This is a genomic window from Streptococcus himalayensis (assembly GCF_001708305.1).
Classification (GTDB): Bacteria; Bacillota; Bacilli; order Lactobacillales; family Streptococcaceae; genus Streptococcus; species Streptococcus himalayensis.
Map to the genome: position 1 here is coordinate 363,358 of NZ_CP016953.1, position 57,671 is coordinate 421,028.

The following is a 57,671-nucleotide window of genomic DNA, read 5'->3' on the forward strand; positions in this document are numbered from 1 at the left end:
CTAGGAAACGCTCTGCTTGGGCAAAACCTGTAGCAGTCGCAATTCCCTGTCCAAGAGGACCCGTCGTAATATCCACCCCAGCAGTATGACCATATTCTGGATGGCCTGGTGTTTTAGAACCCCATTGACGGAAATTCTTGATTTCATCCATGCTTACTTCTTCAAAACCAGATAAGTGAAGAAGAGCATAAAGGAGCATCGAACCGTGTCCTGCTGACAAGACAAAACGGTCACGATTAATCCAGTTTGGTACTTGAGGATTGATTGCTAGTTGATTGGTAAATAGGCTATAAGCCATTGGTGCAGCCCCCATCACTACCCCTGGGTGGCCTGATTTTGATTTTTCAATGGCATCAATACCAAGGAAACGAATCGCATTTACTGATAAGTTTGACATAAGGTTCTCCTTTTCTGTTCTATCTTCTATTATATGAAAAATATCCGCATAACGCAACGCAGAAAAAACAAGATAGAGGTGTCTATATTAGAGCTTATGATACTCTATAAACATCAAAATTAACACTTGTGAAACTTTCTTAGATGGCTTAGATGTAAATGTCCCCTTTTTATCATTGTTCACTTTATTCATTGAAAAAACATCCTATTTGCCTTATTTAACTAACTTCATTGTATAAATGGCTATTTTTGTTTTAAAATAAAGCAGTTTCAGTAAATCAAACAGGATGATTTTTTAGTATATGAAAAGTACAGGCATAAAAAATAGCTAGTTTGCGTTCGAACCATCTAAGAAAGTCGCAAAATTGCTAACTTTGGTTTTCATTGAGTATAAATTATCAAACAATGAAGCCTAGCAATCGATTTTATAGTTTGGAATAGCTATACAAATGCTTATTTTTATATTAGAGCTGTTCGGAAACTCGATGAGTTATAACTAGATGATTTTTTTAACGGCTTGTGCTTTAAAATGGAGTATTCCTGAACAAGTCTATTAAATCCGATTATTGTTCAAGCACGATGAACTTTCTGAAAAAATTAAAGATCTCTATGCCTTATATCTAACTATAAAGCCTTCTCTCTATTCTCCCATCTTTCATCTTTCAAGCTATTCCACCCCTGCAATCAACACTACTCTCGGAATAAAATAGCCTCGGGAATCCCAATGCCGTACTCTTTTAAATCATAGTCAGTATGCTCATGTTTGCTCGGATCATAAACAACTAATTTCCCATCTAGACCAAAATAATAACGTCCCTTATGAATAGCATAGGGCAGTAAATAATCTACCTCTCCTCTTGGAAACACAATCGGCTGTTGCTCTCCGCTGTCAAGATCTAAAACGGTCCAGACATACCCATCCATTTTTGTCCAATCATGTTCAATCAAGAGTTTTTTCCCAGACTCATCGACACTTAAACGTCTCGGATAAGAAAGGTCTAACTCAATAACTCCTTCTTCCTGTGTCTTTGTATCATAGGTAAAAATATGGTTGCCACCGATATATTCTCCAGCATCATCCTTGCCTATAATTGTTTCTGCTATATAGAGCCTATCTCCTAGTGCAGCCAGGCTCATATAGCCACCAACCGCATCTCCTAAATCAATCTTCTCCTCGATTTCTAAATCTGGTGATAACCGCCAAATCTGATGACGCTGCGTCTGCAAGGTTTCATCTGCTAATAAACGTTGATTGACCAGAGCGTAGAGATGACTGCCAAGAAAGGTCATTGAGGAAACACTGCTAGCGTATTCATCATCGACAATTGTCTTTTGCTCCACCTGCTCTAATTTTTGGTCATATTTGAGAAATTCTAAATACTGACCATCTTTGACACCGTACACATATCTGTCATCAGATATCCAGCTGCTCAATACACCCAACTCCCTGTTGCGAGTAATTTTGCCCGTCTCCATATCCAGTTGCAGGGCAAGATCCCCTTTTCCTGTCTCTTTAGCTAGATAGGTTTTTCCGTACGGAATAACCGTATTGCCGACCAAGCCTTTATTTCTGGGTAAGGGATAGGTTGAAGTATCAAATCCTCCTTCTCTTGTCTTAAATGTAGTCAGGGTAGAAGCATGAGAAATAGCAAAGTCATAGTCAGCTGGAGGCTTCTGCCAACAGCCTGTCAGAGATAAGCTAAAAATCCCTAAAAACAACAGTTTCCAATGCTTTATGAATGCTTTCATTTACAACCCTCCTTTTTATTACTAATATTATTATAGCACTTTCTAGAATTTTTATCAGCTATTTCTAGAATTCTCTTGTTTTCCTCCATTTTTTCCTAAAATTTTTGATATAATAGGCTTATATCAATAAAAGGACAGCACGATGGAAGAATCAAAAGAATTAAATCACATTATTGATGTTGCCATGTTAGCCGGTACTATTTTGCTTCAAAGCGGATCAGAAATCCACCGTGTAGAGGATACCATGCTGCGAATTGCCCATGCAAAAGGGATTTTAGATTGCAATATCCTTGCTATGCCGGCCGCTATTTTCTTCTCGATTGAAAATACCAATATTTCTAGGATGAAACGAATCACCCATTCTTCCTATAATATCGAAAGGGTGTGTCATGTCAACCAGATTTCACGAAAATTGGTTGCCGGTTCCCTCTCTTTAGAAGAGGCCCTAGAAGCCTTAACTCAGCTAAAGACCAGTGGCTTTCCCTATACCAAACGGCAAACCATTCTGGCAGCAACTTTCTGTGCTCCTTTTTTCTCGATTATGTTTGGAGGACATTTTTACGATGCCTTGGGAGCTGCTCTCGCAACCTTTTTTGGCTTTACCTTCTCTCTTTATGTGGACAAATTGATTCGGATTCCATTTGTCACTTCGTTTGCTGGAGCCCTAGTTTTTGGCCTACTAGCTCAACTTTGGGTCCAATTAACGCCTTTTCACTCCAGTGCAGATTTGATTATCGCTGGTGCGGTCATGCCTTTTGTGCCAGGAATTGCCCTTACCAATGCTGTTCGTGACATCATGACCAATCATATCAATTCAGGCATGAGTAAATTGTTTGAGTCTCTCCTGATTACCCTTGCGCTCGGTGCTGGCACTTCTGTTGCCCTTATTTTGGTGAACTAATATGTCTTTTGTAACTCTCTTACTCCAAGCAGTGGCTAGCTTTTTTGCCAGCATGTTATTTTTAATCGTCTTAAACATCCAAAAGAAAATGCTCGTCGTTAGTAGCTTATTAGGCATGCTCGTTTGGCTGCTTTATTTGTTACTGAAAGGCCCGACAAATGTGATTATTGCTACCTTTGTCGCAGCGATTGTCGGATCTTGCCTCAGCCAGTTTCTGAGTATCTACTACAAGACTCCCTCTGTTGTTTTTATCTTGGCAACTCTTGCTCCCTTAGTACCTGGTTATCTTTCCTATCGAACAACTGCCTTTTTTGTGACAGGACAATATGACCACGCCATTGCCAATACGACCTTGATTGTCCTCTTAGCACTGGTCATCTCCATCAGCATGGCTATTGGTAGCATCGTCTTAAAAGTCTATCAACATTTGAAACACCGCTAATATCTGAAAAACTGAGCACCGCTAATTGCTCAGTTTATTTTGTTCTTACAGACTCTATCCTCACGAAAGCATAGAAGAAATTCATGGGTCAACAATCTCCCTTTGCCCCTTCATTCTAGTGAACTGGTTCGGAAATCGTCAATTTTAACACACAAGCAGTTCATGCTCGTCAAAAACCAAAATCTGACCTTGTTAACTCCCCTTGCTTCAACAATCCAGCGGACTATTGAAGATTGGCGATAAGGATTATGAAATAATCTTCAGCATAGCCTCTAGTTCTATCTACGATTTTTAGGACACAAGCTACGCTAGTTTTATCGATCACCTTCCACAATTCTCATTTGTGGAACCTAGTCAACTTTTGATTTTTATAGAGTGACAAATCATCGCCTATACCTTAACGTTTAGAATGAACTCTTTCATTTTCCAAACAAGCCTAGTGTTTGACTTCGGTTAATTGCTCAAGCACCTTATCCAAAATCATTTTAATCGCAATGGATTGGGCAGGTATTGTTCAAGAAAAGCTAGCTATAGATCTCAAACAGCTGTTCAGATATTTTCTACCTGCCATAGTCTTTTCCCTGTCTTTTCCATGAATTATGATAAAATAGAAGAAGAAATACTTGTAGGTATCAAATGAATTGAGGTAAGTATGAAGATTGGAATTGATAAGATTGGTTTTGCAACCAGTCAGTTTGTTCTTAAATTGCAAGATTTGGCTGTTGCTAGAAATATTGACCCTGAAAAACTCAGCAAGGGGCTTTTGCTCAAAGAATTGAGTATCGCACCTTTAACGGAAGACATTGTAACCTTAGGAGCGACAGCCAGTCAATCTATTTTAACAGAAGCAGACAAGCAAGATATTGAGATGGTCATCCTTGCCACAGAATCTGGGATTGACCAAAGCAAGGCTGGAGCTGTCTTTATCCATGGACTACTAGGAATCCAACCCTTTGCTCGGAGCTTTGAGATAAAAGAGGCCTGCTATGGAGCAACTGCTGCTCTAGACTATGCTCGGCTTCATGTCGCAAGTCACCCAAATGCCAAAGTTCTCGTCATTGCAAGCGATATTGCCAAGTATGGCATCGAAACTTCTGGCGAACCGACGCAGGGAGCAGGAGCTCTTGCCATGCTGGTTACAAGCAATCCTCGCATCCTCTCTTTTAACGGAGATGCAGTCGCACAAACCCGTGATATTATGGACTTTTGGCGACCAAATTACTCGACAACTCCCTTTGTCAATGGTGTTTACTCAACCAAGCAATACCTAGACACTCTCAAAACGACTTGGGCAGAATATCAGAAACGTTTCAATCGCTCACTGGAAGAGTTTTCTGCCGTTTGCTTTCATCTACCCTATCCTAAACTCGCTTTAAAAGGGCTTCAAAAACTGTTGACTAAGGAATTATCCGAAGAAAAACGCAGTCAACTCACCTATAATTTTGAGCAATCCATTCGTTATAGTCAGAAAGTGGGAAACATCTACACTGGTTCTCTGTATTTGGGGCTTCTTTCCTTGCTGGAAAATCAACCACAGCTGGTAGCTGGCGAGAAAATTGCTCTATTTAGCTATGGCAGTGGAGCAGTTGCTGAATTCTTTAGCATGACCTTGGTAGAAGGATTTGAAAAGCACCTTCGTACAGATCGATTGCAAGAATTGGACACTCGAACTCCAGTTCGTGTAGCAGAATACGAGGACTTGTTCTTTGCTGAAGCCATTCTTGATGAAACAGGGTCTGCTATCTTTTCAAACTACGATAATCAAACCTATGCCCTCACTGAAATCAGAGAACATGAGCGTGTTTATCATGCTGTGGAGGACCAAGCATGAAAATCTCTTGGTCTCGCTTTTCCAAAAAATCCATTGCCGAACGTATCGCCCATTTACGAAAATACCAATTATTACAGGAAACAGAGCAACAACTCCTAGAACAAGCTGAAACGCTTTCTCCTGCTATTGCAGATCAGATGAGCGAAAATGTCATTGGAACCTTTGCTCTTCCGTATTCCATCGTTCCAGATGTCTTAGTTGATGGAACTCTCTACCAAGTACCTTTTGTGACTGAAGAACCTTCTGTCGTTGCAGCTGCTAGCTTTGCTAGTAAAATCATCAAGCAATCTGGCGGTTTTCAGACTCAGATTCACAATCGAGAGATGATTGGTCAGGTTGCCCTCTACGATGTCCCCCAACACGAGAAAGCTATGTCCGCTATTTTAGCTGCTAAAGATGATTTACTAAACCTTGCCGACCAAGCTCATCCTTCTATGAAGATGCGTGGAGGGGGTGCAAAGGATATTCGTGTAGAAACAAAAGATGAGTTTCTCATCGTCTATCTAATGGTTGACACACAAGAGGCCATGGGAGCCAATGTTCTAAATACCATGCTAGAAGCTCTCAGCCCTACTCTAGCAACACTTAGTCAAGGCAAGGTCCTCATGTCCATCTTGTCAAATTATGCCACAGAAGCCTTGGTCTCTGCCAGCTGTCAGATTGACCTTAGATTTCTTAGTAGAAAATCAGACGAAGCTGGGGAGATTGCACAAAAAATCGCTCTGGCTAGTAAGCTAGCTCAGGTCGATCCTTATCGTGCTAGTACCCACAATAAAGGCATTTTCAATGGAATTGACGCTCTGGTCTTAGCGACTGGAAATGACTGGCGAGCTATTCAAGCAGGCGCTCATACCTATGCTAGTCGGACAGGGCACTATCAAGGCTTGACAACTTGGAACTTTGACAAAGAAAAGCAAGTGCTAGAAGGTCAAATTACCCTGCCCCTATCGATTGCTACCAAAGGCGGATCAATTGGCTTAAATCCTGGTAGTCGTGTCAGTTTTGACTTACTCGGTCAGCCAAATGCAAAAGAATTGGCCTCTGTCATTGCATCGATTGGTCTAGCCCAAAATTTCGCTGCTCTCAAGGCCTTGGTCAGTACTGGTATCCAAGAAGGTCACATGAAACTTCAAGCCAAATCTCTGGCTCTCATCGCTGGTGCTACTGAGACAGAAGTTCCTTTCCTGGTCAAAGCCTTACTCGAGAACAAACGTTTTACGCTCGATACTGCCAAAGCCATTTTAAAAGAATTACGGACTGATTAAAAAAATCGTTTGAGAAGAAACACTCAAACGATTTTTTATTAAAACATGTGGAATACAAGGACTGCAAGAATTGCACCGACGATTGGGCCCACAACTGGAATCCAAGCGTAGCCCCAGTCAGAGTCCCCTTTGTACTTGAAAGGAAGTAGTGCATGTAAGAAGCGAGGTCCAAGGTCACGCGCTGGGTTAATCGCATACCCTGTCGTTCCACCAAGAGAAAGACCTATTCCCACAACGAGTGTTCCCACACAGAGCGTTCCCAAGCCTGCTGGCATATCGTACAAGCCAAAAGACAAAATCGCTAACATTAACACAAAGGTTCCAATCATCTCGCTGATAAAGTTTGTAAGAGTGTTGCGAATGGCTGGACCTGTTGCAAAAGTCCCCAACACTGCGGCAGTATCTTCTGTTACATCATAGTGCGGTTTGTATTGGATATAGACTAAGAGAGAACCCAGCATAGCTCCTGCAAATTGAGCCAAGATATAAGGAACCACAGAACCCCATGGAAGCGTTCCATTAACCGCCATCCCAATAGTCACTGCAGGATTGAGATGGGCAGGTCCGAGGTTGCCTGAGATAAAGGCTGCTATCGCAACAGCAATCCCCCAACCAAGCGTAATCACGATCCAACCTGCATTGTTATTTTTTGTTTTTGAGAGGACAACCCCTGCTACTACTCCGTTTCCTAGGAGCACCAAAAGGGCCGTTCCTAAAAATTCTCCAAATACTTCTGTCATCATCTACTGTTATCTCCTATTCTTTTTCTTTTAAATCCGCTAAATCATTTTTAGCAAGAGCTGTTTTTAGTTCTTGTTCCTGGTGATTGCGCTCTACTTCATCCCATTCATAGTAAGCAGCCATTTCCGCTAATACAGGATCAATCAAGTCATCTAAGCTATCTCGCATAAAGAGAACATGATTGGTTCTGCGAAGGAGGAAATCAACAGGACTAAGGGCTAATTCATAGCCCATCGCATAGTGAAGCGAGAGCGTTTCAGCCAAGCTCAATCCGTCTGCCTGTTTGACCGTGCGTGCCAAGGCAAAGACTTTCGGTGCGTTAGATCCATAGAGATTGGCCAAATACATAGCCTCTTCCAAGCTCAATCCACCCAAGACACCCAGCTGAGCATAGGCTTCCAACTCAGAAGCTACATTGGATGGGTTTAATTCCCCACCAGAAACTGGATAAGTCTTCGAATTGATTAATTTAAAGCTACGACCATACTCATCTGCCAGGATAGCAAGGATTTTTTGCATAGCTCCTTCAGCCATTTTCCGGAAATCTGTGATTTTTCCTCCTGCCAAAGTCAAAAGGCCATTGTCATCTCTCTCCAGGCTGCTTCCACGAGAGACTGCAGATGGATCAAGCACTTTTTCAGACGTACTTGATTCCAAATGAGCTACAGCAGTTTCGACATCATCCCGTGTTTTTTCTTCTCTGAGATAATCCTGCACAGTTGTAATGAGGTGCTCAAAGCTGTCATCGCTAATCTTTCCGCTATTACCCCCATTGTAGTCCGAGGCACTATTTCCAGAGAGTAGCGGACGAAGCCCTGCCCAGCTACTTTCGATGTCCTCGATTGTCAAGTGAGCATTAGGGAAACGATTGTTCACAATTTCCAATAAGTAGTCCACATCTTCTTGTGTCACAGTTGGATTTTTCAAATCTCCCTTGTAATCAGTGTCCGTCGTTCCAAAATAGGTCTTATTTTCACGCGGAAGAACAAAAATCATCCGACCGTCTGCCTTCCCTGTGTCAAAATAAACAGGCTGAGAGACTTTCAAGCGACTTTGGTCCACCACCAAATGAACACCCTTAGTTGGTCGCATTTGAGAGATTTTTTTGCCAGTATTTGAAAAATTACGGACTTCATCGCTCCAAGGACCTGTGGTATTCATCACCACACGAGCACGGATGTCAAAGGATTCATTGGTCAATAAATCTCGCGCGATTACGCCGACAACCTTCCCATCTTCAAAAAGGAAATCCTCTGCCTTAACATGGCTGGCAATTAAAGCCCCGTCGCGATTGGCCCGTTTGATATTTTCAATCACCAAACGGGCATCGTTATTGCGAAAATCAAGATATACTCCGCCACCGACTAAGCCTTCCCTTTTTAGGTCAGGTTCACGTTCCAATACTTCTTCTTTCGTCAAGACCTTATTAGCCAACTCTGTGTTATGAATCCCTGCCAACAAGTCATACAAATCCATCGCCACTTTCAAACGAAACAGACTGAAAGTTGAACCTTCTTCCTCATAGACAGGAAGAAGCATTGGATCGGGTTTAGGAATATGAGGAGCAATTTGTTGCACTACTGCCCGCTCTGTCACGGTATCAGACACGACTTCTACGTCAAATTGCTTGAGGTAGCGAAGACCTCCGTGAACGAGCTTGGTCGAACGACTACTCGTTCCCTCTGCAAAATCTTGCATTTCGATTAGAGCTGTATCCAAGCCACTGGCTGCAGCTTGCAAGGCTACACCAGCACCGGTAATCCCACCCCCGATAATCAACAAGTCCAATTGACGGTCCTGCATTTTTTGAATCGCGAGTTCTCGTGTACGTTTTGAAAATTCCATTATTTTCTCCCCTTAGTCTTCTTCCGCAAATACTTGCGTTGCTTTCACAGCCTTCTTCCAGCCCTTGTATAGTTGTTCCTTGCGAGATTCGTTCATCGTTGGTTGGAAGAGTTCTCCTGTTTCATTTAAGCTCTTTAATTCGTCCAAATCTTTCCAGTAGCCCACAGCAAGTCCTGCAAGGAAGGCAGCTCCCAAAGCTGTTGTTTCAAGATTTTTCGCACGAGCAATATCAATACCTAGAATGTCCGCTTGGAACTGCATGAGAAGGCTATTCATAGCCGCTCCACCGTCCACTTTCAAGAGCTGAATGTCAATTCCAGAATCTAGCTGCATGGTATCGATAATATCACGAACCTGATAAGCAATGGATTGCAAAGTCGCCTTGACAAAATCTTCCTTACTCGTACCACGCGTCAAACCAAAGACTGCTCCTCGGGCATTTGAATTCCAATACGGAGCTCCAAGTCCTGTAAAGGCAGGCACGATATAAACTTCGTCATTGCTGGTAGAAGCATTGGCTAACCCTTCAGACTCAGGGGCACTTTCAATCATTCGAAGCCCATCTCGCAACCACTGAATAGCACTTCCTGCGATGAAAATCGAACCTTCCAAGGCATAATACACCTTTCCATTGATCCCATATCCAATCGTTGTCAAAAGGCTATTAGCGGATAGCTGCATTTCATGCCCTGTATTCATGATGATGAACGAACCTGTTCCATAGGTATTTTTAACCATACCTGGCTCAAAGGCAAGCTGACCAAAGAGTGCCGCTTGCTGGTCTCCTGCCATTCCTGAAATCGGCACTTCCCCACCATAAAAATGGAAAGGTGCTGTCACACCATAAATCTCAGAATTCGGACGCACTTCTGGCAACATCACTTTAGGAATGTTCAAAATCTCTAAAATCTCATCATCCCATTTCAACTCTTTGATGTTATACAACATAGTCCGAGCGGCATTGGAGTAGTCCGTCACATGTGCTTTGCCGTCTGTCAATTTCCAAACCAACCACGTATCAATGGTTCCAAAGAGCAATTCACCCTTTTCTGCTCGCTCTTGCGCTCCAGGGATATGGTCCAAAATCCAACGAACCTTGGTCGCAGAAAAGTAAGCGTCAATCACCAAACCTGTCTTTTCATGAAATAACTCTGAATAGCCATCCCGTTTTAATTGCTCCGCTAATGGGGCTGTTTGACGGGATTGCCAGACAATAGCATTATAAATCGGAAGTCCAGTCTTCTTATCCCAAACAACGGTCGTTTCCCGTTGGTTTGTAATCCCGATAGCTTCAATATCCGTAGGCTTAATCCCACTTTCGATAAAAGCCCCTGCAATCACAGATTGGACAGAATTCCAAATTTGATTGGCATTATGCTCTACCCAGCCCGCCTGTGGAAAAATCTGTGGAAATTCTTTTTGGCTGCTGCTGACTTTTTCACCTTTTTTATTAAAAATGATTGCCCGTGAACTTGTAGTTCCTTGGTCAATCGCCATGATATATTTTTCAGACATGTGTATCTCCTTTTCTTTATTCCTCGCTTTTAGAAAGCGTTTTCTTTTTTGGTACTTCTATTATACACAATAAACTCTTTAAAATCCTATCAAGTTTTTCAAAATTTCTAAAAAGTTTGATAGAATTTCACAAACTTTCTGCCACAAAGAAAACAGCTAAGAAGTTACTCAAGTCCTAGCTGGTTTCTTTTACGATTTTTTGGATGAAATGAGCAATAGCTTCCATATCCTTTCTTGAAAGCATCCCTTTTATCCGATAGAGAAAAGGCGAAGTATAGCTCATCTCTGTACTGTTGGTAATGACACAGTCATAAGTCTCCCCTGCCTGGTAAGGTTCAAAATGAATCAAGCGATTATTTCCTAAATAGTGAGACAGGGCACTGACCATCACCTCATACTGCATACTACTACCTGCCATATCCATCCCTAACAGGATATGATGACTCACCTTTTCTGTCACAAAACAAATGAGCTGTAAAAATTCGCCTTCTACTTGCTGCCTAAGAGTCATCGACTTGATGTCCACTAAAGTGGTTAATTGCTCTGCCAAGGGAAATTCTCGCTCAGACATCAAGGGACGAAGCATCCGCTTCATTTCCAAGCTATCATAGGGAGTACTGGCTATGCCTCCATGGAAAAAATAGATTTTTCCAAAAGACTGGCTCAAAACGTAGGTCATCTGTTCGTGCAACTCTTCGCCAAAAACACCTGATTCTTTTAGCAATCGAATGCCCTTGGTGGTTAGTTCCATGACCGGGCCACCAAAACCAAGAATATACTCCATTGTGGATACGGGAAGCAAGGACGTGCTTACTAAAAAGGCAAATAAACAGCCCACATCTTCCTGACGTGCTTCAAAAATAGAGGGAGCCAGCAGCTGCAATCGTTGATAAAAGCGATTGTCTTGATACGGAAATAGTAGCTTTTCTAGCGCCTTCATCTCTTGCACATCTACTGTTTTTCGCTGTTCACTGATGTAAAACCAAAGAGCCAATTCCTTGGTTTGATGATGGTTAAACGAAGCACCAGATAAACGCTCTAGCACATCCATCTCTCTTTGGCTACGCCCTTCTAGCTGAAGTTTGTCCCTTTGCTGGGCTGTCCAAGTTTTTCTAAACAATTCATAGTAAAAATAGCGGATATGATGTTCCTGCCCTTTTAGACGACCATTTGAAATACTGAGTTGAAACTCTGCCAGTACTTGATTGAGCAAAGATAAGTGCCTATTTAAGGTCGCTTCACTAATCAGTAATTTTTGAGATAGGGATTGGATAGAAAAATGCCCATGATGAAACACATGGCATAAAATCTGGTATTTCACTGATGTTTCTAGAAAAACTGAAACCAGCGATTCCCAAGATAATGCAGCTCCCATTTCTAAAAATAATTTTTCTTCTTGATAGAAAATCGAAAAATCAAGGTGCCTATCCTCTGCAAACTCATTTAAGGTCTCTGTATATTTCAAAAGCGTGGCTCGTGACAGTCCTGTTTCTTGACCAACCTCTTTGAGCATGATTGGCTTCTCTTGATGAGCCAGTAGGGAGAGGAGCAAATATTGCCCAGCTTCTGCCTTCTCCATAATATCCCCTAGTTGCATGCTTCCTCCTCCCTATGACCTCACCCTTTTCATACATCTCAAGAGCCAGATTTAGAACTCATTCATTCCTAAAATCAAAAGTTATTTTCGTGAAGTGTCATCACTTTCTCACAAATATTATACTACAATCAAGACTAAAAAACCTTGTTGACGTTTTCAAATGCAACTTAGAGCAAAATCATGTAACGAAGGCTAAGCAGATTGATAAAGTCTCTTTAATCACTTCCTCTTTCCCAGTTAGCCCACAAGTTCTAGTCACACTTTACCGTCGAAACTCTACGGTTTAGCAAGCCTTCTTCACAGAAAAAAGGGCAGATTAGAAATCCACCCTTTTGCTAGCATTTTGCCTTCTTTATCTCTAAAACGATGATTTTGCAGAGATGATTATTTTTCAGTAAGAGCTGAAAGTCCTGGCAATACTTTAGATTTTCTAGTTCGCTAAGCCTCACAGAAACTCTACGCGATGCACAGAAAAGGGAGTGGGACAAACTGCTCAAACTATAAAAATAAGGAGGCCAGGGACTTTTGTCCCAGCCTCTTTTCTAGCCTTCCATCATGAGAAGATTATTTTTCTGTTAATGCAGACAAGCCTGGCAACACTTTACCTTCTAACAATTCCATTGAAGCTCCACCACCTGTAGAGATCCATGAGAATTTGTCTGCACGACCAAGGTTGATGGCTGCTGCAGCTGAGTCACCACCACCGATGATTGATTTCACTTCTGGCTGTTTAACAATCGCATCCATCACACCGATTGTTCCAGCTTGGAAGTCAGGATTTTCAAAGACACCCATAGGTCCGTTCCAAACAACTGTTTTCGCACCTGTAAGAGCTTCGTCAAATTTAGCAATTGATTTTGGACCGATGTCAAGACCAAGGAAGCCTTCAGAAACTGCTTCAGCATCTGTATCACGGACTTCTGTGTAGTCAGCAAAAGCATTTGCTTCTTTTGAGTCAACTGGCAAAATCAATTTCCCATTTGCTTTTTCAAGAAGAGCTTTCGCTACATCTAATTTATCTTCTTCCACAAGTGAATTTCCGATTTCAATCCCTTGTGCTTTGTAGAATGTGTAAGTCATCCCTCCACCGATAAGGACTTTATCAGCTTTTTCAAGAAGGTTTTCAATGACACCAATCTTATCAGAAACTTTTGAACCACCAAGAATTGCCACAAATGGACGAACTGGATTTTCAACTGCTTCTTGGATATAGGCAATTTCATTTTCAAGGAGGAAACCTGCAACTGCTTTTTCAACGTTTGCTGAGATACCTACGTTTGAAGCGTGTGCGCGGTGAGCTGTACCAAAGGCATCGTTAACAAAGATGCCATCTCCAAGAGAAGCCCAGTATTGGCCAAGTTCTGCATCATTTTTTGACTCTTTCTTGCCGTCAACATCTTCAAAACGAGTGTTTTCAACCAAAAGAACTTGTCCATCTTCAAGCGCATTGATTGCTGCTTCCAATTCTGCTCCACGAGTTGCTCCTGGAATGAAGACAACATCTTGACCTAATTTTTCTGCCAAGTTCGCAGCAACTGGTGCAAGCGATTTGCCTTCTTTATCCGCTTCTTCTTTCACACGACCAAGGTGAGAGAAGAGCACCGCACGTCCACCTTGCTCAAGGATATACTTGATAGTAGGAAGGGCTGCTGAAATACGGTTGTCATTTGTAATCACGCCATCTTTCAAAGGAACGTTAAAGTCAACACGGACAAGGACTTTCTTGCCTTTCAAGTCAACGTCTTTTACAGTAAGTTTTGCCATTTTACAAAAACTCCTCTTCTTTATTTTATACTCTCTCATTATACCATATTTTGGAAATTAAAGGAAAGATTTCACAAGAAAAATCGAAAGAAATTTTCTGAACACAAAAAGAGAGGGAATTCCCTCTCTTCAATCGCTCAATTATTTTGCAATTTTTGCAAAGTACTCAAGTGTACGAACCAATTGAGCTGTGTATGACATTTCGTTATCATACCAAGATACAACTTTCACCAATTGTTTGCCGTCAACATCAAGAACTTTTGTTTGAGTTGCGTCAAACAATGAACCGTAAGCCATACCTACGATATCTGAAGAAACGATTGGATCTTCAGTGTAGCCGTATGAATCGTTTGCAGCAGCTTTCATTGCAGCATTTACTTCATCAACTGTTACATTTTTCTCAAGAACAGTTACCAATTCAGTTACTGATCCTGTTGGTGTAGGGATACGTTGAGCAGCTCCGTCCAATTTACCGTTCAATTCTGGGATTACAAGACCGATAGCTTTTGCAGCACCAGTTGAGTTAGGAACAATGTTTGCTGCACCAGCACGAGCACGGCGAAGGTCACCACCACGGTGTGGTCCGTCAAGGATCATTTGGTCACCAGTGTAAGCGTGGATAGTTGTCATCAAACCTTGAACAACACCAAAGTTGTCTTGAAGTGCTTTAGCCATTGGAGCCAAGCAGTTTGTAGTACATGATGCACCAGAGATAACTGTTTCAGTACCATCAAGAATTTCATGGTTTGTGTTGAATACAACTGTTTTCACATCGTTTCCACCAGGTGCAGTGATGACAACTTTCTTAGCACCGTTAGCATGGATGTGTTGCTCAGCTTTTTCTTTAGATGCAAAGAAACCAGTTGCTTCAAGAACGATGTCTACACCGTCAGTAGCCCAGTCAATGTTTCCTGGTTCGCGTTCAGCAGAAACTTTAACGAATTTACCGTTAACTTCGAATCCACCCTCTTTAACTTCTACAGTACCGTCGAAACGACCTTGAGTTGTGTCGTATTTCAACAAGTGTGCAAGCATAACTGGATCTGTAAGGTCGTTGATACGAGTAACTTCAACACCTTCTACGTTTTGGATACGACGGAATGCAAGACGTCCGATACGACCGAAACCGTTAATACCAACTTTAACTACCATCTGTGATTTCCTCCTTAATTGAAAATCAAAAAATTTTTTATGTGAAAAGAGTAACTTGATAGGATACAAATCATCTTTCAACATTCCTATTATATAACTATTTAAGAAAAAATGCAAGCAATTTCATTAGAATTAAGAATTTTGTCATCCGTTTTCTGAAAAATTCCTAACTGACTTCTGCTTGTAGAAGGAGAGAAATACCTAGAGTTAAGAGAGGCACCAAACACTTGAAGAATAGAAATGTTAGACAGAACATCCAAAATAGAGTTTATCCTAAAGTTCCGAAATGGCAACTACTCCTTTATCCAAAGCTAACTCGATCTTTTCAACCAGATAGATTATACATACAACAAAAAGCTAAGTTTATCTCATCGTTATCTGCAACATGGTCACAAAACTATTCCAAGCAATGTGAAGTAGAATCGGATAATAAATCGACTTGGTTTTCCGACACAAGCCAGCAAATAGCAGACCACCTCCAAAATAAACCACGAAACTAGACACACTCCAACCATGCTGTAACACATGAATCAAGCTAAACAAGGCTGAGGAAATCAAGACATCCAAATGATACTTCTGAAAGGATTGAAGGCTTGCCATGAGCAATCCACGGTAGAGCAACTCCTCACAAATCGGACCGACAAGGCTCATAGTTAAAATGAATTGTATAAAAAAGGCAGTTCCTGATAGATCCTGAAAGAGTAGTTCTCCTCTCGCTTGATTCTCTGGCAAAGGCAAAAAGAGGACAGTCAAGTACCACCAGAAATACATGAGCACAAAAGTCCCCACCGTAACTCTTAGATAACTCCATTTCCACTCAAATCGGCGAAAGATTTCACCTTCTCCCATCAGATATAGCAAGACAACCGCTCCGACTCCTTGAATAGCGGTCAATAAAAGCCACACGGTAAAATAACCCGTGGCAGGTAAAGACCGAATAAACGTCAAAGCCATAACCTCTTGCACCCCAAACTGAGAAAAGAAAAGCAAGAAAATGATTAAACTGTAAATCCATACTTGCCTGCACTTAGACATAAATATCCCTCCTAGATTAAAGATAATATAACAAAAAAGGAGAGAGCCTCGCTTAAAATGATTTATAATTTTGCGGTGAAACTCTACTCCCCTATTGAGCAATATTTTTTAGATGTCAACCCTAACTCTACAAGCTATATTTACGGCTTTTTATAATAACTACTAGGAATATTGCCCCACCAGCCTAGACCATTATACATAGAGCTATAATAATTGGGTACAGGGCCACTTACGCCATAACCCATAATGGAAGGACCTCCACCTCCATACGGATTAGGAATGGGTTGATACCCTCCCTCAACTTCCATCAATTCCTCTGCTGTCAACTCCATAACTGCTGCGTTTTTTAAATTAAGCATAACGTTTCTCCTTTATGTATTTTATAATTCATCATTCCTAGCTAGCATACGGATGTATAAATTACATCCTCAGTATAACACTTAAATAGAGAAAATCTAAAAAATCGCATATTTGATATTTTTTCGTTCAAAAATTTCTTATTTGCGATTTTTAGTGTTCAGACCTTTTTGCGAATATAATAGGCCTATTCGAAAACTCGACGAGGTAATTTTAAACCAAGTGTATAAATGAGTTTTTAACCTGCTGTGCCTCAAAATTGAATGTTTCTGAACAAGTCTAATAAAAAGCGAGTTTATCGAAACGTAAAATAAAACCAATTATAAATAAATATCCAAACAGGAGTCAGAAAAATCCCTAAATTCCAACATGCATGTAAACAGATTGTCCACTTCAAACTATTAGAAAAACGGTAAAACCCTCCCATAATCAAGCCAAATAAACTATAAAATAGAAAAGTATTGAAATGTGGAGTTCCTAAGATTATATGCCCCACTCCAAATAGTGCTGCCGAAAAAATTACATCTAAATAATAAGGAGAATGTTTAAAAAATTGATTCATCACATACCCTCTATGGAAAAATTCTTCTAATATCGGAGTTACGACAACTAAAATAAATCCGTTTCCTAGAGTATACAACCATTCAACACCATAAGAAGAAATCTTTCGATAAAGTGTGGCATTCATACCTTGAATATAGGGGATTGGAAAGAAGCGATTTCGAAACCAAATCATCACATACATCATTAGAAGTGCGACGATAAATACCAGCAAATCTTTCCGACGCCATCTCCCCTTTTTCCAAATCAAACTCTGAGTGTCCTCATCTAAAAGACGATAACTAACTACTGATAAGAAAATTAATTGAACCGAAACAAGTAAACTAACGGAGTCCAGACCTGTTTTCATCCAAATAGCTAAAAAAAGAGCGAGGCGTTCTGGAACCAAAATCACCATCAACCCTAATAGAACTACTATAATTTTTTTCATATATTCAACCGTTTTATTAACCAACTCTAATACCATGTGCCCAAGCATTCATTCTTGCAGCCATAGAAATTGGACTATAAAATTCTGACATATACGGAGGTGGAGGAAATTCTCCATCGTAAATACTATACCATGCTCCTGCTCCATCTATATTCATCATTTCTTCATCGGTCAATACGATAAAGTTATTTTTATTTGTTTCCATAATCTTTCTCCTTTATGTATTTTATAATTCATCATTCCTAGCTAACATACGGATCCATAAATTACACTCTCAGAATAACACTTGAATAGAAAAAATCTAAAAAATCGCATATTTGATATGTTTTCATTCAAAAATTTCTTATTTACGATTTTTAGTGTTTAGAGCTTTTTGCGAATATAATAGGCCTATTCGAAAACTCGACAAGGTAATTTTAAACCAAGTGTCTAAATGAGTTTTTGACCTGTTATGCTTCAAAATTTAAGGTTTCTGAACAAGTCTAATAAAAAGCGAGAGATATTTCATCAAACTAGCAACTAAATCTCTTTCACTATGCAAAAAAGAGCATAATAATCCTTAAAAATAGATTATAAGACATATGACTAACAATACTGTAATAAACAGAACCTGTCTTTTTAAAAACCCAGACCAGAATCCAACCTATTCCGAAATAACGGATGAAATCAGTCCAGAGAAATCCATGCTGTAAAACATGAATCAAGCTGAATAAGCTCGCCGACACAAACCTATCTAAAAAAGGAATCGGGCATGATTTAAAATTAAATAGTATAAGCCCTCGAAAAACTAATTCCTCTGTAATCGGAGCGATAATCGCTGCATAAACAAAAAATAAAGCTGTTAAATCATCTTGATTCAGTTGATTTAAGGCCTCTTGATTACGAGTCACGGGCATCACCAAGGAAGTCAGGAAAGACCAAACTAAAATCAATCCAAAAGCTCCAAGTAACACCCCTAGAAATCGCCATTTCCATTTCGGTTTTTTCAGAGCTTCATGCTTATATAAAAAATATCCTGCCAATAGGCCATGAATTGCTACTAGACTATATCCGACAAAATAATAAACTACATCAGATAAATTAGACAATATCGGTAAACTGAAGATAAACGGTATTCCACACTGATAAGAAAAAAGGAGAATCACCATAAAACTCCAATTTCGAATTTGATTTTTCACAGATAATCCTCCTTGAAATATTTTAAGGTCGCTTCTTCCCAAATAAAGCTCCACCGAGATCTACTGCCCAACTCCATGGACTTCGATTAGGAGATAGATTGCTACCTGCCCAACCTGGATAAACCCCTATAGAGCCTAGGCCTCCACCTCCATACGGATTAGGAATGGGTTGATACCCTCCCTCAACTTCCATCAATTCCTCTGCAGTCAACTCCATAACTGCTGCATTTTTTAAATTAAGCATAACGTTTCTCCTTTATGTATTTTATAATTCATCATTCCTAGCTAGCATACGGATGTATAAATTACATCCTCAGTATAACACTTAAATAGAGAAAATCTAAAAAATCGCATATTTGATATTTTTTCGTTCAAAAATTTCTTATTTGCGATTTTTAGTGTTCAGAGCTTTTTGCGAATATAATAAATATAACGTTTATATTGGAGGTTTTATATGAATAAACGATTAGTCTATATACTTTTTGATATAGTTGCTGTTATTATTATCTACTTTCCACTATTTCCTCAAAGTTAACTCATATTGAGTTAACTTCATTCTTAATAATGCAACTAGTTGCTCATTATTAAGAAGCTCCAGAGATTGAATAAAATTTTCAATCTCTTTTTTATTTTTTCCATTTCTTTCTATAAAGTCCTTAACATATACTAAAAATTTCAGAAGAATTTGTTCAAAAACGTCGTATGGAGTTAAAATATCTTCTAATTCTTTCTTAAAAATGGGTATATAGTCTAATTTTTTACGTTCTATCATCTCGGAGATTAAATTTAGTAATATATTTTTAATGTATAAAGTATTCTGTAGTAAATTGCGAAATTCTTCTGATTTTCCGAGTAATTCCTGTCCCAAAAAGAGCAAATCTTGATCCGTGAAAAATGGCATGGTATTGCAGAAAAGATAGAGTTCAAACCACGTCCAAGACTCAATAGCATAGAGATATTCCGTGATAAACACCTTATCATCATCGAGTAACGGATAACTAGGGTCTAGCGAATGTAAGGCACTCTTGATCACAATGCCATTTAATCTAGCATAGCGATTGTGCTCATCTTGCTCTAATGTTTCTAATAATAATTTTAAAAAATCCATCTCCTGATGGGCGAAAGCCGCAACAATTTTTCTACCCATGCGGATATGTTTGGCTTCCCTATATCCATTTAATTTATGAGCAAATTCATCAAAGGTCATATTGATGCCATCAATGGCTAAGAGCAAGCGGTCTGCAGAAAGCATAGACTGTCCTAACTCAAACTTAGATAGTTGAGAAGCCGTTAACGCTCCTTGGCAACTTCTTTTTGCTTAACTCCTCGTGCAAGTCGTAACTCCTTGTAAAATTCACCCAATTCTATTTTTTCTGCCATTAAATCACCTCTCAGTCAATAGTTAGCTCTATTTTTATTCGCTACGAACTCTGAAAGTAGGAAAGTTAAAGAAAAATCACGTCTTCAATTACATACCTTCATTTCTTGCCAAAATAGCGTCATCTTTTCTCCTGTTCAATTCTCTACTTTTCATGCTCATCCTTGTCTTCTACACTGTTTTACTTGCTATATTATATCATAGATAAGATGGCATTTTCAAAAAAATTTTGCTAAAAAGAAGCCTTTCGGCTCCTCTGTTTTCATAATTCCATGCTATCAAAAGCAAGGCTTGGTTTAGCATTGAGGGAAAGGTCAGCGAAATTCTCCTTATTCCATTCACTGACACTGGCATAGGCAATCATTCCTGCATTGTCCCCGCATAGACGCAACGGTGGTATCACGATTTCAACATCCTGAATGTCCCGTGCCAGTCTTTCTCGTAAGCCTTGGTTCGCTGCGACACCCCCAGCAACAACTAAGGTTTTGACTGGGTATTTTTCCAGTGCTTTTTTAGTCTTGGCGAGCAAAATATCTAAAACCGCTGCTTGAAAACTAGCGGAAAGATGCTTATTATCAAGCATTTCACCTCGTTGCTCGGCATTATGATAGAGGTTGATAAAGGCTGACTTGAGCCCAGAAAAGGAAAATTCCAGATTGTCTTCTTTAATCATCGCACGCGGAAAATTGTAGATGTCCTCTCCCTGATGAGCTAGTTCATCAATTTCACGCCCTGCTGGGTAAGACAGCCCCATGACACGACCAACCTTGTCATAAGCCTCACCGACCGCATCATCACGTGTCTCCCCAACAATCTTGTAGTCACCTGCTTCTGAAACGTAGACCAGCTCCGTGTGTCCACCACTGACCAAAAGGGCAAGAAGAGGAAATTCTAAGTTTTTGACACTCTGAGCCGCCATCAAATGCCCCGCCATGTGGTTGACAGGAATCAAGGGAATGCTGTGTGCCCAAGCAAAGCTCTTGGCCGCAGCAAGTCCTACAAGGAGTGCTCCTACAAGACCTGGACCGTAGGTCACAGCGACCGCCGTTACATCGCTCTCGTCAATCCCAGCCTGAACCAAGGCCTCCTCGATACAAGCCGTAATGACCTCCACATGATGGCGACTGGCCACTTCTGGAACCACTCCTCCAAAACGCTTATGGCTCTCGATTTGGCTAGCAATCACATTGGACAATAGTTCTGTTTCATTTTTCATCACTGCAACACTAGTTTCGTCACAGGATGTCTCAAAAGCTAATATATATCTATCTTTCATTCGGTTCTCTCTTCATGATAATCGCGTCTTCCATCGGCGCGTGATAATAATTTTTCCGTCTGGCGATTGGGGTAAACTCTTCCTTTTGGTAAAATCGCAGAGCTGGGCTATTCGATGCTCGCACTTCTAGAAAAATTTCCTTCTGCTGAGGGAGCATCGAAAATAACTGCCTAGCAAGCCCTCGCCCCTGATAAGCTTTTCGGACTGCAATGTGCAAGATTTCTACTTCAAAATCCGACTCCTGTATCGCAAGAAAACCCACTACACGTGCATTTTCCAAGGCAATCGTGTACTGCGTCAAAGGATTTTCTAAATCACTGGCAATCTGCTCCACTGTCCACGGACTCACATCGTAGACATCTAGAAGCAAGTCGTGGATTTTCCCTGCCCAGTCTCCTTGCTGTCCGTCTAAAATCTGTAGCTCAATCATAGGCGTTTGATGTAGGATTGACCGTCTTCTGTGTGGTCTTTGAGCCAATTTTCCTCTGCCTCAACTCGTTTGAGATAGTTGGGTACAAAATCATGGATACTAACAGGAGGCAGCTCCAAGCCCAATCGACCAAGATGATAAGCATTTGGCAAGGTTTCCTGCCAACTAGCCTTTGGAAGACTTGCCTTAATCTGCTCTACAAAACCCGTCACTTCTCCAACAAAGGTCACTGTCGTTGCTTTCTTTGCTCGCTCCAGCACTTCTTCAAAAGAGAGATGAGCCTCTGGTGCCACTGCACGACAATTTTCATAAAATCCTGCATATACATGGTTTCGTCTTGCGTCCATGATTGGAACTACCAAGCCAGCCACTTCTTCTGGAATGAGTGCTTGCAGGCTTGACACCCCAACAAGGTCAATTTTCAAGGTGTGAGCCAAGGTTTTTGCCGTTGCCACGGCCATTCGTAAACCTGTATAGCTCCCCGGTCCCTCAGCTACCACGATACGCTCCAAATCCTTGGGCATCAAATCCAAGCTAGTCATCAAAAACTCAATAGCTGGCATTAGGGTTATACTGTGATTTTTCTTGATAGTCAAGGTCATCTCTGCCAAAAGCCTTGTATCGTCTAAAATCGCTAAGGCTAAGGCCTGACTTGATGTGTCAATACTTAAAACTTTCATCATTCAACTTTCCTTACTTGATTCTCCCTCTTATTTTATGATATAATTGACATAATTGCAACGAATCAAGGTCAATCTATTACCCAGAAAACAAAATAATTTGCTGCCTCTAAGAAAAACAGGGGCGATTTTCTGATAGTTTGATCATGAAGATGAAAGGAAATGAAATGATTTACAAAGTTTTTTACCAAGAAACAAAAGACCGTAGCCCACGTCGTGAAAACACACGCTCACTTTACATGGAAGTAACAGCAGAAAACGAATTGGAGGGCCGCATCAAGGTCCGCCAGCTAGTCGAAGAGCACACAAACTACAATATCGAATTTATCGAGCTATTGTCTGATAAGCACCTCGAGTACGAAAAGCAATCGGGCAACTTTGAATTGACGGAGTTTTAACCATGTCTTACACCTTAAAATCTGAAGAAGTAGGGGTATTTGCCATCGGTGGACTCGGTGAAATCGGAAAAAACACCTACGGAATTGAATACCAAGATGAGATTATCATCGTGGATGCTGGGATTAAGTTCCCAGAAGATGACCTCTTAGGCATTGATTATGTCATCCCTGATTACTCTTATATCGTGGAAAATATTGACCGCGTGAAAGGGGTTCTCATCACGCACGGTCACGAGGACCACATTGGAGGAATTCCTTTCCTTCTCAAACAAGCCAACGTCCCAATTTATGCAGGTCCTTTGGCACTTGCCCTTATCCGTGGCAAGTTAGAAGAACACGGTCTTCTACGGGATGCAAAACTCTACGAAATCAATCAAAACACGGAATTAACATTTAAAAACCTCAAAGCAACCTTCTTCCGCACAACTCACTCGATTCCTGAGCCTCTAGGGATTGTGATCCACACTCCTCAAGGAAAGATTGTCTGCACGGGAGATTTCAAGTTTGACTTCACACCAGTAGGTGAGCCAGCAGACCTTCATCGTATGGCCGCGCTTGGGGAGGAAGGCGTTCTTGCCCTCCTTTCTGACTCGACCAATGCCGAAGTGCCAACCTTTACCAATTCTGAAAAAGTCGTTGGCCAGTCTATCCTGAAAATTATCGAGGGTATCAAGGGTCGGATTATCTTTGCCTCCTTTGCTTCCAATATCTTCCGTCTCCAGCAGGCGACAGATGCTGCAGTGAAAACAGGACGCAAAATTGCTGTCTTTGGTCGCTCGATGGAAAAAGCCATTGCCAACGGAATTGAGCTAGGCTATATCAAGGCACCAAAAGGTACTTTTATTGATTCCAATGATTTAAAAAATTACCAGGCTGACGAAATTCTCATCATGTGTACTGGAAGTCAGGGAGAACCCATGGCTGCCCTTTCTCGGATTGCCAACGGGATGCACCGCCATGTACAACTCCAACCAGGCGATACTGTGATTTTCTCTTCTAGCCCAATTCCTGGTAATACCACCAGTGTCAACCGCTTGATTAACATCATCTCCGAGGCTGGTGTCGATGTTATCCATGGAAAAATCAATAACATTCATACGTCTGGACACGGTGGGCAACAAGAGCAAAAACTCATGCTCCGCCTCATCAAGCCTAAATATTTCATGCCTGTCCATGGGGAATACCGCATGCAGAAAGTCCATGCAGGGCTCGCAATGGACACTGGTATCCCTAAAGAAAATATCTTTATCATGAATAATGGGGATGTTCTTGCCCTCACAGCAAACTCCGCTCGCATTGCAGGTTCATTCAATGCCCAAGATATTTATGTTGACGGCAATCGTATCGGTGAAATCGGAGCTGCAGTCCTTCGCGACCGCAAAGATTTGTCCGAAGATGGTGTTGTGTTAGCCGTTGCAACGGTAGATTTCAAATCAAAAATGATTTTAGCTGGACCTGATATCCTCAGCCGTGGCTTTATCTATATGCGAGAATCAGGCGATCTCATTCGCCAAAGCCAACGCTTGCTCTTTAATGCAATTCGTATCGCATTGAAAAATAAAGATGCCAGCATTCAATCGGTCAACGGTGCTATTGTCAATGCCCTTCGACCATTCCTCTATGAAAATACAGAACGTGAGCCAATTATCATTCCGATGATCCTCACCCCAGACGAAGAATAAAGGAAACCATCTCCCTCTTTCTGTAAAAAGGGAGATTTTTTATTTCAGCATAGAAAAAATCGCAGGCACAGAGCACTGCGATTTTTAGGTTTATCCTAATCTGACTAGATAACGAAACTGCAAGTAGAACTAGCGTTCAACACAGTGAGTTAACGAGGTCAGATTTTGAATGTTGATAAGTATTAATCTTCCACTACTGTTTCCACTGTAGACACTTCTTCTACTTGGTCATCTGTAACGACTTCTGGATCAATGATTTCGACTTCATTCACCGCTTGTGGTTCCAAGTTACGGTAGCGAGCCATACCTGTACCAGCTGGGATAATCTTACCAATGATAACATTTTCTTTCAATCCAAGGAGATGGTCTTTCTTACCGCGAATTGCTGCGTCAGTAAGAACACGCGTTGTTTCTTGGAAGGAAGCTGCTGACAAGAAACTGTTGGTTTCAAGTGAGGCCTTGGTAATTCCCATAAGGACTGGACGGGCTGTTGCAGGAACGCCACCTGAAATGACAACATCTCGGTTGGCATCGGTAAAGTCCGTGATGTCCATCAAGGTACCCATGAGAAGGTCGGTATCCCCTGGATCCATAATCCGCACTTTGCGAATCATTTGACGCACCATAACCTCAATGTGTTTGTCTCCGATTTCTACCCCTTGGCTGCGGTATACTTTTTGAACTTCAGAAAGAAGGTAGGTTTCAACAGACAAAACATCGCGCACAGCAAGCAAGTGTTTTGGTTGGATAGATCCTTCAGTGAGGGCTTGTCCACGAGAGACTTGATCGCCCACTTCCACTTTCATGCGGGCTGTAAATGGCACCACGTATTCCCCTTCACCGGTTTGACCTTTCACAAAGACTTTCTTAGTCCGAGTAGAAGCGTCTTCTTCGATGGCAGTGACTTCACCCTTGACTTCTGTGATGACCGCTTCCCCTTTCGGATTGCGGGCTTCAAAGATTTCTTGGACACGAGGAAGACCTTGTGTGATATCAGTATTTGAGGCAACCCCTCCCGTGTGGAAGGTACGCATGGTCAACTGAGTACCAGGCTCACCGATTGACTGAGCGGCAATAGTTCCCACTGCTTCTCCGACCTCAACAGCATCACCAGTTGCTAAGTTAATACCGTAACAATGACGGCAAACTCCATGGCGAGTGTCACAGGTAAAGACAGAGCGAATTGTTACTTCTTCTACACCAGCATTGACAATCTCACGTGCAATATCTTCGGTAATCAACTGATTTGGACCGATGATAACAGCACCTGTTTCTGGATGTTTGACTGTCTTTTTCGTATAACGACCATTCAAACGCTCTTCGAGTGGTTCAATCATTTCCTTACCGTCGGTAATCGAACGAATCAGAAGGCCACGGTCAGTGCCACAGTCATCCTCACGGATAATCACATCTTGAGCAACGTCAACGAGACGGCGAGTCAAATAACCAGAATCGGCTGTTTTCAAGGCCGTATCGGTCATCCCTTTACGAGCACCGTGGGTAGAGAAGAACATTTCCAATACAGAGAGTCCCTCGCGGAAGTTTGATAGGATTGGCAACTCCATGATACGACCATTCGGTGCAGCCATCAATCCACGCATACCCGCAAGCTGCGAGAAGTTGGAGATGTTACCACGGGCTCCAGAATCCATCATCATAACGATTGGGTTCTTTGGATCTTGGTTGGCAATCAGGCGTTTTTCCAATTTTTCACGGGCTGCACGCCATTCTGATGTTACAGCATTGTAGCGCTCATCGTCTGTAATCATCCCGCGACGGAATTGTTTGGTAATTTGTTCAACACGATGGTGTGATTCTTCGATGATTTCTGCCTTGTCATCCACCACAGGAATGTCGGCAATCCCCACTGTCAAGCCAGCAAGGGTTGAATGGTGGTAGCCCAAATCTTTCAAGCGGTCAAGGAAGGCTGACGTTTCTGTTGTACGGAAACGCTTGAAGATTTCGGCGATGATATTTCCAAAGTTTTTCTTCTTAAACGGAGGATTAATCTCCAAAGCTTCGATAGCCTCTTTCGCATTCTGACCAGAAGCTAAGAAATACTTGCTCGGCACACCCTCTGTCAAGTTGGCATTGTTTGGCTCTTGTTGGTAAGGGAATTCATCTGGCATGATGGCGTTGAAAAGAATCTTCCCAACTGTTGTTAACAAAATCTTATGCTTTTGTTCTTCTGTCCAAGGTTTGTTTAAGCTGTCTGTCGCAATACCAACACGCGTATGCAAGTGAACATAACCATTCTTCAAGGCCATAACGGCTTCATCCGCGTCCTTAAAGACCATTCCTTCGCCTTCACGGCCAGCTTCTTCCATGGTCAAGTAATAGTTCCCCAAGACCATATCCTGAGACGGAGTTACAACTGGTTTTCCATCTTTTGGATTCAAGATGTGTTCCGCTGCAAGCATCAAAATACGTGCTTCTGCTTGTGCCTCTTCAGAAAGCGGCACGTGAATCGCCATTTGGTCTCCGTCAAAGTCGGCATTGTAGGCCTCACACACAAGCGGGTGCAAACGAAGTGCCTTACCATCAATGAGAACTGGCTCAAAGGCCTGAATACCAAGTCTGTGAAGGGTCGGTGCACGGTTCAACAGCACTGGGTGTTCTTTGATCACTTCTTCCAAGATATCCCAGATACGCTCATCGCCACGTTCCACCAAGCGTTTGGCAGCTTTTACGTTCTGAACGATATCTCGTGCAACAATCTCACGCATCACAAATGGCTTGAACAGCTCAATCGCCATTTCACGTGGCACACCACATTGGTACATTTTAAGCGTTGGACCAACAGCGATAACGGAACGTCCTGAGAAGTCAACCCGTTTTCCGAGCAAGTTTTGACGGAAACGTCCTTGTTTTCCTTTCAGCATGTGGCTGAGGGATTTCAGCGGACGGCTACCTGGACCTGTAATCGGACGACCACGGCGACCATTGTCAATCAGAGCATCGACTGCTTCTTGGAGCATCCGTTTCTCATTTTGCACGATGATCCCTGGAGCATTCAACTCCAAGAGACGTGCCAGACGATTGTTCCGGTTAATCACACGGCGGTACAAGTCATTCAAGTCTGACGCTGCAAAACGTCCACCGTCCAACTGAACCATCGGACGCAAATCTGGCGGAATGACTGGTAGGATATTTAAAATCATCCATTCAGGCTTGTTCCCAGATTTATAAAAGGCATCTAAAACATCCAAACGACGTACGGCTTTAATGCGTTTTTGACCAGAAGCCGTTTTCAACTCTTCTTTAAGTGCTAGAATCTCTTTTTCCAAATCCACTTGTTTTAGAAGATCCTGAATCGCTTCTGCTCCCATTTTAGCCACGAAAGAGCCATGTCCGTACTCGCGTAGTTTCTCACGGTACTCACGCTCTGTCATGATAGACTTGTGCTCAAGTGGTGTATCTTTTGGATCAATCACCACATAAGCAGCAAAGTAAATCACTTCCTCAAGAGCACGAGGGCTCATATCCAGCGTCAAGCCCATGCGGCTTGGAATTCCTTTAAAGTACCAGATATGAGATACTGGAGCTTTCAATTCGATATGCCCCATACGCTCACGACGCACTTTTGCACGCGTTACTTCAACCCCACAGCGGTCACAAACAATTCCCTTGTAACGAATTCGCTTGTATTTTCCACAGGCACATTCCCAGTCTTTGGTTGGGCCAAAGATGACTTCATCAAATAGGCCCTCCCGTTCTGGTTTTAGCGTGCGGTAATTGATTGTTTCAGGTTTCTTCACTTCCCCATAAGACCACGAACGGACCTTGCTTGGAGAGGCTAGGGTGATTTGCATACTTTTAAAACGATTTACATCAACCACTATTTCTTACCTTTCTTCATTTTCTACATAGTGCCTAGTCTTCGTTTGTTTCGACTACTGGCTCTTCTTTTCCTTCCGCATCAAAGGCTGCTTTCGCTTCTTGAGCGGCTTTTTCACGCGCCTTTTCAAGGTCATCCACATGGATAACATCGTCATCTTCTCCCTCATCGAGGTCGCGAAGTTCTACTTCTTGATCATCTTCATCAAGGACACGCATATCAAGACCAAGTGATTGCAATTCTTTGACCAATACGCGGAATGACTCTGGCACACCTGGTTTTGGAATTGGTTTTCCTTTGGTAATAGCTTCATAGGCTTTCAAACGACCGTTGACATCATCAGACTTGTAGGTCAAGATTTCTTGGAGAACGTTTGAAGCTCCATAAGCTTCAAGAGCCCAAACCTCCATCTCACCGAAACGTTGTCCACCAAATTGAGCTTTACCACCAAGTGGCTGTTGGGTAACCATAGAGTATGGTCCAACCGAACGTGCGTGAAGTTTATCATCAACCATGTGGTGAAGCTTGATCATGTACATGACCCCAACAGACACACGGTTATCAAACGGCTCACCTGTCCGTCCATCGTAAAGAATAGTCTTGGCATCGCTATCCATACCAGCTTCTTTAACTGTTGACCACAGGTCTTCTGAACTTGCTCCGTCAAAGACTGGTGTCGCGATGTGAATACCGAGATTTCGAGCTGCCATTCCAAGGTGAAGCTCCATAACCTGACCGATATTCATCCGAGATGGCACCCCAAGTGGGTTCAACATGATATCAACCGGTGTTCCATCTGGAAGGTATGGCATATCCTCAACAGGTACAATACGAGAGACAACCCCTTTATTTCCGTGGCGTCCCGCCATCTTATCTCCGACTTTAATCTTCCGTTTTTGAGCGATGTAGACACGAACCAGCATGTTGACACCTGATTGCAATTCGTCACCGTTAGCACGGGTAAAGATTTTCACATCACGAACGACACCATCCGCACCGTGAGGCACACGAAGCGACGTATCACGGACTTCACGAGATTTATCACCAAAGATGGCATGAAGGAGACGCTCTTCCGCTGAAAGGTCTTTTTCACCCTTCGGAGTCACTTTACCAACAAGGATATCGCCTTCTTTTACCTCAGCACCAATGCGGATAATTCCCATTTCGTCAAGGTTTTTAAGGGCATCTTCACCAACGTTTGGAATTTCACGAGTAATTTCTTCAGGGCCTAACTTGGTGTCGCGGGTTTCTGATTCGTATTCTTCCAAGTGAACAGAAGTATAGACATCCTCTTTCACAAGACGCTCACTCATGATAACCGCATCCTCGAAGTTATACCCTTCCCAGGTCATGTAGGCAACGATTGGGTTTTGTCCAAGTGCCATTTCCCCATTTTCCATAGAAGGTCCGTCTGCGATAAAATCGCCTTTTTCAACGATATCGCCAACTTTTACCAAGGTACGTTGGTTATAAGCTGTCCCTGAGTTTGAACGGCGGAATTTTTGGATGTGGTAAACATCGAGCGATCCATCTTCACGGCGAACTTCAACCTTGTCTGCATCTGCATAGGTGACTTTTCCATTATGCTGGGCAATCACTGCTGCTCCTGAATCGTGGGCTGCTTGATATTCCATACCCGTTCCTACATAAGGAGCTTTTGGATCAATCAATGGCACAGCCTGACGTTGCATGTTGGCACCCATGAGGGCACGGTTGGAGTCATCGTTTTCAAGGAAAGGAATACATGCTGTCGCAACGGCAACTACCTGCTTAGGCGATACATCCATGAAATCTACTTCGCTTGATGGAAACTCTTGGTTATTCCCTTGATGGCGTCCCATAACAACGCTCTCTGCAAAGCCACCTTTTTCATTTAACTTCGAATTTGCCTGCGCTACAATATACTCATCTTCTTCGTCAGCTGTCAACCAAACGATGTCATTAGTAACCACACCATTTTCACGATCAACACGACGGTAAGGAGTTTGGATAAAGCCATAGCGATTCAAATGTCCATAGGAAGACAAGTTGTTAATCAAACCGATATTTGGTCCCTCAGGCGTTTCAATCGGACACATACGACCGTAATGCGTGTAATGCACGTCCCGAACCTCATAACCAGCACGGTCCCGAGTCAAACCACCAGGTCCCAAGGCTGACAAACGACGTTTGTGAGATAACTCAGACAATGGATTGTGTTGGTCCATGAACTGTGACAACTGAGATGACCCAAAGAATTCTTTAATCGCTGCTGTGACAGGGCGAATATTGATGATTTGTTGCGGAGTCAACACTTCGTTGTCCTGAACACTCATCCGCTCACGCACATTTCTCTCCATCCGAGAAAGACCAAGACGCACTTGGTTAGCAAGCAATTCCCCAACCGCACGAATCCGACGATTTCCAAGGTGGTCAATATCATCAACACGACCAAGCCCTTCTGCCAGGTTCAAGAAGTAGCTCATCTCTGCCAAGATATCAGCCGGTGTCACCACACGCACCTTATCATCTGGATTGGCATTGCCAATAATGGTCACCACGCGTTCTGGATCTGTCGGTGCCACAATTTTGAATTTTTGAAGAGTGACTGGCTCAGTTAATACTGCTGAATCATTTGGAATATAAACGATCTTATTCAAATCACCATCCAAATGCTCTGCAATGCTATCAATCACACTGCGTGTCATCACTGTTCCAGCTTCGACAAGGATTTCACCTGTTTCAGGATCCACTAAGGGCTCTGCAATGGTTTGATTGAGCAAACGTGTTTTCACGCTTAACTTTTTATTAACCTTGTAACGTCCAACACCTGCTAAATCATAGCGACGTGGGTCAAAGAAACGAGCAATCAAAAGGCTACGTGAACTTTCTGCTGTCTTAGGCTCACCCGGACGAAGGCGTTCATAGATTTCTTTCAAGGCCTCGTCTGTCCGAGAATCCATTGGATTTTTATGAATGTCTTTTTCAATGGTGTTGCGAACTAACTCGCTATCTCCAAAGATGTCAAAGATTTCATCATCCCCAGAGAATCCTAACGCACGAACCAAGGTTGTAAACGGAATTTTACGCGTCCGGTCAATCCGTGTGTAGGCAATATCTTTTGAGTCCGTCTCCAACTCTAGCCAAGCTCCACGGTTTGGAATTACCGTTGAACCATAGCCAATCTTCCCGTTTTTATCAACCTTATCATTGAAATAAACGCCTGGCGAACGAACCAACTGACTAACGATAATCCGCTCACCACCATTGATGATGAAGGTTCCCATTTCAGTCATGATTGGAAAATCACCAAAGAAAACTTCTTGGGTCTTGATTTCACCGGTTTCTTTATTGATCAAACGGAAAGTCACAAAAATAGGTGCAGAGTAGCTGGCATCGTGGATACGAGCTTCTTCCAAACTATATTTTGGCTCCTTGATTTCATAGCCTACAAATTCCAATTCCATGGTATCTGTAAAGTTTGAAATCGGAAGTACATCCTCAAAGACCTCTTTCAAGCCATGGTCCAAAAAATCCTTGAATGAATCGGTTTGGATTTCAATCAAATTTGGTAAATCAAGAACCTCTGTGATTCTTGAAAAACTACGACGCGTACGGTGCTTGCCGTACTGAACTTCATGTCCTGCCAAGTTTCTAACTCCTTTGTATAAGATACTATGGGCGTAAAAACCACGCAAAATAGGAGATGAACGATGCATTCTATGAACGCAAGGAAATCTATTTTTGTGGAGCTTTTAGCCCGAGTTCAATGATGAGATACCCTGGTCTACAAAGCCATACAAATTGGAGAGATAGACCTTTACACAGAAACATCTATCTTTTCATCCAGCTTTTACCTAGGTATCCTTAGATTACGGAAGTCATTCTTCCTTGTTTCATCCAGCAAAGAAGGTCCAGCGTCTGCTTTCATAGACCTTTTCACCCTTGTGAAACCTTCCATTTGTCCTCTTGCAAATATTTTTAGAAAATTTAAGTTTCTGTAACAAACATCCTTTTTCTGAAAAATAGGCACAAAAAGAGCAGCTAAATCGGACTCTCTAAAGGTTGATTTAACTGCTGTTCGCTTTATATGGACAATATTTCAAATAAAGCAGACGACAAATAATTGGTACAATTATAGCATATCTTTTGCTTTTTTTCAAGCTCTATTTCGTCAATACTACTGATGATGACATGGGTTTTGTATAGTCAAAGGCTACATCACTTCGAGCCTCCCAAATTAAGATAGTCAACTGATTTCCTTCCAGTTTAAATCCATAGTCATATTTTACCCCTACACCCCCTACACCTAAACTAGGTGTTAACGCAGAACTATAACTTCCTGGTGAAGTGACGTAACGATAGGTGTTCGGACCTACTTCTTCCACCCCCTCAAAACGACTACTGGAAGAATAGCCATTCACATCGCTGGTCACTTGACCATCTGGCGAGATAGTCATCTTTATAGAGGCGGTCTCACTTGCTCGTGATACCTGTCCTGTCCAAGTTCCTGCTAGATTGGATAACTCTTCTGGTAAAATTCCCTGTGCCGATGAGCTCTTTTCAGCTTCTGAAGGAGTTTCTAGCTGATCAAACATCTGCCACTCTAAGCTATCTACGTCAATTTTCAGGTCACTACTTTTGCCGAAAACAGCACTCGCATCCGAACCAACGACACGAAAATCTTGCTCCTCGATTTTTTGGGCTTCTCCTCCATCCTTACTCAACTGATAAAGCAGACCAATCCCATCTCCAGTTCCTGAACTCCAACCAATGGATAAAACCGTCCCATCCTTATAGAGATTAAAGCTACTACGAGCTCCACCATTTCCCGCAACAAAGCCTTGTGCTAATAAAGTCGGTTGCCCTTGTTTTTGGTAATAAATCCCTGTCACAAAAATGGATTGATTGTCGCTGATCGAAGCCGTAAGCAGCTCCTTCGTTCCATTGCCATCAACATCATAGAGGGCGTAGCGCTGATTGGACGGGGTAGCCAAAAGACTCTCTACTACCCATGAATTGATGGGATGTTTCAAGTTTGGCAAAATCTTTCCGACTTTTTCATATACCGCACCATCGGTTTTTGCTACCTGCAACATCAACTCATAATCGGAAAAAACGGAAGCATAAGCCTCTTTTTCCAACTTAGCTTGTTCCTCTTTTTTCTTTGCTTCATCCACAGAGGAGGACGAACTCGCTTGTTCTTGCTTGTCACTACCGGTCTGTTGCTTTGATACCCTTGTTTTTGTTCCACAAGCTGCCAGTAAGCTCGCACCCAACAAAACAACTGCTAAACCTTTTCCGAAACCTTTCATATCCTACCCCTTTAGTTTTGCCAACTCGTCTTGCAAGCGTAAGCACTCCTCTTCGAGCGTTTCTTTTTCCTCGATTAGGCGTTCTAATTCGCCTTGCAATTCCTTCAGCTCTTCTTCAATATCCTTGATTTCCTCGCGTTTATCTGCTAACTCTTCTTGTAAATCATCTATTGCTTCTGAGTTTTGATCGGTTTCCTCACTATCTGCCATGTCATAACGCACAATATGAGGAGCATACTTGATAGCCTTCTTTGCCACAGTCTTAATCATCCCTTCAAAGCCCGTATCGGCTAAATCCTCCTCCAAATCCTCATGAATTTGAGCAATAATGCCTCTAATCTCATCTGGGGACAATTCGGCTCCAGTTTCATCAAACCATTTCCCTTTTTTCCGCCTAATTTCCATAGAAAATTCCTCCTTTTCCCTTATTTTATCATAAGATTTATAGAAATGCTAAGATTTATAGGAACTTTTTTCCAATTTTGAAAAGCTTTTCAAAATTGCGTTCTAAAAACAAGCAAATCCCCCTATCTTCTAGCGTTTTTCTCCCCATTCGCTTACAAGAAATTTCCCAAGGAAGGAGTAAGTTATATTACTTTTTTGTGAATTTTTTTCAAATGAGGTTGACGATTGGACAATTATAAGGTACAATAAGTAGTAGTCGTGGCGGTATAGCCAAGTGGTAAGGCACGGCTCTGCAAAAGCTTGATCGTCGGTTCAAATCCGTCTACCGCCTTTTTTCATTTGTTTATCGGATAAGAACCTCCTTCTGTAGAAGGAGGTTCTTATTTTTTATCCAATTCACCATTAGAAGTCGATATTTTTTAGCCATTGTGATAGAATAAAAGGAGAAGAAACTTTAAGCTATTCCAAACACCAGGCTCAAGCAGAAAGTGTGATTTCCATGAAAAAACATCCTGTCCTATCTTTTCTCCTCTTCTTCCTCGCTTTAAAGCTATTAAAAATGATTTCCCCTATGGTCGCAAATACTGTCCTCTTCTTCGCTTTTTGGCTCTGCGCGATTGCCATTGCCTACAATCTCTACTTCATCATTAGAGTCCACTGGCGTACAAAACACCCCAAGAATGAACAAAAAGGGTTATCAAGCAAGGAGGAGCCTACTAAAAAGTCTTTTGATCAAAAATAAAAGATAAAAACCACATGATGGTTCTTTCTCGAAAGAGATTACGTATCCATCATGCGGTTTTTATCTTTTTATTTTAAAGTTTATAGGCGATAATTCCTTATATCTTTTATCACTTTGACTTTTTCAGTGAGTTCATCAAGAAATAATGTTTTTTCTAGCTTACAGCTCTGCAATCTGGCTCAAATTCACTTCTGCAATCGTATCATTTCCAAACATAGAAATAACCATTTTCACCTTATTATTGTCAATTTCAGTGATTTTCCCTGTATAGTCCGTAAAGGCACCGTCAATAATACGAACGGTATCTCCCACGCGCACATCTACATCAAATTCCTGCACAGTTTGTCCCATAGAAATCAAGATATTGCGAATTTCCTCTTCCAATAAAGGAGTTGGTTTGGAACGATTTCCGTGGGAGCCGACAAACCCTGTAACGTTTGGCGTATTTCGCACGACAAACCAAGCCTCATCGGTCATAACCATTTCCACCAAGACATACCCTGGGAAACGATTTTCTTCGATTTCCTTGCTTTTCCCATTTTTCTCCACTTGAACGGTTTGCGTTGGAATTTCCACCCGCAAAATATTCTCCAGCATATTGTAGGTTTGTGCCCGTTGAAGGAGATTTTCCTTTACTTTGTTCTCATATCCTGAGTAGGTTTGGAGGACAAACCAGCCTTTGTCAAAACTATCCATGAGTTCTTCCTTTCGTATAATAAAAAAGCCTGGGGCTTTTCTGATATTCTTATCCTCATTATATCACAAAATCTGCTCCATGAGCAGTTTTTTATCAAAAAATCTCGCCTGATAACTGACGAGATCTTTGCTATTAAAAAATATGAAGCAAGTTTAACAATCCTCGCGAAACAAGAATGTCAAATAAATAGATAATAACGACAAAGAAGGCTGTGTATTCTATAACAGAAATAAAATCCTTCCAACTTTGCTTTCCTGTAGGCCAAGAAGTATCTCTCAGCACTCGAAATGTATCTGCGATAAATCTCACGCGAATCTCCTATCTGGTTTCTTTATGTATCGTATATTTGCTGCAATGCTTACAGAATTTATTCACTTCTAGACGCTTTGGTTTTGGCGTACTACTGAGCTTAATTGAGTAGTTTCTCGATCCACAAACCGCACACGCCAGACTTGCTTTTTTTAATGCCATAACGCCTCCATTCACCCTATTATAGCAAGTTTTCCTTGGTTTGACAAGTTTCTTTATTCTGGCTGGAAAAATCCTCTAATCTGATCCCAGAGATTCTTTGCTTTTTCAGGTAATTGAGCATTTTCTAAAGCTTCTCTTGCTTGCTCGACAAGATTTTGTGCCTTATCCTGCACTTCTTTTAAAATATCTGAAGTCTCTTGCTGCGTAACGCCATCTGTACCTTCAAGATTCACCGGTGCTATGCCATTTTGGGCATAGGCATTTTTATCCGCAAAGCTGGTGCCATCCGTATAAGGAAGAATGCTATTAGCGAGACTTCGAAAAATAGTCGAGGCTTCATTGGCACTAGTCCCAGTCAGATAATGCTCCTCGTCTGTTTTTGGAAATCCTAGCCAATGGCTAATCACGACATCTGGGGTATACCCAATGACCCACTGATCCCCAACGACATCTGGGTTAAAATCCGTTTCTGTGGTCCCAGTCTTTCCTGCCATCGTGTAGCCGTACGGAGCTGCATAAATTCCAGTACCGTTACTAAACGTTCCTAGCATCATGCTGGTCATCTTGTCATTTACCGCATTGTTGAGAATTCTAGTCGCACTAGCCTTGTGGGTCTTCACGACTTGTCCACTGGCATTTTCAATCTTGGTAATCAAGTGGGCATCATTCATAACCCCACCATTTGCAAAGGTTCCGTAGGCTTGTGCCATTTGCAAAGGATTGGTTGCGACACCACCTCCCAGAGCAACCCCCAAAGTCTGATCGACCTTGTCCATAGAAAGACCAAATTTCTTTCCATATTCGAAAGCCTTGTTCAAGCCTAATTCATTGACCACAGCCACTGCTGGAATATTCAGAGAATCCGCCAAAGCCTGATACATCGGAATGGTCGGGGCTGTTTGAATGCCTGCATAGTTTTGAACAGTATAGTTGCCATAAGTCGTTGTGGTATTATCCAATTCTTGGTCAATGGACCAGCCCGCAGCCACCGCAGGACTATATACCAATAGTGGTTTGATTGTGGAGCCTGGACTGCGACTAGACTGGGTCGCATAGTTAAACATCCGAAATTCAGCATCAATATCACTATTGACCCGCCCAACTAAACCACGAACGCCCCCAGTCTGAGGATCCAAGGCTACACTCCCTGACTCAGCATGACTGCCATCTGCCGCCACTGGAAACAGCTCTGCCTTGTTATAAATAACCTGCATGCTTGCCTGGTAATTTTGATCCAGCTCGGTGTAGATGCGATAGCCATTGTTCACAATATCCGCTTCTTTAAGTCCATATTTCTGCACCGCTTCATTGATAACCGCATCAAAATACGATGGATAACTATAATCCTTGACCTTTCCTTCATAGGTATCTGAAAGCTGACTAGCCATGTCTTGACCTGCCGCGTCATCAGCCCTTCCCTGCTCAATCATCCCTGCTGCGACCATATTTTGCAGCACTGTATCCCTGCGGTTGGTCGCATATTCGATGGAATAAAGTGGATTGTAAATCTCAGGACCTTTAAGCATACCAGCCAAGGTCGCTGCCTGATCCAAGGTCAGCTGACTGGCAGACACGCCAAAGTATTTTTTACTCGCATCTTCTACCCCCCAAACACCATTTCCAAAATAGGAGTTGTTGAGGTACATGGTCAAAATCTGATCCTTGCTATATTTTTTCGTCAATTCCAGAGCTAGGAAAAATTCCTTGGCCTTGCGTTCAATGGTCTGGTCTTGTGAGAGATAGGCATTTTTCGCCAACTGCTGGGTAATGGTCGACCCCCCACCAGAACGGCCCGCTGTCAAGATAGCTAAAAAGAAACGCTGGTAGTTAATCCCGCTGTTTTTGTAGAAACTTCGGTCCTCCGTTGCAATAACCGCATCCTGCATGTCCTTGCTAATCTCCGACAGCTCCACATAGGTCCCTTTTTGCCCAGATAGACTGCCTGCCTCATTGCCCTCGCGGTCATAGATGATAGTCGTTGCTTTAAGGGCATCTTGCAAGTCCTTGACATTGGTCGTCTTAGCCACATAAAAGAGGTAGCCCCCAACCAACAAACTCACTCCAAGACCTGTAATCAACACGATCTTGGTCAGGTGGTACTTCCGCCAAAAACGGCGAAATGGATGCTGAGTTGCCGACTTCTTCCGTCCTGCTTTCCCAGAACGGCTAAAGCTCGGCTCCAACTCTTCCTCTTTCAACTCAACCTCTTCTGCGACAGGTTTTGCTGGTTTCTCGTCTTCTTTAAAATAATCAATCGCTTGTTCAACTAATTCTCGTATCTTCTTCATAGCTATATTTTACCACCTTATCAGACTGCCTACAAGAAAGAACCGTCCAAAAGCCTGCTCTTTTAGGATTTTTTAAGATTTTCTTCCCAATCTTCCTCCTTTTTGCTACAATAAAGGCATGAAGATTCACATGACAATTCCAAAAAACTGGCACTCCTTAACCCTCAAAGAAGTACTTGAGGAGCAACTCCTCATTCCACGGAAAATCAGGCATTTTCTACGAACCAAAAAACATGTCCTCATCAACGAGCAATTTTCCCATTGGCAAACGAAACTCAATGCCGGAGACGATTTGACGTTGATTTTTGATGAAGAGGACTATCCTCCAAAGACCATTCCATTTGGAGAGCCTAGCCTAGTCGAAGAACTCTATCAAGACGAACATATCATCATTGTCAATAAACCAGAAGGTATGAAAACACACGGAAATGATGCAACTGAGCTCGCTCTGCTCAATCATGTCTCTGCCCATGTTCAGCAGACTTGCTATGTCGTTCATCGCCTTGATAAGGAGACCAGCGGAGCTGTTCTCTTTGCCAAAAATCCCTTTATCCTCCCCATTCTCAACCGTCTTTTAGAAGACAAGCGTATTTCTAGAGAATATTGGGCATTAGTGGAGGGAAAACTCTCTGCCAAATCCCTCGTCTACAAGGATAAAATCGGACGTGACCGCCATGATCGAAGAAAACGCTTGGTCGATAACCGAGCAGGACAGTATGCTGAAACCCACATTCAAACCCTCAAAACCTTTCCCACGACCTCGCTTGTCCAGTGCCGACTAAAAACAGGGCGTACCCATCAAATCCGTGTCCACCTCTCCCACCACGGACATCCTATCCTGGGCGATCCACTCTACCATCCACACGCCCAAGGGCGACTCCTGCTCCATGCTTATAAGCTCACCTTTACCCATCCCTTGACTTTGCAGACCATTACGGTAAAGGCTCCTTCAACCAGCTTTGAGCAAGGGCTAGATACCTTTAAAAGAGGGCAACATATCAAAAACAATTTCTAAAACGCTCTGTTGAGAAATGAGAGATAAAAAACGAACAAGACAGAATTCTGAAAACCAGAAAACTAGTTTTGTTCGCTTTTTTATTTATCCCTATTGAAAATCAACAGTAGCATTTTGCTGCTTTCTTACACTCTATAAACATCAAACTCTAACTAGGTTCCATAATTGAAAATTGTGGAAGGTGATCGATAAAACTAGCCTAGCTTGTGTCCTACAAACCTCAAGGTTGACGCGGTTTGTAGAATGTTGATTTATCACCGTTTTACAAACCAGACAACTACTGCGTTAAGCTGTTAACTCTACAAAATAAGATTAGGGACTTTTGGCCTAGTCTCCTATTTCCAACCTTCAACAGTCCGCTGGACTATTGAAGCAAGGTGAGTGAACGATGTCAGATGTTGATTTTTGACCAGTATTAGAAAGTTTCCACGTAAACTAACAATGGAAAACGCCCTATTTTCCTCACTTAGCTTACTCTACTTTATACTAAAAATAAATAATTCTACATACAAGGGCTATTTTTGAAGTTTAATGAGTGTTGGATTTGGACTTTTATACCAACTGCTTGTTTGTTAATCTGTCACTTCCAAAATCTGATAAATCGTTTTGTTAAGTGCTGCTTGATACTCTTCCTTGGTGCGGACTTGCTGGGTATCCACCACTGCTGTTTGACTAGGAAGGTCAATCGTGACCTGAATGACACCGTCCAAGGCTAGGAAGCGTTCGGTGACACGATTGACACAATGGTCACAAGATAAATGATGAAGATGTACGGTTTGTTTCATAAAAATTTCCTTTCTAGATTGTGAGTGTTCGACGACGGAGACGAAGGGCATTTAGGACGACTGAGACTGAGCTAAAACTCATTGCTAGCCCTGCAAACATGGGATTTAACAAAGGACCGCCAAAGAGATGGAAAAGCCCCATGGCCAAAGGAATTCCTAGAACATTATAGGCAAAAGCCCAAAAGAGATTTTCCTTAATTGTCTTTAGGGTCAACTGACTGAGCCGAAAGGCCTTGGATACATCTCGTACATCGCTATGCATGAGGACAATGTCCGCAGATTCCATCGCAATGTCAGCTCCTGCCCCAATCGCAATCCCCACATCTGCCTGCACCAAGGCGGGAGCATCATTGATGCCATCACCAACCATGGCTACACGGCGACCCTCTGCCTGGATCTTCTCAATTTCCCTCGCTTTTCCATCTGGCAAGACTTGAGCGATTACTTGATTGATTCCTAGAGATTTTGCCAGAGCATGGGCCGTTTTTTCGTTATCCCCTGTCAAGATAATCAACTCTTTCCCTATCGTTTTGAGATGGGAAATGGCTTCTCTGCTGCCCTCTTTGACCGCATCTGCCACTGCCAAACATCCGACATAGGTATGATTTAGGGCGACAAACATCACAGTTTTCCCATCCTCGGCAAGCATTTCACCTTTTGCTCTCTCATTCATAGCCACCCCGTGAGACGCCAAAAGCCTAGAATTTCCCACTAGCAAAGTTTGCTCATTGACCTTTGCAGACAAACCCTGCCCCGGGATGACACGAAAGTCCTCTACTGGGAGGAGTTCTATCTGTCGCTCCTTGGCTGCTGTCATGAAAGCCTGTGCCAAGGGGTGCTCTGAGTATTGCTCACTGCTAGCCACCAGCTGAAGTAAGTCGTTTTCAGAAAGGTCTCCCGAGACATGAATATCTGTCAGCACAGGATGGCCCACTGTCAGTGTCCCTGTCTTGTCTAATACCAGGGTATCCACTTGGGACAAGCCCTCTAAGCTTGCTGCTGACTTGATGAGAATGCCAGCTTCAGCACCCTTGCCTGTTCCCACCATGATCGCAGTCGGAGTGGCCAAGCCCAAAGCACACGGACAGGCAATCACCAAGACCGATACAAAAATCGACAAGGCAAAATCAAGGCTCTCCCCCATCGCAAGCCAAAATAGCCCCGCAACCAAGCCAAGTAATAAAACAGTCGGAACAAAATACAAGGCAATCTTGTCTCCCAAGGCTGCAATCGGTGCCTTAGACCCTTGAGCTTGCTCAATCAAACGCCGAATTTGTGCTAGCGTTGTCTCCTCTCCGACCTGGGTCGCTTGGTATTCAATCAGCCCCAGTTGATTGACCGTGGCACTGGTAATCCGGTCCCCTACTTTTTTGGCTACGGGCAGGCTTTCTCCTGTCATCATGGACTCATCCACATAGGTTTCCCCAGAAAGCACTACGCCATCCACAGGCATACGCTCACCTGCCCTGACACGAATTCGATCTCCTCTTAAAATATCCTCACTCTTTATGGTCTGCCAAGTTTCATTTCTCCATACTTGAGCAGTCTGAGGCAGTAAATCCATCAATTGTTCAATCACCTGAGAAGTCCGTCCTTTGGCTAAGAATTCCAAATATTTCCCCAGAAAAACCAGACTGATAATCACCGCCACCGATTCAAAATAGAGATGATGAAGAGCTCCATGATTTCCAGAAAAAACTTCAGCCATTGACCGCAGGCTGTAAAGAAAAGCTGCACCAGTCCCCACCGCAATCAAACTGTCCATATTCGGATGACGCTTGATTAAATGCCGAAATCCTCGGCTATAAAATCCTCGTCCCAGATACAGCACTGGCAGAGTCAGGAGAAACTGCCAGAGCACGAGCATTTTGTCAGAAACATTTGGCAAGGAAAGACCTAGCATCCCTCCCATGGATAGATAGAGCAAAGGAAGGGTAAGCATGGCAAGTCCCAATAAGCTCCTTCGCATACGGACTAACTGCTCCTCTTTTTCCTCCTTTCCCTTGGCAAGTTCAGGTTCTACTAGCCGATAGCCAGCCTCAGATACCGCCTTTTCAAGCTCTGCCTTGTCAAATCCATCCTTTGAAATGACCGTTAAAGTTTCCGTTGCTAAGTTAACAGCCGCTTGATCAATGCTATCTAACTCACGCGCGACCATCTCAACCGTCATCGCACAGGAGGCACAAGTCATTCCTGTAACTCGATATTCCTGTTTTCCCATATCCTCACTTCCTCTCACACGCATGATGACACGAGCACTGCCCCTTTGAACAAGCACATATCACCTGACTCGGAGCCGTTTCTAGGCGTTTTTCTAGCAGCTCTATGAGATCCTTGATAGCACTCGCACTCAAACTAGCTTCTGCTACCATGGAAGATAAAAGCTCCCCATGCTTGGTCTGACAGACATTTTCAAAAAAAGAATGCCATTCATCCTGCAAATGCTGCTCCTCTGCCACCTCTGCTCGGTAATAAAACTTGCCTTCCCGTTTTTCCATTTGGATCAAGCCCTTGCCTTTTAGGCGATTGAGCAATGTTTTGACCGTCGCTGGCTTCCAAGCAAAATCCTCTTCCAAACGCGTCACTACCTCACTACTACGACTATTGGGATAGGCCCACAGCACTCGCATGACCTGCCACTCTGCCTGACTGATGTTCATTGCAGCTCCCTTCATTTACAATTGTAATCTATATATTTAGTTTACACTTGTAAACAACTTTTGTCAAGTCTGATTATTTTTTCACCAAAGAAAGCTATTGATTGTTTCTTATTCTATCATGGATTGAGAAAAATAGGACAAGGTAAGGAACACAGCTAGGTCTGGCATTCATCAAAGTGAATGAACGATGTCCTAACCTTTATTTCATTCACTATATTTTTAAATCATGACCACCCGTCAAACGGGTGGTTGATTTATCAACATTTTACAAACCAGACAACTACTACTATGTAGCGTAACGAGGTAAGAGACTTTTGTCTCAACCTCGTTTTTTCACGAGCCTAGAAATAAACAGGCGAGTTATACCCTACTAGGGTATTTTCCATTTCTTTTTCATTATCTTTTCATGCTCAAAAGAAGAAGACAACTATCTTTCAATTGTTTTAGAAAACGGAGTTTTGTGATTCTTAATAAAATTTCCAAATCGACTGGTAATATCATCCGAGTCATCTGTATCATAATCAGAATTATAATCATCATAATCATCGGAAAAGTCAACCTTCCCAAATGGAATAAATTTAGTATTCATTGGCTTTTCTAATGATGGTTTAACAAAATGAAATATTGACACAAAACTAATTCCCACTAATAATATAACGGCTAATAATTTTTTCATGATTTTCCCTCCAATGGATGATAAATATATGCTTGTTGTTTGTAAGACTTACAAGAATCATTCTACAGGAAAAATCAATTCATTTTAAAATCGTTACATATCTGTAAGTTGGCTGATTGTATCAGAAATTTGAATAGATAGCTCATAACAATCCAAAAACTCCATTATATGCTTACACTCCTTCATCTCATCTAAACCTCCTACAACTCCCTGTAAATAACGTAAATGTGCTTTACAAAATTTTAACTGTAACCTTTCTAACATGTATGTTTCTAGCATATTCGCGCTATCTAACATCTTAATAAACTTAGAAGCGACTCGTTCTTCTTTTCTATCTAATAAATGACCTGTTATATTTAATAATAATCCATACGTTTTTCTCGCATTTTCCTCAATATTATCATAAAACTGACTGCGTTTTATTACTTCCATACCTAAAATTTCTAACGTTTTTGTACTTAGAGAACGAGCACAATTACTTAATATCCATAACTCATATCTGCACCACTCATCAATAGACATCAAATAATCTGTAATCACTCTCTTCTCTTCTTCAGGAATAATAATAGATGGGTCACATCTATTCATAAAAACATGAAAAACCGCAATCATCAGTCTATCTGACTTTCTCTTATAATCTCCATATCTTTTTTCATAATCTTTAATATACCTTTGAAAAAATTCAATATTACGGGATTCTATAGCTAAATATAGTTCTTTAGAAGTTCTCACATCTTCATCTTGATAATAAGTATTATAAAAAGTTGAGAACTCTCCCTGCAAAACATCCATATTATTCAAACAATGGAAAAATGTATCAACCGTCAGATTGCTCTTTCCATTCTCAAAACGTGATAACTGAGCAGGAGTTACAAAATCTCCAGCGACCTCTTTTAAAGACATATTCTTTGATTCTCGAATAATTTTAAAAACTTTTCCATACTGTTCTTTCATGTAACACCTCTTTACAGATATGTAATAAAATCTATTTCAGTTAAAAAATAGTATACCATAGTTCTAGTTTAATAGAAATTGGAAAGGAGACAACATGTCCACACTTTTAACCTTACAATCCTTAACAAAACAGTATGCCTCTCAAAAGGCTGTCAACCACATTTCCTTCTCCATTCAAAAAGGGGAAATCTGTGGTCTTGTCGGAGAAAATGGAGCAGGAAAGACGACTCTTTTGCGAATCCTCTCTGGTCTAATCGCACCAACATCCGGTGAAATTTTTTCATCCCAACCCTATCGCATCGGTGCACTCATTGAATCACCTGCTCTGCAACCAAATCTCTCAGCGGAAGGAAATCTTCACTATATTGCCCTACAACTAGGATTAAAAAATAGACAGCAGATTATTGAAGAAACTCTTGAAATAGTTGGTCTCCAAGAGGTTAATCCACACAAGAAAGCTAAGGATTTTTCCCTTGGTATGCGGCAAAGACTAGCGATTGCTATGGCTATCTTGGATCGTCCAGATTTTCTCATTCTCGATGAACCGATCAACGGCTTAGACCCCGCAGGTATCCGAGATATGCGAAATATCATTCTTACTCTACGTGAACAGTACAACATGACTATTTTAATCTCTAGCCATATCTTATCAGAATTAGAATTAGTCGTAGATCGATATATTATCATGCATAAAGGGAAAGTCTTACGACAATTTTCAAAAACAGAACTCCAACAAGAACTAGAAGAAAAACTCTATCTAGCAACAACCAATCTTGAAGCAACTAAAATTCTTCTGCAAAAACAAGACATTTCATTCCAAGAGGAAAATGATTACCTCATTCTTCCAAAGGAAACAGAGATTATGTCCCTCATAGCACAGCTAATTCACGAACGCATTGAACTAAAAGCAATTTTCAATAAGAAAATCGCTTTTGAAAGCTACTATCTACAACTCATTCAAGAAGGAGAATCTAGCAATGAATTATCTTAAAGCAGACCTTTATCGTATCCTAAAAGAAAGAAAACTGATTTTATCCCTTTCAATCCTATTTGCCTTATCACTACTATCTGCCTTTTTACTCAGCAGTAGCCCTTCAAAGGAGGATTCCTACAACCTAATTCAGCTATTGACACAGTTTCTTCCACTCTTTTTTCTTGCTCCTACAAATCTCCTATTTGGAGAAGATTTCCATCACCGAACAATTAATAATCTCATTGTCAAAAAACAAAAACGAAATGCTATTTTTCTCTACAAAATTCTCACAAATCTTGTTATCAACCTACTATACATCCTATTCTCTTACAGTCTGGCAACACTCGTTCGTATGTTTTTAGGAGGTCAAGTTGAACTGGCAACTATTTGGTTAATTTTTATCCACCAAGTCCCTCTTTACATCTGCATTATCCTGCTTTCTTCCACTCTCTTTATCGCCTTTAACAAAATCAATCAGGCCTATCTTTCCTTTATTCTCATTGCCCTTCTTTTCGATAATGTCCTAGATCTCATTACAAATAATCTTCTTCATATTTCTATTCCCAATGACATTTTCTTATTTCGCGCTTTACAAAATATGGATACAAATTGGACTGCTAGCACAATCATCGCTTGCTTTTTTACGATTATCTACCTAGCAAGTAGCTTCTACTTATTCAAAAAGAAAGAATTGAAATAACTTCAGAGGCTGAGCTTAACGGCACATCGTATAAAAAGTCTCTTACCTCGTTACGTTACGTGGTTTTAACAGTTTGACACAGTAGTTGTCTAGTTTGTAAAACGTTGATAAATCAACATTTTATTAGAAAATGCTAGTGAATATTTCCTCGCTAGCCTTATTTCCAACCTTTCACAATTGAGAGTTGTGAAAGGTAGTCAACATGCGGGGGGTGGGAGTAAAATAATACAGTGGATTATTTTAGCCCGAACCTAGAAATAAAGGAATGAGGATAACCGATTTCTGCCTAGTCCCAACTAGCTTTCTTGTTTCCAAGCTCATGAAAAACACCCCGTTGGGGTGCCAAGAACTTGGCTTCTATAATCACTAAAAATCATGACCACCCATCAAACGGGTGGCTTGTACACCGCCTGTAAGGCGATTCCCTCCAGCCGCGTCTAAAGACGCTCACTGAACGGTGTTCAGGCTGCTTAATGACTAGACTATAGCCCGTTCAACGGGCTTTTAGCGTGTTCTGAAACCTCCGTCCGAGAACGGATCTTCGTATTCCTTAACACTCAACTTATCAACTGCAATGTCATTTTTCTCTTGCTCTCGTATGTACTTCGCTACAGTTTTCTCATTCAATCCAACTGTGCTCAAGTAATATCCTCGAGCCCAAAACTTACGATTTCCGTACTTATATTTCAAATTAGCGTGTTTATCAAAAATCATCAAAGCACTCTTACTCTTCAAGTAACCCATAAATTCGGAAATCGAAAGTTTTGGAGGTATCAACACTAACATATGAACATGGTCAGGCATCATATGTCCTTCTATAATTTTTACTCCTTTGTAACTGGATAATCGGCGAAATATCTCGCCTAAACTGCTTCTATATTGATTATAAATGACTTTTCGTCTATACTTAGGGGTAAACACAATGTGATAGAACACATCCATTTTGTGTGTGATAAACTATGTGCCTGAGTGCCATGCTTTTCTCCTTTCGCTTTACAGTAGGCTTGAACACCTTTATTGTATAGCGTTTGGAGATTTTTTTGTATAACAGTCGATGCGCACCCGCATAGCGGGCGGTTTATTTGTATATCACACCTATCGGAGCGAGACGAGGCTTAAAGCCACATAATGTAAAAGGCTGGACATACCTGCCCAACCTTATTTATCATCTTAATGTGCCAACATCTCTTGGGCAATTTCTTGACCCGACAAATCTTCTGGATAGTAGGTTGGCCAATTTTCCAACTCATCAAAGAGTTTTTCTTGACTTTCTCCACCAAAGAAGATGTGGAAATGCTCGGTCTTCACTGGAGCAATGTTATGGTCACTGAACTGCACATATTTAAACTGCCCAGCGTTTTCATCTGTTGCTTCAAACATGTAGCGAACCCCGCGATTGCCCTTCTTATAGGTCAAAATCTTCTTCCCTACATACTTGTAGGTGTATTTTTTAGTTTCCCCATTTGTGGTGAATTCCATGGTCTTGTCAGTGATTTTTATAGCAGATACATCTGTCTTATACCCGTTGTCATAGTAATCCTTGTACTCAGCTGCTGTCATCTGGCCTGTCAATTTTGCCTTGTAATCAAAGACCTGATCCAAAGTACCATCAAGCAGATAAGGGTAAACAGACTGCCATTGACCCACATAGTCAGATAGGTCACGATCCTTGACCGCACTGTCTTCAAAATAGCCTTTTTGAACCGTCTTAGTCTCTTCGACTTCTTCTGGTTGAATTTCCTTACCAGCACTGTCTGTGGTCTTCTTGAGAGCTTTTAGATTTTCCTTCATGATAGACACATAGTTGTCTCCAGCTTTCATAGCTTTTTCGGTCAAGCTCTCCAAAGGATTGAGCACTTCTAGCTCGACTCCAGCCTCCTTAGACAAGGTAGATGCAACTGCTTGCGAAGCATTTTCCTCGAAATAAATGTACTGAATACCATTTTTCTTGATGTAATCTGCCAATTCTGCCAAACGTGCGGCCGATGGCTCACTATCTGGAGAAATGCCTGAAATAGACACTTGTTTCAAGCCATAATCCAAGGCTAGGTAACGGAAAGCCGCATGCTGCGTTACAAAGGTTTTTTGTTTAGCAGCAGCAAGTTCAGCCTTGTATGTCGCATCCAAGTCTTTTAAGGTCGCAATATAAGCTGAGGCATTTTTCTCAAAACTTGCTTTTTTCTCTGGGAAATTATCACTGAGACTGTCGCGAATATGCTCCACCATCTGAATGGCACGACTTGGAGAAAGCCAAACATGCGGATCATAGTCATGATGATGACCTTCCTCACCATGGTCGTGGTCCTCTTCTTCCTCAAGCCCTGGCAGCAGCAACATATCTCCCGTCGCCTTAATCACCTTCACCTTGCCCTTGGTTACATTTTCCAAAACATCAGGTACCCAGGTTTCCATATTTTCATTTTCAAAGACAAAGACATCCGCATCTTGAATTGTTGCGACTGCTTTGACAGAAGGCTCATAATCATGCGGCTCTGTTCCAGCACCGATTAACAAATCTACTGTTGCCTCGTCACCCGCTACTTGCTTGGTAAACTCATAGACAGGATAAAAGGTTGTCACAACCTTTAACTTGCCTGTTTCTGCTCCTTGATTGCTACAAGCTACTAACAATACTCCGACAAAAAGAAGCAATACCAATCGTAATTTTTTCACGATAATCTCCTTATTTTACAAATTTTTTAAATAAACTCACCAGGAGAAAAACTCCAACAAAGATGAGCGTAATACTGGCACTAGCTGGCGTTTCAGCATAGTAAGAGCTATACAGACCTGCCACCATCCCTAGAAATCCAATGACGCTAGCCAGTATAATCACCGAACGAAAATTCTTGCCAATTCTCAAGGCAATGCTCGCCGGCAAGACCATGATGGTCGATACCAAGAGCGCCCCTGCAGCTGGAATCATCAAGGCAATCGCCACCCCTGTCACCATGTTAAAGAGAATGGACATAGCCCGCACGGGCAACCCATCGACAAAAGCCGTATCCTCATCAAATGTCAAAATATACATGGGACGAATGAACAAAAAGGTCAAAACCAGAACAATCGCTGCAATGATGAAAAGGGAGTAGACCTGCTCGCTGCTAATGGTCACGATAGAGCCAAACAAATACTGATCCAAGCTCATGGAACTCGTACTGCCTCCACGACTCATGACAATCAAGGACACCGCAAGCCCCGTAGACATGAGGATAGCAGTTCCAATTTCCATGAAATCCTTGTAAATCGTACGTAGATACTCCAAAAATACCGCTGCAATGATGACAATGACCACTGTTGAAATTGTCGGTGAAATCCCCAAGACCAAGCCAAAAGCTACCCCTGACAAGGAAACGTGGCTGAGCGTATCGCTCATCAAACTCTGCCTGCGTAAAATGAGAAAGGTTCCCAAGACTGGTGAAAACAAGCTCATGGCAATCACCGCCAAAAAGGCCCGCTGCATAAAATCATACCGTAGTAAATCAAGCATGGCTTCCCTCCCCATCATTTTCATGGACATTAAAGCACCGCCAAGGCGAATCTTGATTGCGGACCAGATGGATATTGCGATCCGCATATTTCTTGACTTCCTCAGGATCATGGGTAATCATCAACACAGCCTTGCCATGCTGATGGGCACTGTGGTGCATGAGATTGTAAAACTCATCCTTGCTGCTAGCATCCATCCCTGTCGTCGGCTCATCTAGGACAAAAATATCTGGATCAGAAGCAAACATGCGTGCAATCACTGCCCGCTGCTTTTGCCCACCAGACAAGGCGCCAATCCGCTTATCCCTATGCTCCCACATACCGACCGCATCTAAACTAACACGGATATGCTCCTCATCATGTGCCGTCAAGCGACGGAACCAGCCCTTTCTCGGGTAACGACCCGATTTCACAAATTCATGGACTGTACTTGGAAATCCTGCATTAAAGCTCGCAATCTGCTGAGGCAGATAGGCAATTCGCAACTTTTTCCCAGCTGCATTGGTCTTTGAAATCGCGACCTCTCCATGCCTCGGCTGCAATATCCCAAGACTGGCTTTGATCAGCGTTGTCTTAGCCGCACCATTCTCACCTGTCAAGGTCACAAACTCTCCACTATCCAAAAAATAGTTTATGTGCTCAAGAACAGGTTCTTTATCATAGTAAAAGGACAAATCCTTGACCGTAATATACCTCATTTTCCGATTTCTCCTACTAGCATTTTTAAAAATCGCCCGATACTTTCCTGTTCCTCTGCTGAAAAATGCTGGACAATCTTCTCATAGGTCTCCAAGGTATGGACATGGTGGTGCTGATGTTCAGCCGCAATAGGCTGCGCCAGGTCGGTCAATCGATAATAAACCACCCGCGCGTCCCTCTTATCCTTAAAAGTCTCCAGCATCCCTTCTGCCACCAAGGCCTTAATCGCCTTGGTCACAGCTGCTTGACTGACATTCAATCTCTTCGACAAATCCCGATTGGTCAAAGACTCTTTCGAGAGCAACATCAAAATATGCTCCTGCGTATTGGTCAGGGCAACCTCGCTCGTGCAAGTCCCTACCAAAATTTCGTGTTGATTTTCCGCTTTTAAAATAATTTCACTCAAAAAATAATCAATTTCATGTGCCAAAGAAGACATCGTACACTCCTCCTTAACCAGTTAATTCTTTACTGGTTAATTATACCACAAAAAAAAGAAAGAGTCAAAACTCTTTCATGAAAATGGGAAAAACAGGAACCTACTCTACTAAAAGTTGTATATCTCACGTAAGTAGCGTGTCTGCTTAGACAACTCCGTTTTCTGTTCAGAATGAGGATTAATCATCTCTTGAACCTCAAGCATGGAAGCAATCGTATCATCTGTCATAGCTTTAAGCGGTGAGTCTGATAAATTCTGCCGAAATTCAAATACGTTTTCCAACACCTGCAAGTGATGAGCAGCATTTTTCACCAAGGAAACTAGAGTCACACTTTGACCTTCTCGGCCAAATAAATACTGGTAAACATTTAAGGAAAGATAGAGCCAAGATGTGACATACTGCATGGGAAATAGGCTATATTCCACATCCACATAGTACATCCCTTCTGTCAGACGAAATTGATGTTCCTGCAACAGCGCAGTCTTATAGGTCAAACTATGCATGGGGAGGCGCTTAGTCGGCAGAACAGACTGCACAATCCTTGCCAAGGAGCTATCCACAGGCTGCTCGTGGATGGATTGCCCATAAGCAGGTATCCGTCTCGTAAAATCCGTCACAACCATATCGACCTCAATATCTCGCAAAGCGTCCAATAAAGCCTCAAAGGCAAGTCTATCCACCCAATCATCGCCATCTAAGACCTTGAAATAAGCGCCTTTAGCCTCAGCAATCCCACAATTGATAGCAGACCCATGACCACCATTTTCTTTAGAAATCAAGCGAATAGGAGCCCCAGAAAACTCCTCCATGCAGGCTTCGGTCATCTCTGCCGTAAGGTCAGTACTACCATCATTGATCACCAAAATCTCAAAATCTGCCCAATACCGCCCATCAATCGCCAGTAACGATTCAATAGCTCGGGCAATATAGCGTTCCATATTATAAGCTGGAATGACTATTGTTAGTGTATATAGATGTTCCATACATCTCCTCCTCAATCTCCGAGTTTATCCGCGCTCGCTATGGATACCTCTAATCACTCCTAACTCACCTCTTACGCACTGCAAAGCTGCTGCAATCACCTGATGCATATCATAATAGCGATAATGCCCCAAGCGTCCACCGAAGATGACCTTATCTTGCTGTTCAGCTAGCTCTTTATAAGCCTTATACAAGTGATTATTACGATCGTTATTCACTGGATAGTAAGGCTCATCCCCCCGTTTCCAAGTCTTAGAATACTCTCTCGTGATAATCGTCTTATCCTGCGTTCCAAACTCAAAATGCTTATGCTCGATAATTCGTGTATAAGGTGTTTCGCTATCTGTGTAGTTCACCACTGCATTGCCTTGGTAGTTTGGCATGTCAAGCGTCTCTGTTTCAAAATGAAGACTCCGATATTCCAACTCCCCTAGCTCATAATCAAAGAATTCATCAATCATCCCTGTAAAGACAACCTTGGGAAACGCTGCTAGATACGCTTCTTTATTGGCAAAGAAATCAACATTTACTTCCACATCAATATTCTCATGAGCAAGCATTTTCTCAACAATCTGTGTGTAACCGCCAATTGGAATTCCTTGATAAGTATCGTTAAAATAGTTATTATCATAGGTTAGGCGTACTGGCAAACGACGGATGATAAAGGCTGGTAAATCCTTACAAGACTTACCCCATTGCTTTTCTGTATAATCCTTAATCAGCTTTTCATAAATATCTGTACCAACTAAAGAAATTGCCTGTTCTTCCAAGTTTTCTGGTGTCTTTCCGCCTAGAATCGCACGTTGCTCATCAATCTTGGCTTGTGCTTCTTCAGGCGTCACCACTCCCCAAAGTTTATGAAAGGTATTCATATTGAAGGGAAGATTGTAGATTTCTCCCTTATAGTTAGCAATTGGTGTGTTGGTATAGCGATTAAACTCCGCAAATTGATTGACATAGTCCCATAACTCCTTATCAGAGGTATGAAAGATATGCGCACCATATTGATGTACGTGGATACCTTCTTCTTCCTTGGTAAAGATATTTCCAGCAATATGATGTCGCTTTTCAATCACCTTTACTTTTTTTCCTGCTAAAGCTGCTTCATGCGCAAATACTGCACCAAAAAGACCAGCTCCTACTACTAAGTAATCGTACTTCATCTCACATCTAATCTCTCTTAGCGTCAACAAATCATTGATTCTCAAAAATATAAAGCATTTACCATAGAAAGACAATCTATCTCACGATATAATCCAAAACGTCCTTGATAAATGGAGATTTTTATTCAAGTATAGAAATAAAAGATACTTTTACTATCAATACTCGTCAAACATCTATCACAACCATCGTAAACAATTGGAGTTACGAATAAATTTAATTGATAAAATTATCAACAAAGAAGCAGGTTTTTAGCTTTGTAGAGAGCCTATGACAAACGTTTTTTAATCAGTCGTGTTCGGACAAAATCAACCCACCATCTTAGGGTTTTATTCTTGTGAAACACCACTAGTAGCAATACAGTCAAAGAGCTTCCTGCTACAATCGCTAATTGGAACCAGCCTAGGAAGCTAGAAGCAAACCAGCGCTGCGGAGCCATGAAATAAAGTCCGAACAGCGTCACAAAATAAACCAGCCATTGCTGAATATTGATCCAAATATACTCCTTCATCGTCCGTTTTAAACCATATTTGAAAATAATATAGGGTTCAAACCAGGTATTGGTTAACAAAGTTGAGCAAATCGTTCCAACTAAAATTCCACTTACGCCCCATTTAAAAACCACTAGAAATAGCAAAGAGAAAACTAGGTTTAACACTGCTTCAACAATCGGTTTATAGCGAGACTCCCAATATAAACCATAAGCACTATAAAATATAAATCCTGAATAACGATAAGTTTGCATAAAGACATACATACTTAACAACAACACAATTTGAGAAGACAGTAAATAGTCTTTTCCAATCCATAATGTGATAAAAGGATTGATCAACACAAAGATCAACAAAGAGCCTATAAAAGAGAGAGCAAAATTCAAAAAATTGTAACGCTTAAAGACATCATAAATCTTTTCTGACGATGACGTATGGATTAAGTTTCCTACTGAAGCATTTTGAGAACTCATTAATTGCGAAAGTAACGAATCAAAAGCCTTTGTAATCATTGTATAATTCGAATAGAGTCCCACTGCTGCTACACTAATAAACGAGGACATCAAAATATTATCCGTACTAAATACAATAACAAACGAAATATTGGCAGCTAAATTCCCCAAAACATTCTTCTTTAAACTCTGTTTTTCCTCTTGAGTCAAAGGCGTAGCAACAACGTCCTTCATTGGGTAACGCTTTGTCACGATATAGGCAATGACAACGTTTGAGAGAATTTTCGACAGAATTGTGATACATAAAATCAAAATATAATGATGAGTGAGTGCCATCATTCCCCACTGTATGATCATTGTAAAAAGTAAAATGATAAATTCAATCCCTGAAATGATATACGTTTCTTGATGAACAATTAACAGACTTCGCTTATAAGCAAATAAAAGATAACCGATTACCGAATTAGCTAAAAATAGCAGATAAATCGCAATGACTTCTTGAGATAGACTCTCTACTTGTAAAATCGTTTTAAGAAAAGGTAAGATGACCAATCCTAAGGCAAAGATTACCAAGGCAATAAAACGATAAATTTTTTGATAAAGCTGCATATAGGCTGCTATCTTGCTGTGATCTTGTTTAGCAACAGGTTTATATAAGGCAAAGATAATGGAAGCCCCTACGCCTAGCTCTGCCAGAGAAAGCACTCCCAAAATACTTGAAAAGACCCCATTTAAACCTAAATAATAGATTCCCAAAAAATGAATGAAGAGATTTCTATTGATAAATTGCAACAAAAAACCAAGCGGAAATAGCCACAAAGTAAACAAGGAGTTATATATTGCCTTTTGAGTTCTAGTTTTACTTGCCATACGTTTCTTCAATTTCTTCCCAACTTAATCGCTGTACCTGATACCATTCGTCAGCAAAAGGAACGGTATAAGTATTTCGTAAATACTCTCGAAAAGATATCTTTCTTTTTAGCCATAATTTTAATCCATGTTTTATTCCTATGGCTTTATTAGAAAATGGTTTAGCAGCTGTTGTATAGTGAAGGATCCGCCCACGTATCATATCTTTTTCTTGTCTCATATCTGGTCTAGTCGCAGCAATTTGATAGTTGTAAGTTTCGTCCACTGCTAGCCAGTCATTTCTAAATAAAATATTTAGAACACTTTGGTCTGCATCTCGTAACTCCAGCGAAGAATCGCGATGCATCTTTAAGGCTTCTTTCAAAACCATTTTTTCGCGCCACTTTTTATTATTAACAAGCATAACTCCTGCATTAAATTCAGTTTTGTGGCGGTCAAATGCGACAATTGGATCTGCCACTGCAGCCATGCCATAATTTGTCATGTCTAAATCATAGAATGATTGCAAGTCTCCAGTAACTATAATATCTGCATCAAGATACAAGACCTTCTCTTCATCCACCAATTCTGGGATATGATAGCGATAAAAAGTAGCTTCTGTAACATAATGATAGGTACGAAATTGCTCATACTCTTGAGAGCGAATCTCTTTATTATGAATCACACTATCTAAGTGTCTCATATGATTATTTAAACGCTCAAACCATTCTGTCGGATAGTCCTTATTCAACAAGAAAAACTGTACTCCTTGATGATACTGTAAGACAGACTTCATCGTTACTTCGACCTGCTCATGCATGCGATAATCGGCAGCCATCACAATATTCATCCGATATTTTTTCTTTTCCTGCATCTTTTCCCTTCTTTCCAAACTGACTAATAAATCGCATGACATGATGCAAACGATCTTATTTAGTTGTCTTTTTTGCTAACTCTTCCCACCTTACTTGACTTAATTGGTGCCATTCTTGTTCATACACTAGCTTGCTTCTATTTTTTAAGGCAACTTGCAATGGATACCTTTTATTTCTACCGCTTACATATGCGGTCACAACTTTGTAAATTCGCCCAATTCTTGCTTTGATTGTTTTCTTATACATAGCCCATGGTTTGATGGCCGTTGTGTAGTGGATAATGACTGTTTCAGACGGAATGGAGTATCTCTTCAAATTAAAATTTCCACCAAATATTTGCATATTATATATTTCAGGTACTGGCATCCACTCATTTTTAAACAATTCATTCAACACATCTTGATCCGCAAAATTTAAAGTAGCATCCAACTTCTCATGAATACTTAGTGCACGATTTAAAACATTTTTTTCACGCCACCTACGATTGTTAATCAACAGTACACCGGCATTAAAATCATATTCGCGACCAAAATTTTCAGTTGCTGCAAGACCAACAGGTTCAATATCAAGGTCATACAAAGGAGATAAATCTCCCACTACTACTATATCTGAATCCAAGTACAACACCTTATCTTCCTCAATTAGCTCTGGAATATGGTATCGGTAAAAGGTGGCTTCTGAAATGTGCTCAGCAGTATTAAAATGCTTGTATGCAATCGTTGAAACTTTCTTATCTATGATGCAAGACTCAAACGCAGCCAATTTCTCATTGATAGATAGAAACCATTCTTTTGGATAGTCCTGATTGATTAAAAAAAATTGAATCCTCGTATGGTGTTGTAAAATCGATTTCAACACAGTTTCGACCTGAATTTTGTAATCATAGTCAGCAGCCATTACAATATTCATTGCATACTTTTGAGTATTTGACATATTTTCCTCTTATTTTTTACCCTAATTCTAATTTGAAAAATTCCTATCCCAATCAACTGTTGTCTATTTTTACAAATAAAGCAACACTTGTTCTTACTATGGTTCCTCGTTTATTTAAACAAGATCGCAGCCAATTTCAATCTCTCTTGAAAATATCCCGCGTATAAACTTTTTCTTGGACATCGTCTAAAGATGAATCATAGCGGTTTGCAATAATGGCTTGAGATTGCTTTTTAAACTCAGCTAAGTCATTGACGACTTGACTTCCAAGGAAGAAGGTTTCATTTTCTAAGGTCGGCTCAAAGATAATCACCTTTGCACCTTTTCCTTTGATTCGTTTAATCACACCTTGAATGGAAGACTGTCTGAAATTATCACTATTACTCTTCATCGTTAAGCGATACACACCAATCGTCAACTGCTCATTTTCGGGATTTCCAGCCAATTTCAAAACCTGCTCGGCAATGTAATCCTTACGAGTGCGATTACTATCTACAATCGCAGACATCATATTTTGTGGGACATCCTTATAATTGGCTAATAATTGTTTGGTATCTTTTGGCAAGCAGTAACCACCGTAGCCAAATGAAGGGTTATTATAATGGTTTCCAATTCGTGGATCTAAGCCAACACCTTCAATAATAGCTTGCGTATCAAGTCCTTTGGTCTCCGCATAGGTATCTAATTCATTAAAATAAGACACCCGTAAAGCAAGATAGGTATTAGAAAACAGCTTAACAGCTTCTGCTTCTGTAAATCCCATCATCAAGGTTGGAACCTCGTCTTGGAGTGCGCCTTCTTGGAGAAGTCGAGCAAATGTCTCCGCACTTGCTTTTAACTGCTCATCTCCTAGATCCGTTCCTACAATGATCCGACTTGGGTAAAGATTATCATAAAGCGCCTTTGACTCACGTAGAAACTCTGGACTAAAAAGAATGCGATTGGTATTGTATTTTTTTCGAACACTGTCTGTAAAACCGACTGGAATCGTTGATTTAATCACAATAATCGCTGAATGATTGACTTGCAATACTTCTTCGATAACAGACTCCACTGCACTCGTATCAAAGAAATTTAGTTGACTATCATAATTGGTAGGAGCTGCAATGATAACAAAGTCAGCCTCTTCATAGGCTGCTTTCCCATCTAAGGTCGCTGTCAAGTGCAACTCTTTTGTCTTTAAAAACTCCTCAATCTCCT

At 41.4% G+C, this 57,671-nt stretch carries 49 protein-coding genes, 1 tRNA gene and 2 pseudogenes (2 of these 52 only partly in view); 10 read left to right on the plus strand and 42 right to left on the minus strand.

Features of this window, described 5'->3' with window-relative positions; genetic code table 11:
* Both tkt and BFM96_RS01730 read right to left on the minus strand, forming a co-directional pair.
* A protein-coding gene (gene tkt, locus BFM96_RS01725) for a transketolase (RefSeq protein WP_068989563.1) crosses the window boundary here: on the minus strand, window positions 1-397 show its 5' portion. It extends 1,574 nt beyond the left edge of the window; 397 of the gene's 1,971 nt are visible here — the first part of the coding sequence; its start codon is at window positions 395-397; its stop codon lies off the left edge, out of view.
* Window positions 398-1,086: 689 nt separating this feature from the next.
* The gene (locus BFM96_RS01730; RefSeq protein WP_068989566.1) at window positions 1,087-2,145 is read right to left on the minus strand and encodes a hypothetical protein; all 1,059 of its coding nucleotides are present in this window, start codon (window positions 2,143-2,145) and stop codon (window positions 1,087-1,089) included.
* 142 nt (window positions 2,146-2,287) lie between these two features.
* Here BFM96_RS01730 and BFM96_RS01735 point away from each other — a divergent pair, with 142 nt between their 5' ends.
* The 4 genes from BFM96_RS01735 to BFM96_RS01750 all read left to right on the plus strand — a co-directional run bounded on the left by BFM96_RS01735 (window position 2,288) and on the right by BFM96_RS01750 (window position 6,584).
* A complete protein-coding gene (locus BFM96_RS01735) occupies window positions 2,288-3,046 on the plus strand; it encodes a threonine/serine exporter family protein (protein ID WP_068989569.1) in 759 nt (252 codons plus the stop codon).
* Window position 3,047: 1 nt separating this feature from the next.
* Window positions 3,048-3,488, plus strand: a complete 441-nt coding sequence (locus tag BFM96_RS01740) for a threonine/serine exporter family protein (protein ID WP_068989572.1) — start codon at window positions 3,048-3,050, stop codon at window positions 3,486-3,488.
* Window positions 3,489-4,140: 652 nt separating this feature from the next.
* The gene (locus BFM96_RS01745) at window positions 4,141-5,319 is read left to right on the plus strand and encodes a hydroxymethylglutaryl-CoA synthase (protein WP_068989574.1); all 1,179 of its coding nucleotides are present in this window, start codon (window positions 4,141-4,143) and stop codon (window positions 5,317-5,319) included.
* A complete protein-coding gene (locus tag BFM96_RS01750) occupies window positions 5,316-6,584 on the plus strand; it encodes a hydroxymethylglutaryl-CoA reductase, degradative (protein ID WP_068989577.1) in 1,269 nt (422 codons plus the stop codon). The genes BFM96_RS01745 and BFM96_RS01750 overlap by 4 nt, the downstream gene beginning before the upstream one ends.
* 38 nt (window positions 6,585-6,622) lie before the next feature.
* Here BFM96_RS01750 and BFM96_RS01755 read toward each other — a convergent pair whose 3' ends face one another.
* The 16 genes and pseudogenes from BFM96_RS01755 to tsaB all read right to left on the minus strand — a co-directional run bounded on the left by BFM96_RS01755 (window position 6,623) and on the right by tsaB (window position 22,523).
* Window positions 6,623-7,327, minus strand: a complete 705-nt coding sequence (locus tag BFM96_RS01755; RefSeq protein WP_068989578.1) for an MIP/aquaporin family protein — start codon at window positions 7,325-7,327, stop codon at window positions 6,623-6,625.
* Between the two features lie 13 nt (window positions 7,328-7,340).
* Window positions 7,341-9,170: a type 1 glycerol-3-phosphate oxidase gene (glpO, locus tag BFM96_RS01760; protein ID WP_068989579.1), complete on the minus strand. Its 1,830-nt coding sequence runs from the start codon at window positions 9,168-9,170 to the stop codon at window positions 7,341-7,343.
* Window positions 9,171-9,182: 12 nt separating this feature from the next.
* Window positions 9,183-10,685, minus strand: a complete 1,503-nt coding sequence (glpK, locus tag BFM96_RS01765; RefSeq protein ID WP_068989583.1) for a glycerol kinase GlpK — start codon at window positions 10,683-10,685, stop codon at window positions 9,183-9,185.
* A 175-nt stretch (window positions 10,686-10,860) separates the two neighbouring features.
* A complete protein-coding gene (locus BFM96_RS01770; protein ID WP_068989586.1) occupies window positions 10,861-12,282 on the minus strand; it encodes a helix-turn-helix domain-containing protein in 1,422 nt (473 codons plus the stop codon).
* 564 nt (window positions 12,283-12,846) lie between these two features.
* The gene (locus BFM96_RS01775) at window positions 12,847-14,046 is read right to left on the minus strand and encodes a phosphoglycerate kinase (protein WP_067087696.1); all 1,200 of its coding nucleotides are present in this window, start codon (window positions 14,044-14,046) and stop codon (window positions 12,847-12,849) included.
* 141 nt (window positions 14,047-14,187) lie between these two features.
* A complete protein-coding gene (gene gap / locus BFM96_RS01780; protein WP_068989590.1) occupies window positions 14,188-15,198 on the minus strand; it encodes a type I glyceraldehyde-3-phosphate dehydrogenase in 1,011 nt (336 codons plus the stop codon).
* A gap of 363 nt (window positions 15,199-15,561) precedes the next feature.
* On the minus strand, window positions 15,562-16,233 hold the full coding sequence (locus BFM96_RS01785) for a CPBP family intramembrane glutamic endopeptidase (protein ID WP_068989593.1): 672 nt from the start codon (window positions 16,231-16,233) through the stop codon (window positions 15,562-15,564).
* 140 nt (window positions 16,234-16,373) lie between these two features.
* Window positions 16,374-16,592: a hypothetical protein gene (locus tag BFM96_RS01790; protein ID WP_068989596.1), complete on the minus strand. Its 219-nt coding sequence runs from the start codon at window positions 16,590-16,592 to the stop codon at window positions 16,374-16,376.
* A gap of 293 nt (window positions 16,593-16,885) precedes the next feature.
* Window positions 16,886-17,617 (minus strand): CPBP family intramembrane glutamic endopeptidase, encoded by a 732-nt coding sequence (locus BFM96_RS01795; RefSeq protein ID WP_068989598.1) that lies wholly within the window; start codon window positions 17,615-17,617, stop codon window positions 16,886-16,888.
* Entirely contained in the window at window positions 17,598-17,786 is a 189-nt protein-coding gene (locus BFM96_RS01800) for a hypothetical protein (RefSeq protein WP_068989601.1), read from the minus strand. The genes BFM96_RS01795 and BFM96_RS01800 overlap by 20 nt, the downstream gene beginning before the upstream one ends.
* A 328-nt stretch (window positions 17,787-18,114) precedes the next feature.
* The gene (locus tag BFM96_RS01805; protein WP_068989603.1) at window positions 18,115-18,759 is read right to left on the minus strand and encodes a CPBP family intramembrane glutamic endopeptidase; all 645 of its coding nucleotides are present in this window, start codon (window positions 18,757-18,759) and stop codon (window positions 18,115-18,117) included.
* A 22-nt stretch (window positions 18,760-18,781) separates the two neighbouring features.
* Entirely contained in the window at window positions 18,782-19,003 is a 222-nt protein-coding gene (locus BFM96_RS01810; RefSeq protein WP_068989606.1) for a hypothetical protein, read from the minus strand.
* Between the two features lie 273 nt (window positions 19,004-19,276).
* Window positions 19,277-20,139, minus strand: a pseudogene (locus tag BFM96_RS01815) (Rgg family transcriptional regulator).
* Between the two features lie 260 nt (window positions 20,140-20,399).
* Window positions 20,400-21,413 (minus strand): tRNA (adenosine(37)-N6)-threonylcarbamoyltransferase complex transferase subunit TsaD, encoded by a 1,014-nt coding sequence (gene tsaD, locus BFM96_RS01820; RefSeq protein ID WP_068989611.1) that lies wholly within the window; start codon window positions 21,411-21,413, stop codon window positions 20,400-20,402.
* Complete coding sequence (gene rimI, locus BFM96_RS01825) at window positions 21,403-21,843, minus strand: ribosomal protein S18-alanine N-acetyltransferase (RefSeq protein ID WP_068989613.1); 441 nt, start codon at window positions 21,841-21,843, stop codon at window positions 21,403-21,405. Before rimI ends, tsaD begins: the two co-directional genes overlap by 11 nt.
* On the minus strand, window positions 21,840-22,523 hold the full coding sequence (gene tsaB / locus BFM96_RS01830) for a tRNA (adenosine(37)-N6)-threonylcarbamoyltransferase complex dimerization subunit type 1 TsaB (RefSeq protein WP_068994111.1): 684 nt from the start codon (window positions 22,521-22,523) through the stop codon (window positions 21,840-21,842). Before tsaB ends, rimI begins: the two co-directional genes overlap by 4 nt.
* 167 nt (window positions 22,524-22,690) lie before the next feature.
* Between tsaB and BFM96_RS01835 the strand changes: the two genes are divergently transcribed.
* Window positions 22,691-22,921 (plus strand): DNA-dependent RNA polymerase subunit epsilon, encoded by a 231-nt coding sequence (locus BFM96_RS01835; protein WP_068994113.1) that lies wholly within the window; start codon window positions 22,691-22,693, stop codon window positions 22,919-22,921.
* 2 nt (window positions 22,922-22,923) lie between these two features.
* Complete coding sequence (gene rnjA / locus BFM96_RS01840; protein WP_068989617.1) at window positions 22,924-24,603, plus strand: ribonuclease J1; 1,680 nt, start codon at window positions 22,924-22,926, stop codon at window positions 24,601-24,603.
* A 182-nt stretch (window positions 24,604-24,785) separates the two neighbouring features.
* Here the strand turns inward: rnjA and rpoC are convergent, their stop codons facing one another.
* From rpoC to BFM96_RS01860, 4 genes are all read right to left on the minus strand, one after another.
* A complete protein-coding gene (gene rpoC / locus BFM96_RS01845) occupies window positions 24,786-28,442 on the minus strand; it encodes a DNA-directed RNA polymerase subunit beta' (protein WP_068989619.1) in 3,657 nt (1,218 codons plus the stop codon).
* Between the two features lie 34 nt (window positions 28,443-28,476).
* On the minus strand, window positions 28,477-32,070 hold the full coding sequence (gene rpoB / locus BFM96_RS01850) for a DNA-directed RNA polymerase subunit beta (RefSeq protein ID WP_068989620.1): 3,594 nt from the start codon (window positions 32,068-32,070) through the stop codon (window positions 28,477-28,479).
* Window positions 32,071-32,586: 516 nt separating this feature from the next.
* Window positions 32,587-33,735: a hypothetical protein gene (locus tag BFM96_RS01855; protein WP_068989622.1), complete on the minus strand. Its 1,149-nt coding sequence runs from the start codon at window positions 33,733-33,735 to the stop codon at window positions 32,587-32,589.
* Between the two features lie 3 nt (window positions 33,736-33,738).
* Window positions 33,739-34,140, minus strand: a complete 402-nt coding sequence (locus BFM96_RS01860) for a hypothetical protein (protein ID WP_068989624.1) — start codon at window positions 34,138-34,140, stop codon at window positions 33,739-33,741.
* A 260-nt stretch (window positions 34,141-34,400) separates the two neighbouring features.
* On the opposite strand from BFM96_RS01860, the gene BFM96_RS01865 reads away from it, so the two are divergent.
* Window positions 34,401-34,471 (plus strand) — tRNA-Cys (locus BFM96_RS01865).
* A 570-nt stretch (window positions 34,472-35,041) separates the two neighbouring features.
* Here BFM96_RS01865 and nusG read toward each other — a convergent pair.
* From nusG to pbp2a, 4 genes are all read right to left on the minus strand, one after another.
* Window positions 35,042-35,578 (minus strand): transcription termination/antitermination protein NusG, encoded by a 537-nt coding sequence (gene nusG, locus BFM96_RS01875; protein ID WP_068989629.1) that lies wholly within the window; start codon window positions 35,576-35,578, stop codon window positions 35,042-35,044.
* Between the two features lie 133 nt (window positions 35,579-35,711).
* Window positions 35,712-35,888: a preprotein translocase subunit SecE gene (gene secE / locus BFM96_RS01880; RefSeq protein ID WP_068989633.1), complete on the minus strand. Its 177-nt coding sequence runs from the start codon at window positions 35,886-35,888 to the stop codon at window positions 35,712-35,714.
* A gap of 9 nt (window positions 35,889-35,897) precedes the next feature.
* A complete protein-coding gene (gene rpmG, locus BFM96_RS10760; RefSeq protein WP_083201726.1) occupies window positions 35,898-36,050 on the minus strand; it encodes a 50S ribosomal protein L33 in 153 nt (50 codons plus the stop codon).
* A 53-nt stretch (window positions 36,051-36,103) separates the two neighbouring features.
* A complete protein-coding gene (pbp2a, locus tag BFM96_RS01885) occupies window positions 36,104-38,338 on the minus strand; it encodes a penicillin-binding protein PBP2A (RefSeq protein ID WP_068989636.1) in 2,235 nt (744 codons plus the stop codon).
* 118 nt (window positions 38,339-38,456) lie between these two features.
* Between pbp2a and BFM96_RS01890 the strand changes: the two genes are divergently transcribed.
* Window positions 38,457-39,353: an RluA family pseudouridine synthase gene (locus BFM96_RS01890; protein WP_068989638.1), complete on the plus strand. Its 897-nt coding sequence runs from the start codon at window positions 38,457-38,459 to the stop codon at window positions 39,351-39,353.
* A 572-nt stretch (window positions 39,354-39,925) separates the two neighbouring features.
* Here BFM96_RS01890 and BFM96_RS01895 read toward each other — a convergent pair.
* The 5 genes from BFM96_RS01895 to BFM96_RS01915 form a co-directional block, all read right to left on the minus strand.
* Window positions 39,926-40,138: a heavy-metal-associated domain-containing protein gene (locus tag BFM96_RS01895; protein WP_068989641.1), complete on the minus strand. Its 213-nt coding sequence runs from the start codon at window positions 40,136-40,138 to the stop codon at window positions 39,926-39,928.
* A gap of 13 nt (window positions 40,139-40,151) precedes the next feature.
* The gene (locus BFM96_RS01900; RefSeq protein ID WP_068989644.1) at window positions 40,152-42,359 is read right to left on the minus strand and encodes a heavy metal translocating P-type ATPase; all 2,208 of its coding nucleotides are present in this window, start codon (window positions 42,357-42,359) and stop codon (window positions 40,152-40,154) included.
* A 4-nt stretch (window positions 42,360-42,363) separates the two neighbouring features.
* Window positions 42,364-42,798 (minus strand): BlaI/MecI/CopY family transcriptional regulator, encoded by a 435-nt coding sequence (locus BFM96_RS01905; protein ID WP_145939700.1) that lies wholly within the window; start codon window positions 42,796-42,798, stop codon window positions 42,364-42,366.
* A 427-nt stretch (window positions 42,799-43,225) separates the two neighbouring features.
* Window positions 43,226-43,474, minus strand: coding sequence for a hypothetical protein (locus BFM96_RS01910; protein WP_083201727.1), 249 nt, complete (start codon window positions 43,472-43,474; stop codon window positions 43,226-43,228).
* A 93-nt stretch (window positions 43,475-43,567) separates the two neighbouring features.
* Window positions 43,568-44,428, minus strand: coding sequence for an Rgg/GadR/MutR family transcriptional regulator (locus BFM96_RS01915; protein ID WP_068989653.1), 861 nt, complete (start codon window positions 44,426-44,428; stop codon window positions 43,568-43,570).
* Between the two features lie 94 nt (window positions 44,429-44,522).
* On the opposite strand from BFM96_RS01915, the gene BFM96_RS01920 reads away from it, so the two are divergent.
* The gene (locus BFM96_RS01920) at window positions 44,523-45,419 is read left to right on the plus strand and encodes an ATP-binding cassette domain-containing protein (protein ID WP_068989656.1); all 897 of its coding nucleotides are present in this window, start codon (window positions 44,523-44,525) and stop codon (window positions 45,417-45,419) included.
* Complete coding sequence (locus tag BFM96_RS01925) at window positions 45,406-46,101, plus strand: ABC transporter permease (protein WP_068989659.1); 696 nt, start codon at window positions 45,406-45,408, stop codon at window positions 46,099-46,101. The genes BFM96_RS01920 and BFM96_RS01925 overlap by 14 nt, the downstream gene beginning before the upstream one ends.
* Window positions 46,102-46,605: 504 nt before the next feature.
* On the opposite strand, the pseudogene tnpA reads toward BFM96_RS01925, so the two are convergent.
* The 11 genes and pseudogenes from tnpA to BFM96_RS01980 all read right to left on the minus strand — a co-directional run.
* Window positions 46,606-47,039, minus strand: a pseudogene (gene tnpA, locus BFM96_RS01930) (IS200/IS605 family transposase).
* A 232-nt stretch (window positions 47,040-47,271) separates the two neighbouring features.
* On the minus strand, window positions 47,272-48,774 hold the full coding sequence (locus BFM96_RS01935) for a zinc ABC transporter substrate-binding protein AdcA (RefSeq protein ID WP_068989662.1): 1,503 nt from the start codon (window positions 48,772-48,774) through the stop codon (window positions 47,272-47,274).
* A gap of 10 nt (window positions 48,775-48,784) precedes the next feature.
* Complete coding sequence (locus BFM96_RS01940) at window positions 48,785-49,591, minus strand: metal ABC transporter permease (protein ID WP_068989666.1); 807 nt, start codon at window positions 49,589-49,591, stop codon at window positions 48,785-48,787.
* Complete coding sequence (locus BFM96_RS01945) at window positions 49,584-50,288, minus strand: metal ABC transporter ATP-binding protein (RefSeq protein WP_068989669.1); 705 nt, start codon at window positions 50,286-50,288, stop codon at window positions 49,584-49,586. Before BFM96_RS01945 ends, BFM96_RS01940 begins: the two co-directional genes overlap by 8 nt.
* Window positions 50,285-50,728, minus strand: a complete 444-nt coding sequence (locus BFM96_RS01950; RefSeq protein WP_068989672.1) for a zinc-dependent MarR family transcriptional regulator — start codon at window positions 50,726-50,728, stop codon at window positions 50,285-50,287. Before BFM96_RS01950 ends, BFM96_RS01945 begins: the two co-directional genes overlap by 4 nt.
* A gap of 108 nt (window positions 50,729-50,836) precedes the next feature.
* Window positions 50,837-51,712, minus strand: coding sequence for a glycosyltransferase family 2 protein (locus BFM96_RS01955; RefSeq protein WP_068989675.1), 876 nt, complete (start codon window positions 51,710-51,712; stop codon window positions 50,837-50,839).
* Between the two features lie 24 nt (window positions 51,713-51,736).
* Window positions 51,737-52,873 carry a UDP-galactopyranose mutase gene (glf, locus tag BFM96_RS01960; protein WP_068989677.1) on the minus strand — a complete coding sequence of 379 codons (1,137 nt, stop codon included), beginning with the start codon at window positions 52,871-52,873 and terminating at the stop codon, window positions 51,737-51,739.
* Between the two features lie 266 nt (window positions 52,874-53,139).
* Complete coding sequence (locus tag BFM96_RS01965; RefSeq protein WP_068989678.1) at window positions 53,140-54,684, minus strand: lipopolysaccharide biosynthesis protein; 1,545 nt, start codon at window positions 54,682-54,684, stop codon at window positions 53,140-53,142.
* A complete protein-coding gene (locus BFM96_RS01970) occupies window positions 54,674-55,513 on the minus strand; it encodes a glycosyltransferase family 8 protein (RefSeq protein ID WP_189234567.1) in 840 nt (279 codons plus the stop codon). Before BFM96_RS01970 ends, BFM96_RS01965 begins: the two co-directional genes overlap by 11 nt.
* 79 nt (window positions 55,514-55,592) lie before the next feature.
* Window positions 55,593-56,471, minus strand: coding sequence for a glycosyltransferase family 8 protein (locus BFM96_RS01975; RefSeq protein WP_068989683.1), 879 nt, complete (start codon window positions 56,469-56,471; stop codon window positions 55,593-55,595).
* Window positions 56,472-56,607: 136 nt separating this feature from the next.
* A protein-coding gene (locus tag BFM96_RS01980; protein WP_068989686.1) for a nucleotide sugar dehydrogenase crosses the window boundary here: on the minus strand, window positions 56,608-57,671 show its 3' portion. It continues 145 nt past the right edge of the window; the window shows 1,064 of its 1,209 coding nt (coding positions 146-1,209); its start codon lies off the right edge, out of view; it ends in the stop codon at window positions 56,608-56,610.

Coding starts and splice junctions, on each gene's coding strand:
- BFM96_RS01795 (WP_068989598.1), bottom strand. CDS start 17,617: ATGGTATTAGAGTTGGTTAATAAAACGGTTGAATATATGAAAAAAATT.
- BFM96_RS01895 (WP_068989641.1), bottom strand. CDS start 40,138: ATGAAACAAACCGTACATCTTCATCATTTATCTTGTGACCATTGTGTC.
- BFM96_RS01745 (WP_068989574.1), top strand. CDS start 4,141: ATGAAGATTGGAATTGATAAGATTGGTTTTGCAACCAGTCAGTTTGTT.
- gap (WP_068989590.1), bottom strand. CDS start 15,198: ATGGTAGTTAAAGTTGGTATTAACGGTTTCGGTCGTATCGGACGTCTT.
- BFM96_RS01740 (WP_068989572.1), top strand. CDS start 3,048: ATGTCTTTTGTAACTCTCTTACTCCAAGCAGTGGCTAGCTTTTTTGCC.
- rnjA (WP_068989617.1), top strand. CDS start 22,924: ATGTCTTACACCTTAAAATCTGAAGAAGTAGGGGTATTTGCCATCGGT.
- BFM96_RS01810 (WP_068989606.1), bottom strand. CDS start 19,003: ATGCTTAATTTAAAAAATGCAGCAGTTATGGAGTTGACTGCAGAGGAA.
- BFM96_RS01955 (WP_068989675.1), bottom strand. CDS start 51,712: ATGGAACATCTATATACACTAACAATAGTCATTCCAGCTTATAATATG.
- glf (WP_068989677.1), bottom strand. CDS start 52,873: ATGAAGTACGATTACTTAGTAGTAGGAGCTGGTCTTTTTGGTGCAGTA.
- glpK (WP_068989583.1), bottom strand. CDS start 10,685: ATGTCTGAAAAATATATCATGGCGATTGACCAAGGAACTACAAGTTCA.
- rimI (WP_068989613.1), bottom strand. CDS start 21,843: ATGATTGAGCTACAGATTTTAGACGGACAGCAAGGAGACTGGGCAGGG.
- BFM96_RS01915 (WP_068989653.1), bottom strand. CDS start 44,428: ATGAAAGAACAGTATGGAAAAGTTTTTAAAATTATTCGAGAATCAAAG.
- nusG (WP_068989629.1), bottom strand. CDS start 35,578: ATGGATAGTTTTGACAAAGGCTGGTTTGTCCTCCAAACCTACTCAGGA.
- BFM96_RS01755 (WP_068989578.1), bottom strand. CDS start 7,327: ATGATGACAGAAGTATTTGGAGAATTTTTAGGAACGGCCCTTTTGGTG.
- tsaB (WP_068994111.1), bottom strand. CDS start 22,523: ATGAAAGTTTTAAGTATTGACACATCAAGTCAGGCCTTAGCCTTAGCG.
- BFM96_RS01855 (WP_068989622.1), bottom strand. CDS start 33,735: ATGAAAGGTTTCGGAAAAGGTTTAGCAGTTGTTTTGTTGGGTGCGAGC.
- BFM96_RS01945 (WP_068989669.1), bottom strand. CDS start 50,288: ATGAGGTATATTACGGTCAAGGATTTGTCCTTTTACTATGATAAAGAA.
- tsaD (WP_068989611.1), bottom strand. CDS start 21,413: ATGAAAGATAGATATATATTAGCTTTTGAGACATCCTGTGACGAAACT.
- BFM96_RS01900 (WP_068989644.1), bottom strand. CDS start 42,359: ATGGGAAAACAGGAATATCGAGTTACAGGAATGACTTGTGCCTCCTGT.
- BFM96_RS01950 (WP_068989672.1), bottom strand. CDS start 50,728: ATGTCTTCTTTGGCACATGAAATTGATTATTTTTTGAGTGAAATTATT.
- glpO (WP_068989579.1), bottom strand. CDS start 9,170: ATGGAATTTTCAAAACGTACACGAGAACTCGCGATTCAAAAAATGCAG.
- BFM96_RS01785 (WP_068989593.1), bottom strand. CDS start 16,233: ATGTCTAAGTGCAGGCAAGTATGGATTTACAGTTTAATCATTTTCTTG.
- BFM96_RS01910 (WP_083201727.1), bottom strand. CDS start 43,474: ATGAAAAAATTATTAGCCGTTATATTATTAGTGGGAATTAGTTTTGTG.
- BFM96_RS01775 (WP_067087696.1), bottom strand. CDS start 14,046: ATGGCAAAACTTACTGTAAAAGACGTTGACTTGAAAGGCAAGAAAGTC.
- BFM96_RS01925 (WP_068989659.1), top strand. CDS start 45,406: ATGAATTATCTTAAAGCAGACCTTTATCGTATCCTAAAAGAAAGAAAA.
- BFM96_RS01730 (WP_068989566.1), bottom strand. CDS start 2,145: ATGAAAGCATTCATAAAGCATTGGAAACTGTTGTTTTTAGGGATTTTT.
- BFM96_RS01940 (WP_068989666.1), bottom strand. CDS start 49,591: ATGCTTGATTTACTACGGTATGATTTTATGCAGCGGGCCTTTTTGGCG.
- pbp2a (WP_068989636.1), bottom strand. CDS start 38,338: ATGAAGAAGATACGAGAATTAGTTGAACAAGCGATTGATTATTTTAAA.
- BFM96_RS01890 (WP_068989638.1), top strand. CDS start 38,457: ATGAAGATTCACATGACAATTCCAAAAAACTGGCACTCCTTAACCCTC.
- BFM96_RS01750 (WP_068989577.1), top strand. CDS start 5,316: ATGAAAATCTCTTGGTCTCGCTTTTCCAAAAAATCCATTGCCGAACGT.
- BFM96_RS01860 (WP_068989624.1), bottom strand. CDS start 34,140: ATGGAAATTAGGCGGAAAAAAGGGAAATGGTTTGATGAAACTGGAGCC.
- BFM96_RS01920 (WP_068989656.1), top strand. CDS start 44,523: ATGTCCACACTTTTAACCTTACAATCCTTAACAAAACAGTATGCCTCT.
- BFM96_RS01905 (WP_145939700.1), bottom strand. CDS start 42,798: ATGAACATCAGTCAGGCAGAGTGGCAGGTCATGCGAGTGCTGTGGGCC.
- BFM96_RS01790 (WP_068989596.1), bottom strand. CDS start 16,592: ATGCTTAATTTAAAAAACGCAGCAGTTATGGAGTTGACAGCAGAGGAA.
- BFM96_RS01970 (WP_189234567.1), bottom strand. CDS start 55,513: ATGAATATTGTGATGGCTGCCGATTATCGCATGCATGAGCAGGTCGAA.
- rpmG (WP_083201726.1), bottom strand. CDS start 36,050: ATGGCATTAAAAAAAGCAAGTCTGGCGTGTGCGGTTTGTGGATCGAGA.
- BFM96_RS01735 (WP_068989569.1), top strand. CDS start 2,288: ATGGAAGAATCAAAAGAATTAAATCACATTATTGATGTTGCCATGTTA.
- BFM96_RS01800 (WP_068989601.1), bottom strand. CDS start 17,786: ATGGAAACAAATAAAAATAACTTTATCGTATTGACCGATGAAGAAATG.
- BFM96_RS01975 (WP_068989683.1), bottom strand. CDS start 56,471: ATGTCAAATACTCAAAAGTATGCAATGAATATTGTAATGGCTGCTGAC.
- BFM96_RS01835 (WP_068994113.1), top strand. CDS start 22,691: ATGATTTACAAAGTTTTTTACCAAGAAACAAAAGACCGTAGCCCACGT.
- BFM96_RS01965 (WP_068989678.1), bottom strand. CDS start 54,684: ATGGCAAGTAAAACTAGAACTCAAAAGGCAATATATAACTCCTTGTTT.
- BFM96_RS01770 (WP_068989586.1), bottom strand. CDS start 12,282: ATGCAACTAGGGGATATTATGGAGAAGGCAGAAGCTGGGCAATATTTG.